Source organism: Sphingobacterium mizutaii (genome assembly GCF_900187125.1).
Taxonomy (GTDB): domain Bacteria; phylum Bacteroidota; class Bacteroidia; order Sphingobacteriales; family Sphingobacteriaceae; genus Sphingobacterium; species Sphingobacterium mizutaii.
The window spans coordinates 4,553,968-4,611,638 of the sequence record NZ_LT906468.1 but is presented as its reverse complement, the minus strand read 5'-3'; the positions used below and the strand labels follow the sequence as shown (position 1 = coordinate 4,611,638).

General features: G+C 40.1%; 48 protein-coding genes, 2 tRNA genes and 1 pseudogene (2 of these 51 only partly in view). 28 read left to right on the top strand and 23 right to left on the bottom strand.

The genetic code is table 11. The annotated features are described in order from the left end of the window. From CKW03_RS19980 to CKW03_RS19955, 6 genes are all read right to left on the bottom strand, one after another. Positions 1–577 carry the 5' portion of a sodium:solute symporter family protein gene (locus CKW03_RS19980; RefSeq protein ID WP_093099890.1) on the bottom strand. Its footprint begins 1,139 nt before the window's first position, so only the first 577 of its 1,716 coding nucleotides appear in the window; the start codon lies at positions 575–577; the stop codon falls past the left edge of the window. Positions 578–682: 105 nt separating this feature from the next. Further along, on the bottom strand, positions 683–880 hold the full coding sequence (locus CKW03_RS19975) for a hypothetical protein (RefSeq protein WP_093099889.1): 198 nt from the start codon (positions 878–880) through the stop codon (positions 683–685). A gap of 8 nt (positions 881–888) precedes the next feature. After that, positions 889–3,327 (bottom strand): PIG-L family deacetylase, encoded by a 2,439-nt coding sequence (locus CKW03_RS19970; protein ID WP_093099887.1) that lies wholly within the window; start codon positions 3,325–3,327, stop codon positions 889–891. A gap of 299 nt (positions 3,328–3,626) precedes the next feature. Next, positions 3,627–3,884 (bottom strand): DUF6952 family protein, encoded by a 258-nt coding sequence (locus CKW03_RS19965; protein WP_093099886.1) that lies wholly within the window; start codon positions 3,882–3,884, stop codon positions 3,627–3,629. Further along, positions 3,865–4,179 carry a thioredoxin family protein gene (locus tag CKW03_RS19960; RefSeq protein ID WP_093099884.1) on the bottom strand — a complete coding sequence of 105 codons (315 nt, stop codon included), beginning with the start codon at positions 4,177–4,179 and terminating at the stop codon, positions 3,865–3,867. The genes CKW03_RS19965 and CKW03_RS19960 overlap by 20 nt, the downstream gene beginning before the upstream one ends. 71 nt (positions 4,180–4,250) lie before the next feature. After that, entirely contained in the window at positions 4,251–4,883 is a 633-nt protein-coding gene (locus CKW03_RS19955) for a peroxiredoxin (protein WP_093099883.1), read from the bottom strand. A gap of 302 nt (positions 4,884–5,185) precedes the next feature. On the opposite strand from CKW03_RS19955, the gene CKW03_RS19950 reads away from it, so the two are divergent. Next, a tRNA-Arg gene (locus tag CKW03_RS19950) sits at positions 5,186–5,257 on the top strand. Between the two features lie 41 nt (positions 5,258–5,298). On the opposite strand, the gene CKW03_RS19945 is transcribed toward CKW03_RS19950, so the two are convergent. Beyond that, positions 5,299–6,504: a CynX/NimT family MFS transporter gene (locus tag CKW03_RS19945; protein ID WP_197700961.1), complete on the bottom strand. Its 1,206-nt coding sequence runs from the start codon at positions 6,502–6,504 to the stop codon at positions 5,299–5,301. On the opposite strand from CKW03_RS19945, the gene CKW03_RS19940 reads away from it, so the two are divergent. Then, positions 6,503–7,375, top strand: coding sequence for an AraC family transcriptional regulator (locus tag CKW03_RS19940; RefSeq protein ID WP_175486335.1), 873 nt, complete (start codon positions 6,503–6,505; stop codon positions 7,373–7,375). The two genes, CKW03_RS19945 and CKW03_RS19940, sit on opposite strands and share 2 nt — an antisense overlap. 37 nt (positions 7,376–7,412) lie before the next feature. Here the strand turns inward: CKW03_RS19940 and CKW03_RS19935 are convergent, their stop codons facing one another. The 3 genes from CKW03_RS19935 to CKW03_RS19925 are packed head-to-tail and all read right to left on the bottom strand — an operon-like array spanning position 7,413 to position 9,082. Next, entirely contained in the window at positions 7,413–8,090 is a 678-nt protein-coding gene (locus CKW03_RS19935) for a hypothetical protein (RefSeq protein WP_139185511.1), read from the bottom strand. 3 nt (positions 8,091–8,093) lie between these two features. Next, complete coding sequence (locus CKW03_RS19930; protein WP_139185510.1) at positions 8,094–8,360, bottom strand: hypothetical protein; 267 nt, start codon at positions 8,358–8,360, stop codon at positions 8,094–8,096. A gap of 35 nt (positions 8,361–8,395) precedes the next feature. Then, complete coding sequence (locus CKW03_RS19925; protein WP_093099878.1) at positions 8,396–9,082, bottom strand: hypothetical protein; 687 nt, start codon at positions 9,080–9,082, stop codon at positions 8,396–8,398. Between the two features lie 158 nt (positions 9,083–9,240). On the opposite strand from CKW03_RS19925, the gene CKW03_RS19920 reads away from it, so the two are divergent. Continuing rightward, positions 9,241–12,576 (top strand): DEAD/DEAH box helicase, encoded by a 3,336-nt coding sequence (locus tag CKW03_RS19920; protein WP_093099877.1) that lies wholly within the window; start codon positions 9,241–9,243, stop codon positions 12,574–12,576. A gap of 147 nt (positions 12,577–12,723) precedes the next feature. Next, positions 12,724–14,700, top strand: coding sequence for a tetratricopeptide repeat-containing sensor histidine kinase (locus CKW03_RS19915; protein WP_093099873.1), 1,977 nt, complete (start codon positions 12,724–12,726; stop codon positions 14,698–14,700). A gap of 245 nt (positions 14,701–14,945) precedes the next feature. Here the strand turns inward: CKW03_RS19915 and CKW03_RS19910 are convergent, their stop codons facing one another. Then, a complete protein-coding gene (locus CKW03_RS19910; protein ID WP_093099858.1) occupies positions 14,946–16,019 on the bottom strand; it encodes a leucine-rich repeat domain-containing protein in 1,074 nt (357 codons plus the stop codon). A gap of 202 nt (positions 16,020–16,221) precedes the next feature. Between CKW03_RS19910 and CKW03_RS19905 the strand changes: the two genes are divergently transcribed. Continuing rightward, complete coding sequence (locus CKW03_RS19905; RefSeq protein ID WP_093099857.1) at positions 16,222–17,163, top strand: glycoside hydrolase family 43 protein; 942 nt, start codon at positions 16,222–16,224, stop codon at positions 17,161–17,163. Positions 17,164–17,167: 4 nt separating this feature from the next. Here the strand turns inward: CKW03_RS19905 and CKW03_RS19900 are convergent, their stop codons facing one another. Next, positions 17,168–18,349, bottom strand: a complete 1,182-nt coding sequence (locus tag CKW03_RS19900; RefSeq protein WP_093099855.1) for an MFS transporter — start codon at positions 18,347–18,349, stop codon at positions 17,168–17,170. Between the two features lie 226 nt (positions 18,350–18,575). Here CKW03_RS19900 and CKW03_RS19895 point away from each other — a divergent pair, with 226 nt between their 5' ends. The 7 genes from CKW03_RS19895 to CKW03_RS19865 all read left to right on the top strand — a co-directional run bounded on the left by CKW03_RS19895 (position 18,576) and on the right by CKW03_RS19865 (position 28,922). Further along, positions 18,576–21,758, top strand: coding sequence for a S41 family peptidase (locus tag CKW03_RS19895; protein ID WP_093099854.1), 3,183 nt, complete (start codon positions 18,576–18,578; stop codon positions 21,756–21,758). Between the two features lie 470 nt (positions 21,759–22,228). Continuing rightward, the gene (locus CKW03_RS19890; protein ID WP_093100181.1) at positions 22,229–23,791 is read left to right on the top strand and encodes a calcineurin-like phosphoesterase C-terminal domain-containing protein; all 1,563 of its coding nucleotides are present in this window, start codon (positions 22,229–22,231) and stop codon (positions 23,789–23,791) included. Between the two features lie 611 nt (positions 23,792–24,402). Beyond that, positions 24,403–25,074: a 3-keto-disaccharide hydrolase gene (locus CKW03_RS19885; RefSeq protein WP_093099852.1), complete on the top strand. Its 672-nt coding sequence runs from the start codon at positions 24,403–24,405 to the stop codon at positions 25,072–25,074. A gap of 21 nt (positions 25,075–25,095) precedes the next feature. Beyond that, positions 25,096–26,466: a Gfo/Idh/MocA family protein gene (locus CKW03_RS19880; protein ID WP_093099850.1), complete on the top strand. Its 1,371-nt coding sequence runs from the start codon at positions 25,096–25,098 to the stop codon at positions 26,464–26,466. Between the two features lie 109 nt (positions 26,467–26,575). Next, positions 26,576–26,648 (top strand) — tRNA-Lys (locus tag CKW03_RS19875). Between the two features lie 186 nt (positions 26,649–26,834). Next, complete coding sequence (locus CKW03_RS19870) at positions 26,835–28,139, top strand: phage integrase SAM-like domain-containing protein (RefSeq protein WP_093099848.1); 1,305 nt, start codon at positions 26,835–26,837, stop codon at positions 28,137–28,139. A 402-nt stretch (positions 28,140–28,541) separates the two neighbouring features. Further along, entirely contained in the window at positions 28,542–28,922 is a 381-nt protein-coding gene (locus CKW03_RS19865; protein ID WP_139185509.1) for an alpha/beta hydrolase family protein, read from the top strand. Between the two features lie 119 nt (positions 28,923–29,041). Here the strand turns inward: CKW03_RS19865 and CKW03_RS19860 are convergent, their stop codons facing one another. From CKW03_RS19860 to CKW03_RS19825, 8 genes and pseudogenes are all read right to left on the bottom strand, one after another. Further along, positions 29,042–29,491 carry a PhzF family phenazine biosynthesis protein gene (locus CKW03_RS19860; protein WP_256962586.1) on the bottom strand — a complete coding sequence of 150 codons (450 nt, stop codon included), beginning with the start codon at positions 29,489–29,491 and terminating at the stop codon, positions 29,042–29,044. A gap of 221 nt (positions 29,492–29,712) precedes the next feature. After that, positions 29,713–31,506 (bottom strand): heavy metal translocating P-type ATPase, encoded by a 1,794-nt coding sequence (locus CKW03_RS19855; protein WP_093099843.1) that lies wholly within the window; start codon positions 31,504–31,506, stop codon positions 29,713–29,715. Positions 31,507–31,516: 10 nt separating this feature from the next. Further along, a complete protein-coding gene (locus CKW03_RS19850) occupies positions 31,517–32,278 on the bottom strand; it encodes a phosphatase PAP2 family protein (protein ID WP_093099842.1) in 762 nt (253 codons plus the stop codon). Positions 32,279–32,289: 11 nt separating this feature from the next. Then, positions 32,290–32,859: a cytochrome b/b6 domain-containing protein gene (locus tag CKW03_RS19845; protein WP_093099840.1), complete on the bottom strand. Its 570-nt coding sequence runs from the start codon at positions 32,857–32,859 to the stop codon at positions 32,290–32,292. Positions 32,860–32,894: 35 nt separating this feature from the next. After that, positions 32,895–34,052: an efflux RND transporter periplasmic adaptor subunit gene (locus CKW03_RS19840; protein WP_086946604.1), complete on the bottom strand. Its 1,158-nt coding sequence runs from the start codon at positions 34,050–34,052 to the stop codon at positions 32,895–32,897. Positions 34,053–34,118: 66 nt separating this feature from the next. After that, positions 34,119–38,459, bottom strand: a complete 4,341-nt coding sequence (locus CKW03_RS19835; RefSeq protein WP_093099838.1) for a CusA/CzcA family heavy metal efflux RND transporter — start codon at positions 38,457–38,459, stop codon at positions 34,119–34,121. A 160-nt stretch (positions 38,460–38,619) separates the two neighbouring features. Beyond that, positions 38,620–39,006: a hypothetical protein gene (locus CKW03_RS19830; RefSeq protein WP_093099836.1), complete on the bottom strand. Its 387-nt coding sequence runs from the start codon at positions 39,004–39,006 to the stop codon at positions 38,620–38,622. A 96-nt stretch (positions 39,007–39,102) separates the two neighbouring features. Then, positions 39,103–39,732 (bottom strand): annotated as a pseudogene (locus CKW03_RS19825) (TraM recognition domain-containing protein); the annotation flags it as partial. 41 nt (positions 39,733–39,773) lie between these two features. Here CKW03_RS19825 and CKW03_RS20560 point away from each other — a divergent pair. Next, positions 39,774–40,022: a hypothetical protein gene (locus tag CKW03_RS20560; protein ID WP_139185508.1), complete on the top strand. Its 249-nt coding sequence runs from the start codon at positions 39,774–39,776 to the stop codon at positions 40,020–40,022. A gap of 445 nt (positions 40,023–40,467) precedes the next feature. Here CKW03_RS20560 and CKW03_RS19820 read toward each other — a convergent pair whose 3' ends face one another. Both CKW03_RS19820 and CKW03_RS19815 read right to left on the bottom strand, forming a co-directional pair. Beyond that, complete coding sequence (locus CKW03_RS19820) at positions 40,468–41,313, bottom strand: AraC family transcriptional regulator (RefSeq protein ID WP_093099834.1); 846 nt, start codon at positions 41,311–41,313, stop codon at positions 40,468–40,470. 18 nt (positions 41,314–41,331) lie between these two features. Beyond that, complete coding sequence (locus CKW03_RS19815; protein ID WP_045754274.1) at positions 41,332–41,856, bottom strand: FUSC family protein; 525 nt, start codon at positions 41,854–41,856, stop codon at positions 41,332–41,334. 116 nt (positions 41,857–41,972) lie between these two features. Here CKW03_RS19815 and CKW03_RS19810 point away from each other — a divergent pair, with 116 nt between their 5' ends. The 8 genes from CKW03_RS19810 (at position 41,973) to CKW03_RS19775 (ending at position 50,836) form a co-directional block, all read left to right on the top strand. Next, positions 41,973–42,887: an AEC family transporter gene (locus CKW03_RS19810; protein ID WP_045754273.1), complete on the top strand. Its 915-nt coding sequence runs from the start codon at positions 41,973–41,975 to the stop codon at positions 42,885–42,887. Positions 42,888–43,010: 123 nt separating this feature from the next. After that, positions 43,011–43,790, top strand: coding sequence for an SDR family NAD(P)-dependent oxidoreductase (locus CKW03_RS19805; protein WP_093099832.1), 780 nt, complete (start codon positions 43,011–43,013; stop codon positions 43,788–43,790). Between the two features lie 33 nt (positions 43,791–43,823). Further along, the gene (locus CKW03_RS19800; protein WP_093099830.1) at positions 43,824–44,297 is read left to right on the top strand and encodes a Dps family protein; all 474 of its coding nucleotides are present in this window, start codon (positions 43,824–43,826) and stop codon (positions 44,295–44,297) included. A 1,590-nt stretch (positions 44,298–45,887) separates the two neighbouring features. Then, on the top strand, positions 45,888–46,100 hold the full coding sequence (locus CKW03_RS19790; protein ID WP_093099828.1) for a hypothetical protein: 213 nt from the start codon (positions 45,888–45,890) through the stop codon (positions 46,098–46,100). Positions 46,101–46,378: 278 nt separating this feature from the next. Continuing rightward, the gene (locus CKW03_RS20970; protein WP_157739592.1) at positions 46,379–46,612 is read left to right on the top strand and encodes a response regulator transcription factor; all 234 of its coding nucleotides are present in this window, start codon (positions 46,379–46,381) and stop codon (positions 46,610–46,612) included. Positions 46,613–47,095: 483 nt separating this feature from the next. Beyond that, complete coding sequence (locus CKW03_RS19780; RefSeq protein ID WP_157739590.1) at positions 47,096–49,294, top strand: glycosyltransferase; 2,199 nt, start codon at positions 47,096–47,098, stop codon at positions 49,292–49,294. Positions 49,295–49,600: 306 nt separating this feature from the next. After that, positions 49,601–49,723, top strand: a complete 123-nt coding sequence (locus tag CKW03_RS20845) for a hypothetical protein (protein ID WP_261771989.1) — start codon at positions 49,601–49,603, stop codon at positions 49,721–49,723. Between the two features lie 51 nt (positions 49,724–49,774). Continuing rightward, positions 49,775–50,836 carry a fatty acid desaturase family protein gene (locus CKW03_RS19775; protein ID WP_093099822.1) on the top strand — a complete coding sequence of 354 codons (1,062 nt, stop codon included), beginning with the start codon at positions 49,775–49,777 and terminating at the stop codon, positions 50,834–50,836. Here CKW03_RS19775 and CKW03_RS19770 read toward each other — a convergent pair. Further along, on the bottom strand, positions 50,814–51,149 hold the full coding sequence (locus CKW03_RS19770; protein ID WP_197700960.1) for an NAD(P)H-dependent oxidoreductase: 336 nt from the start codon (positions 51,147–51,149) through the stop codon (positions 50,814–50,816). The genes CKW03_RS19775 and CKW03_RS19770 overlap by 23 nt on opposite strands. Positions 51,150–51,878: 729 nt before the next feature. On the opposite strand from CKW03_RS19770, the gene CKW03_RS19765 reads away from it, so the two are divergent. From CKW03_RS19765 to CKW03_RS19735, 7 genes are all read left to right on the top strand, one after another. Further along, positions 51,879–52,676, top strand: coding sequence for an ABC transporter permease (locus CKW03_RS19765; RefSeq protein WP_093099820.1), 798 nt, complete (start codon positions 51,879–51,881; stop codon positions 52,674–52,676). 34 nt (positions 52,677–52,710) lie between these two features. Continuing rightward, a complete protein-coding gene (locus tag CKW03_RS19760; protein ID WP_093099818.1) occupies positions 52,711–54,345 on the top strand; it encodes an ABC transporter permease in 1,635 nt (544 codons plus the stop codon). Between the two features lie 580 nt (positions 54,346–54,925). Next, the gene (locus CKW03_RS19755) at positions 54,926–55,252 is read left to right on the top strand and encodes an ArsR/SmtB family transcription factor (protein WP_093099816.1); all 327 of its coding nucleotides are present in this window, start codon (positions 54,926–54,928) and stop codon (positions 55,250–55,252) included. Then, positions 55,252–55,821, top strand: coding sequence for a hypothetical protein (locus tag CKW03_RS19750; RefSeq protein ID WP_139185507.1), 570 nt, complete (start codon positions 55,252–55,254; stop codon positions 55,819–55,821). The genes CKW03_RS19755 and CKW03_RS19750 overlap by 1 nt, the downstream gene beginning before the upstream one ends. Positions 55,822–55,875: 54 nt before the next feature. After that, positions 55,876–56,349, top strand: a complete 474-nt coding sequence (locus tag CKW03_RS19745) for a DUF6428 family protein (protein ID WP_045754520.1) — start codon at positions 55,876–55,878, stop codon at positions 56,347–56,349. 53 nt (positions 56,350–56,402) lie between these two features. Further along, entirely contained in the window at positions 56,403–57,464 is a 1,062-nt protein-coding gene (locus tag CKW03_RS19740; RefSeq protein WP_093099813.1) for an ArsO family NAD(P)H-dependent flavin-containing monooxygenase, read from the top strand. 143 nt (positions 57,465–57,607) lie between these two features. Continuing rightward, positions 57,608–57,671 carry the 5' portion of a metallophosphoesterase family protein gene (locus CKW03_RS19735; protein WP_236736542.1) on the top strand. Its footprint extends 482 nt past the window's final position, so 64 of the gene's 546 nt are visible here — the first part of the coding sequence; it begins with the start codon at positions 57,608–57,610; the stop codon falls past the right edge of the window.

Sequence of the window (57,671 nt, the reverse complement as noted above, 5' to 3'; positions counted from 1 at the left end):
CGCCAGCTAATAATAGCCCGGCGAATATGATGGACATCTGCAAAAGCTGTGTGTATGATACCGCTTTGGTACCGCCATAAACCGTATAGATAACGACCAAAGTACCGATGCCGATGGTGGTCATCACTAGGTCTATATTCAATATGGTGGATAGGATGATGGCCGGAGCAAAGATGGTGATCCCTGTCGAGATCCCTCGTTGGATCAGGAACAATGATGCGGTTAGGACCCGGGTCTTGATGTCGAATCTCTTCTCCAGGAATTCATAGGCAGTATAGACCTTGAGTTTATGGAAGATCGGGACAAAGGTGATGCAGAGCACGATCATTGCCAATGGTAAACCAAAGTAGAACTGTGCGAAGCTCATGCCTGAAGAGTAAGCGAGTCCAGGGGCGGAGAGGAAGGTAATGGCGCTTGCCTGGGTTGCCATTACTGAGAGTCCTACGGTGTACCAAGGTAAGGAACGGTCACTGAGGATATAGCCGTCAATGGTCTTGACGTTCTTGCTTTTGTAGATCCCATAAACCACTATGGAAAGCAAGGTTAGGATGAGTACTATCCAATCGATACTACTCATCCAAAATATCTAGTAAAAATATACATTAGAACTATGCAAACGACTAACCAGATGACAATGATCCAATAGAATTGTCTCCAGCTTCGTACGAATGGCGGTAGTCCTTTATCTGTCATGCGATTTTTCTGGTAATAGAGCGGAGATGAAGATGATTGCAAAAATAAAACCACCGATAAGTCCAGCAATTAATGATAAAAATGTACCACTTGCAACCCAAGCAGTAAGAGCACCTAAAACAGTACCTACTAATAGGATGATGCCTTTTACGTTGATTTCGTTAGAGTTTTCGATTTGATTTTCCATTATATTTTTTAATTTTTTTCGTTCTTAGCCAGCAAATTTACAAATAATCTAGTAGCTCCGGGAACTCCTGCGGGCAATTGTCGGAAAAAGGCCAACGGGGCATAGACAAACTTCCCTTTTCCATAGTTGGCCACCAATAGAGAGCCTTTGTTCTGCTCCTCGTTTTTGTCGGCCATACTCAATGGCGTGCGGTATTCCGGAGATATATTGGTCGCAAAGTAAAGCCCTCTTTCCTGTACCCAGCCTTCAAAATCCCTGTCTGTAATTTTGTTGGGATAATTCAAGATCGGGTCATTCGGATCAGTAAAGGTCACCTTTGCATCCTCTTCCGTTACGCGTTCTCTGTTGATCTCAAATGGATAAGGGCCAAATTTATTGGTGCTCATCCGGGAGTTTACATTGTACTGCGCCAATACCGTTCCGCCTTGCTCTGCATAATTCAACAGGATGGGTAACCATTGATTGGCATTCGGACTGACATTATAAGCCCTGATTCCAATAATAATTGCATCGTATTGTTTTAAGTTAGTGCTGGCAAGGAGGTCGCTATTCAATAGGTCGACTTGTATGCCGATGTTTTCCAATGCAGTAGGAACTAAATCCCCTGCACCATGAATATAACCAATTTTTTTCAAAGGATTGTTAATTTCCAGTGCTTTAACTTTTAGGTTGATCGCTGGAAACCAGGTGATGTCCGGAATATGCTGGTAAGCGATCCTCTTGAAGCCATAGACCGGCTCTCCGTTCAATAGGGGTTGGATTTCGCTGCTTGCCGTGTTTTTGGGATTGGAAATCTCAAAGGTCTTCACGACTATCCCGTGCTCAGGTATATCCAGCGCAGCTTCTTTCGGACTGATGTTCAAACCATCGGATTGTTTAAAGCTTAACTCTGCTTTTTGGGCCTGATCGCTATTGTTTGTAATGGTCAGGCTGATGGTTTTCTTATCACCGGTCTGCAATAGCGCCTGTGAAGAGCTGATGGTCGCGGTAAGTGCCGGAGAAATGGATATGGGCTGGTAGATTTCGCCTTGTACGGGGTCTACGAAACGATATTCAACCGGTTTATCAATGCTTATGGCCAAGCCATCAACTTCGATTACAAAGCTGGTGTGTGGATTATCGGTGTTCTCTGGATTTCCGAAGTTGCTGTCTTCGATATCGAATTTACCCAAGGAGTTAGGTTTTTCTAACCAGTAGGGTTGGGTCCAGTGTGCAATCTTCTTCTCCGATGGATATTTCTTGGTTTCATTGGCGGGCAATGCTTCAGCAAGTTGCTTACCATCAATCGAGATCAGTTTAACCGATACATCTGCAGCTCTTTTAATGATTTCGTTGTTTACCGGAAAAGTCTGGTTAACCACATAATTAGGCTTAGCAGCAATAGACTCCGCAACGATACCCGCAGAAGACAGGATGATGTCTTCAATATCTTTTATTTTCCTGTCTCTATATACCGAGGGTTTCAAAGCTTTGACCATAGCATGCAGAGCGACCAGGTCTTTGATGGATTTTTCAGGATGATTGATGTCAAAACTGTTTTGTATAGTCTGGATCTTCGTTTCGATGTTCTTCACGGGTTCGCCTAGACGTTCCCAACTGGTATTGATACCATCAAATAGATCTTGGTTTGCTTTCTCTCCGGCAACATGGTCAAAATACTCGGTTGTTTTGCCGCGGTTAGCAGCTGAGCCAAAGCCTTGGCTCTTATGTTGGGATCTGCTCATGGCCGATATCTCGCCATAGGAATAGCCCAAAAGCGGATTGTAATCATTGAGGACCACCTTTAACTGCTCGTCTGAGGTGTTGTTCATCCCTCCAAAATTGGCAGTATTCCAAACCAGTCGTTTGGCCTTCCATGGTTTCAGTTCTTTTAATTGTTCAGGAAAGCGATTGGGATCTGCGGCTGCTTCGTAAGCTTCTTTGGCCAAGATAGCAGATGCTTGATGGTGTCCGTGTCCACCACGGCTATCCGGAGGGAAGCGATTGATGATGACATCCGGTTGAAGTTTTCGGATCATATAGACCGCCTCGCGGAGGATATCCTCTTTTTTCCAAAAGCTGAAGGTTTCATCATGCGTTTTGGAAAAGCCAAAGTCATACGCAGCACTAAAGTACTGTTCTCCTTTGTCGATGGAGCGGGCAGCAAGTAGTTCCTGCGTACGGATCAAGCCTAGCTCAATGCCCTGTTCGGTTCCGAGCAGGTTTTGTCCGCCATCGCCTCTGGTCAGGGAAAGATATGCTGTTCTATATTTGCGATCATTGGCTAAATAGGCAATTAGCCGGGTGTTTTCGTCATCTGGGTGAGCCGCAAAATAAAGTGCGGTGCCAAGGGTTCCAAGTTTATCGATCTTGAGCTTGATGAGAGAAGCCGAATTGCCTTGCTGTGCAAGCGCAATGGAAAAAGATGATAGGATTAGGAAGAATAGGCCTAAGAATCTGTGAATCATCCTTAAAAGTAATAAGATTCGGGTAAAAAAATAAAAGGAATCAAAATAATTTGATTCCTTTTACCAACAATTAAAAATCTTCGACTTTAAACCTTGGTGTTTATTCCGTTGGTTCAATTTTTAGCAGGATGATGCGCTTTATTTTGGTCTAACCTTTAATAAATATAAAAGTAATACAATTCAATTTGATAAACCGCGGTATTTAAAAAAAACTTTTCCACAAAAACACAGTTATGCACAGGTTTTTGTGGAAAAGAAAAATGTGGCCAACAGCTTGACCTTATGATTATTTATGCGAATTACTTGTCAATAGAGCCTAAAACACGCTTCATAAAGGTGTTCAGGGCTTCTTTCTGTGGCATTCCTTCTTGAACCAACTTGTTGACCTCAATGGCGCCGTACATGTTGGAGATCAATTCACCAATAACATCTAGCTCTTCGTCCTTCAGTTGAGGGACTTCGGTCAACGATTCCAAGGTTTCGATTGTTTCCAATACGAAGTCTGCGTCGTTTTCAGCGATGAATTCGGTGAGATGTTTAATTATTGGTAACTTCATTTAATAGTTCTGTTAATCCTTCGATTTTATTTGTTTGTACTTGATTGATCAACTTTCCACCTTTGAAGGCTGCGAAAGTTGGGAGGTTGTTTACATTAGCAAGTTTCCTGGATTCAGGGAATTTCTCTGCATCTACGATTACAAATTTCACGTTTTCGTTTTCACCTGCTAATTTCTTGAATTTCGGCTTCATAATGCGGCAGTTGCCACACCAAGAAGCTGCATATTGGACCATCACGGTATCATTACTGTCGATGACCTCTTGTAAGTTGTCTGAGCTTAATTCTTCTAACATGATTTTTGATTTAAGAGTTGATCTGAAATAAAAAGAGGAGGTTGTTCCTCCTCTTTCGATATGGGGGAATATTAATTGTGTGACAAGTAAGAAGCAACGCCATCACGTGTAGCGTTCATCGCTTCTTTACCTTCTTCCCAGTTTGCTGGGCACACTTCACCGTGTTTCTGAACGTGCGTGTAAGCATCGATCAAACGGATGTATTCTTTAACATTACGGCCTAAAGGCATATCATTTACTGACTCGTGGAATACTTTACCTGTCTCGTCGATCAAGTAAGTAGCACGGTAAGATACTGCAGAACCTTCCACTAGAGTTCCGTATTCAGGGTGTTCAACCTCTTTCATTTCTAAGATACCTAATACGCTAGATAGGTTGCGGTTAGTATCAGCAATGATAGGGTATTCAACACCTTCGATACCGCCGTTGTCTTTTGCAGTGTTCAACCATGCAAAGTGAACCTCTGCTGAATCACATGATGCACCGATTACGATAGTGTTTCTTTTCTCGAATTCAGCAACAGCTTCTTGGAATGCATGTAACTCTGTAGGACAAACAAACGTGAAGTCTTTCGGGTACCAAAATAATAGGACCTTCTTGTTTTCTTGTTGTGCTTTTTCGAACAAATTCAAAGTGAAATTGTCGCCTAAATAGTCAATAGCATCTACTGTAATGTTCGGGAAATTTTTACCTGTAAAACTCATAATAATTTTCTTTTCTTTTTTGTAGTACAAAGATACACTTTTTACAGCCTAAAAATAATCGATAATAGCTATTAACTATCGGTTTTATCTATTTAAAACCAGTATCACATATAAGAATGACTTATATCACAAAAGGGCTTCTTTTTGATTTACAGGCTGTTGTTTGTTTGGGATATTAGGGAAGAAAAATTTGTGGGATAGAAAAGTGTTTTTGACCTTTGAATGGAAATGCAAAGGGATAAATAGAAATGAGTTGAAAATAAAATTTGCTCTGATTCCATAAAATATTAGTTTTGCAGCACGGCCCTGTAGTTCAACGGATAGAATAGATGTTTCCTAAACATTTGATAGCAGTTCGATTCTGCTCGGGGCTACTAAAAAAGCAACTCATTGAGTTGCTTTTTTGCTTTATAGCTTAATGCTCTTCCACGAACCATGGCCTTGCAGACTTTCTCCCAAAGACCATCATCAAAACAATTACCAGCAACAGGAAATAAAATGAATAGGACCAGGATAGAGCGTAATCGTGTAATTTTCCAAATAAGGGCGGGCCAAAAGCCGCAATCAGATAACCAATGGACTGCGCCTTGCCTGAAATCTTTATCGTGCCCACCATCGTTTTGCTCCTTGCCGACAAGAACAATATGGCTAAACTAAATGCCAATCCACCTGCAATCCCCAGGAGGATTGCTGTAAAATAGATATACTGGTCTTTCAATAATAAAAGCATGATAATCCCAGCAGAGTAAAGAACGCCAATTAAATAAATCAGAGATTTTGGATCTTTCATCTTACTGGCGACAATCGGACTGATAAGCATAACAGGCAACATCGCCAACTGAAGGATAGAAAACACCCAACCAGCAGCGGATTTGCTCATCCCGTATTCCATCAGGACAGTCGGTAGAAAAGCTACCAAGCAATAGTAAATTAATGATTGCAAGCCCATAAAGAGGCTGATGTTCCAAGCTTGTTTGGAACGGAAAATATTGAACTTTATGTTTTCTGATGTACTTACCTGTTGGCTTTGGGGTTTATTGCCCCAAAATAATTCAGCAAATGAAATCAGTAAGGCAATGACTGCAACAATGATCCAGACAGATAAGGACCCTTTCCAGCCGGCACCGGTCCATTCGCCTATGGAAATACTAAAGCCTGAGGCTAATGCCGCAACCAAATTCATCGAAACCGAAAATATACCGGTCATTAGCCCGATCTTTGCCGGGAACTCATTCTTGATATAGGCAGGAGTCAAAACATTACCCACGCATATTCCTAAACCTATCAAAACCGATCCCAAATAAAGGGATGTGATGTTCCCTGCTACCCTTAGGTACATTCCGATAATCAGAATCACCAAGGAATAAATCAGGCCATGCCGGATATTTAGCTTTTCAGTGGCTTTACTTACCAAAATAGAACAGGATGCAAATACAATAAGAGGGATGGAGGTCAAAAGGCTGGCTTGGATATTATCTAGGTCCAAGGCCAATTTGATTTCATCCAAGATTGGGCCGACAGCAGTTATTGGCGATCTTAGGTTGCTCCCCACCCAAATGATAAGCAATATACCGAGCCATGTATTCCTTGTCTTATTGTTTTGTTGCATTGTTTCACCCATGATTTTACTTGTATCTGATCTTAGCTACAAAGATAAGCCTGTCGTTTTTATTAACTTTGCCATTTACTACATACAGAACGACATGGATAAACAGGGTAATGAGAAGAAATTGATCGGTGAATACGTGGATAATATAACCGCTGATACCTATGTATGGTATGATGCACAATGGAAACATGATGACATGGAGCATCAGCACCGCAGTTTTCAATTAAACTACATCACTGAAGGGTATCAGTATTTTCATATCGATAAAAAGATTTATTTAGTACCACAAAACCATATCATCTGGATTCCGAGCGCAAAACCACATAAGACCACAACGGAGTCAAGTTCGGTGAATTTGATGTCTGTTCTCTTTAAAGAGGTTCCAAAAGGGGATTTTTTCATGAACACGCATGTTTTTCCAGCGCCAGCCGTATTAAAGGAAATGTTGCTTTATGCATCCAAATGGAATAGGGTCCTAGATATCGACAAGGAGCAAAAGCTCTTTTTGAAAGCTTTATTGTACAGTCTCCCTAACTTTTGCGAAGAGAGTATGTCCCTTGAAATCCCTGTTCCTTCGGATGATAGGTTGATTCCGCTCTGTAATTATATCAACAAAAACTATAGGTTCAATTTTGATATCCAGGCCTTGGCGAATATGGCAAACCTTTCGGTCAGGACGCTACAAAGGATCTTTAAGAAGGAAACAGGGATTACGCTGCAGAAGTATTTACAGTTAGTGCGCATTTTAAAAAGTATCGAACTTCTCGATACTAAAAATTATACCCTAACGGAGATAGCGTATAAGGTAGGATATCAAAGTTTATCGGCTTTCAGCCTTTCCTATTCCAGTTTAATGAAGGATGGACCTAAGCTGAAGCCTTAACTCGCTGAAGATGTAGAAATAAAAAGAGAATTGCTGCCTATCTTCTCTCCGTAAGATTCCCGTCTTTATCAAAGTAAAAATAAACGTCCTTTCGAGCTCCACTCACAGAAGAATACCAATGCGTTACATCCATGTTCGCTACCTTCATGTGAACGAAATATACATGGTCGGCAGGTACACCTCCTTCTATGTTTTTTGCTTCTTCGATTAGGCTGTCATGGATTTTCTTGCCGGTAGAAAATTTAATGTCTTCTATAGGGAATAGAAGATCGACCATCTTTAAGTTTCCAGTGACCTTTACTGGGGTAGGGTCCTTCCATTTACCGTCCGAATAATCATATTGATCGATGTTTTCGGGCTTATCAGGGTCTTGGATCTTGATTGAGATACGACCGCCCTGAAAGTCAAAGAAATAAAGGTCCTGGTGCATATTGATCTTCTTGCCCTTGAATTGGGGCAGGTTCATGAGTTCAGCTTGTATCTCGTCCAATTTTTCGGCGCTTTCATAAACACTTTGCTGTTTATTTTTATGCGTATCCTTGATTTCTCTACTATTGGATGTCGACTTGCCAGTTAGCAGTGTAGTTTGGTCCGTTTCTTCCTTTCTTGGCTTCGGTTTCATGGTGTCCTCAAAACTTTTCTTGATCTGCTGACAGGAGGAAAACATTGTAAGGATTGCAATGCAGGATATAATATGGTAATAAGTCCTATTCATAAATTAATCGACAACTTCAATGGATTGCGGGTCTTCCGCGTCATATAAGATATTTATTTGGTTCCCAACAGCTATTCCGGAAATGTCCAAGAGGCCGTACAACTTCTTAAAAGTAGCTACAATGGTTTTCCCCTTGTCCTGAAACTCTATGGTAACTATTATTTGAGGCTTTTCATTGACCGAAAGGTTCGTTTGTTGAGTCGACACTATGGTCGCGACAGCGGGCTTTCCATAGAGAAGTAAACGATCCGATTTAGTAGATTTTGGCAAAAAAGCATTGAAAATAGAGAACACCCCGAGATATATCAATGCCAGAAAAGGCGAGAGAATAAAGGGATGCCCAAAGGAGAGATAGCGCCATCCTGCGCCTTGGCTCTCATAAACATACCATAAATCAATAGCCCTATGGGCGTCAATATCAATACCGCAAGGACGGAATAACCATAGATCAACATGCTTTTGTCGATTCTTACCTTTCCATCCTCCAACATGATCCTTGGTTTATTCGGATCCGTGCTGACCATCAATCCAATATCCTTACCCACTTGGTAGCGGTTCATTTCAGGCTTGGTATCAACAAACGGCAAACTAAATGTCATCTCTGATTTTACTAAGTTTACAAAAGAGATCCTAATCATTTTGCTTTCTCCATCGGCAGTTTGCTGTAAGATCCTTTGTTCGACTATTTTGCCTTTAATTCTTTTACCATCTTGAATTAGGTTTTTATAATCTCTTTTTGCTTTTAATAGGTTGGAAAGGGATCTCTTATAAAACAGGTAGATTCCGGTAAGCCAGAGAACTAGGCCCAATCCTAAATAAAAGAAAGCGGTTGCTGGAGATTTATCGAAATCGTATTTCCAATCACCTTGTTGTGAATGGATTAGGATCGGAAGGCCGATGGCCATCAATAATAAGAAGATGGTGCCAAAGGATAATCCTAAGACTACATTGAAAGTCTTAGCAGGAGTTGGACTGTGGTTTAAGCTACTCATTTTAAACAAAATATAAATAAAATTAATCCATGAATTAAAACAAATGTTATTATTCTATAGATTTTTAATTTTGTTGAATCTTTTGGCAATTAATATCAATAAAGCGACCTGTAAAAGATCAAATTTTCGTATCCTTACTTCCACATTCACTCCAATTCATGGGAATAGATAAAGAACATATTCTTCCTGCATACAATTTCAGCACGCTTTCCGTATTTGAGATCCTCAAGCATGTCGAGAGGGCGGGCTTTATGGACAATAAGGATTATAAAAACATCATTCCCATCAGCCTGGAAAGAAACTGTGGAGTCTTTACAAAGGCTATTGTTGGGCTTGAATATCCAAGGGTATCCGTGGTTCAGATGTCGGATCGAATTGTAACGAGTTGTTCTTGTCAAAACTATTCCAAGAAGATGTGTGAGCATCAGGGCGAGACCATACATGCCATTCTGGAAAAACCAGAATATCGGGTTTTCTTTGATGCTACTCTTCGAGAAAAAACGCTAAAGCAATTCGCTAAGGCTTATGGATTGCAAAATGAAAGCCATCTGGACAACTTCTTTGAATTGCATAATATCGATGGAAAGTTGTCCGTTGAACCAAAGGTCCAGGGTTTAGTACCTTATGACAAACAAGCCTTTGCCAAAGGATTAAGTCCAAAAGAAGTTAAGCCTAAAGCCCTGCGTCAAGAAACGAATAGCAAGAAGCCTTTTATTCTTATCGATAAACATCGGTATTATAACCAATTGAATTTCCAATTGATGAAAGCCGACCAGACTAAGGCTGGAAAATTAAAAACACCTTTTGAGGTTATGGATCCCATGGCTCAGGTCTGGAAGATTGATGATCCGGACCTGCTCAAGTTCTATACGGCGATCCATAGTTTTCAGAATAAATACAATGATGATGAGCTGGACCTGGATGCTGAACCTTTGAAACAGATCGTTAAGAATCCTTTAGGTTTAGACTTTTACATCCATGAGCGGAAGGTCTCGGAATCAATTTCTCCCAAAACCCTGACTTTAGTAAAGTTTGAACAGCTACATGCCGAAATCAAACTGTCCGTCTTTAAAAAAGAACCCTTCTATGAAATTACAGGCGAGTTGCTCTTCAACGATAGCGCCTTAGGTTTCCAGGGTTTGGATATCCGCAATGATTACCTCCTGTACTTCCGGAAAACGCTCTATTTTATCGATAACCCAGATCTATTGCGGGTTATCAAGTTTTTCAAGGCCAATAATGAAATCTTGATCATGCATGCCAACAAGTACGAGGAATTCCTTCGGGATATCCTTTCGCCTTTGGAGGAGATCCTGCATATCAATTACAGCTATATCAAGCAGGCGACCCAAGCTCAGCTTAAGGAGAGGAGCTATGATCGGCAAAAGCTGATCTATCTGCAGCAAGATGGAAATTATATATCCATCGTGCCTGTCATGAAATATGGAGAAATAGAGGTGCCGACCTATTCAAAAAAGCAACTCTTTGATACCGATAGAAATGGAAATGTTTTTCAGATCCATCGCAATTACGCTGAAGAAGATAAATTGCTGTCCAGCATCATGGATAAGCATCCTGACTTTGAAGTGCAGGTCGCTGAAATGAAGTATTTCTATCTGCACAAAGACAAGTTCCTCGATGACGATTGGTTTATTGAGGTCTTTGAACAATGGCGTGAAGAAGATATTTCCATCCTAGGATTCAGTGAGATTAAGAATAACAGGATCAACTCCCATAAGGCCAAGATTAGTATAGAGGTTATCAGCGGTGTGGATTGGTTCAATGCCAAGTTGAAAGTAGGTTTTGGACAGCAGCAGGCCTCCCTAAGACAGATCCATCGTACGATCCGCAATAAGGGCAAATACGTGCAGCTTGATGATGGAAGCCTAGGTCTGCTTCCTGAGGAATGGATCGAACGCATTGCTGGCTATTTCCGTATCGGAGATATAGAGCATGATATGATTACCATTCCGAAGATTAACTACTCCGAGGTGTCCGATCTTTTCGAAAAAGAAGTGATAAGTCAGGAGGTGCAGCATGAAATCGATTTGTTGAAATCAGATTTTTCTTCGGAGCTGAAGATAATGCCTGTCCCAAAACCAAAAGCCCTTCAGGCTGAATTAAGGGGCTACCAACAAGAAGGCTTGAACTGGTTAAATTTTCTGGACACCTATAATTTCGGGGGCTGTCTAGCAGACGATATGGGCTTAGGGAAAACCGTTCAGATCATAGCTTTTATCCTTTCGCAAAAAGAAAAGCATGGTCAAAAAACCAACCTGATCGTAGTGCCCACCTCGCTTCTCTTCAATTGGGAGGAAGAAATATCAAAATTTGCACCATCGCTCAAAATAAGGAAACATTATGGACCCGATCGCGAAAAGAGCATAGATCAACTTGATGGCCATGATGTGGTCCTGACGACCTATGGCATGCTGCTTTCTGACATCAGGTTCCTAAAGAACTATAAATTCAATTATATATTCTTGGATGAATCCCAAGCGATCAAGAACCCGAACTCCGAAAGGTATAAAGCCGCCCGCTTATTACAGGCTAGGAACAGGATTGTACTGACCGGAACCCCTATTGAGAACAATACTTTTGACCTCTATGGGCAGCTATCCTTCGCTAGTCCTGGTTTATTGGGGAGCAAGCAATTCTTCAAGGATACCTATGCCATCCCGATCGACCAATTCCAGTATAGCAAAAGAGCCATTGAGCTGCAGGAAAAGGTGAGGCCCTTTATCCTTCGCAGAACAAAGAAGCAAGTAGCCAAGGAACTTCCCGAGAAGACCGAAATGCTTATCTATTGCGAAATGAATGAGGAACAGCGGAAGATCTATGAGGCCTACGAAACCGAGTTAAGGGAATTTATTTCAGCCAATGAGGATGAGGATATCAAGAAAAACAGCATGCACGTCCTGACTGGGCTCACCAAGCTCAGGCAGATCTGTAATTCACCAGTGCTATTGAAAAAAGGCCATGCCGCAGAGAATGCGGTTAAGGTCGAAATCCTTTTGGAACAGATCCTAAATAAATCTAAGGAACATAAGATCTTGGTCTTTTCCCAATTTGTAGAGATGCTGGATTTGATCAGAGCTGAATTGGGAAAAAGAAATATCTCCTTTGAGTACTTAACAGGTCAAAGTAAGGAGCGAGGCAAGAAGGTCCACAACTTCCAGAACAACGAGGAAGTCCGGATCTTTTTGATCGGTCTAAAAGCAGGCGGGGTTGGTTTGAACCTTACAGAAGCAGATTATGTCTATCTCGTCGATCCTTGGTGGAACCCAGCAGCGGAGAACCAAGCCATCGACCGATCCTATAGGATTGGGCAGACCAAAAATGTGGTGGCCGTGCGTTTGATCTGCTCAAATACCATTGAAGAAAAGATCCTGAAGTTACAGAAGCGGAAAAGCAAGCTGGCTCAAGATCTAATCCAAACAGAAAACGCATTCTTCAACACATTGAGTAAGGCCGACATTTTAGACATGCTTTAATACCGACCTCCTTGTTTTTCAATTAATTGAAAAAACAACCCCTTGGTCTAAATTTTCCTTCGATTCAATTATTTTGTACGTTTCCCTTAATTTCAATAATTTAGCTGATAATAATTAACTGCACTAGCTGTTTTTTCAACCTTGACTATGAAGTATATTGTTTCCCTCTGCTTATTATGCTGCCTGACCCTAACTGCTTACTCACAATTGGTTATCCGGATTGGTGAAGACCAGGAATATCTGAAGATTTTGGAAAAGAGACTCTCGGAGTCAAAAACAGATAGCGCCAAGGCGATGACCGCTTTCCGCTTGTCTTACATGTACAAGAAATATAGGAACATGGACCTCGCCAAACAGCGATTGGAACAAGGTATACAATATGCGAAAGGGAATAATCTTTTGGAAGGGATAGCCAGCTATAATGAGGCGCTTTACGGAATCGGTCTGGAAGAAATGACCAAGATTGAAAATAACCTCCACCGGAGTGATAGCCTTTTAAGGAACATTCAGGACCCAGAAGCAAAGAAGACCCTGAGTGGGCTATGGATCATGCGTGGCGTACTCAACCAGTTAAGTGGAAATGAGAAAGCAGGACTGGAATCTTATATTAACCATGCCCTTCCTTATGCCAAGGAATCAAAGGATAAGTTCAGCATTGCCAATGCCAATAAATTTGTTGCCACCAGCCTCCTAAACGCCACTGAACGTGTTCGGGGGAATGAATACCTCAAAAACGCACTTGAACTCTTCAAAGAAGCCCCTTCGGAGAGCGAAATCACCAAGTTGGAGGGAATATTGGAAGTGACCATCCTGCTGGCTGAAAACAACCTTTACCTGAACGACCTGCATTCCAGCAAGGCCTATTTGGATGCAGCTTATGCCGTTTTGAAGGATTATCCTGAATCGAATGTTTTCCTTTTCTATTACTTCCCTGAAGGGGTATATTTCGAAAAGCTGGGGAAATATCAGCAAGCCATCAACAGCTTTGATAAAGCTATTGCATTCCAAGGTTCGGGACCGGAAAACTTCTATATCAACCGCTCCAAATTTGCCAAGTTCAACCTGCTACGTAAGATTGGAAGAAATGCTGAGGCTATCGATGTAATGAAGGATCTTTTGAAAAGTGCTACCCTGTTGCCAGGCGACCGTAACTCCTATGCCAACCTCCTTGCTGAGACCTATGCCAACACTGGAAATATGAAAGAGGCCTATGAATGGTCCCAAAAATATATCACGGTAAATGATAGTTTGCATGCCGCTGACTACAAGAGGGACATGCTAGATATGGAAAACAAGTATCAATCCGCAGAAAAAGCAAAACAGATTTCCCAATTACAGGCTGAGAAACAAGCGGCAGAGCTGGTCCAAAAGAACCAAAGGCTCTGGGTGCTGCTCTTGGCTGTAGGAGCTGCGGTATTCCTATTGGCATTCCTATACCTGAACAATATCCTGAAAAACCAGAAAAGAGAGAATGAGTTTAAGTTTAAAGAACTTGAACAGCAAAGGGAATTACAGGTCACCAAGGCTTTTTTGGAAGGAGAGGACAAGGAAAGGCAAAGGATAGCCCAGGACCTACATGATGGGCTGGGAGGGGCTCTTTCCGGCATTAAAATGAAACTCTCTGCGGTACAGAATAACTTTCAAGAACCTGAAATAGATAGCTCTGTGGATCAATTGGACCGATCCATCATTGAACTACGCCGGATTGCACATAATATGATGCCTTCCAATCTTTTGCGAAGCGGACTCGAGGTTGCCTTGAGAGACCTTTGCAGCGCACTATCCAATAACAGTACCGAAATTGAACTGCAGACCGAGGGCTTAGACCCCAATTTAAATCAGCATTACCAAGTCAATATCTATCGCATTATCCAGGAGTTATTGAGCAATGCCCTTCGCCATGCAGACGCCAACCATATCCTAGTCCAATGCATACAAAATGATGAACAGATCTTGATCACTGTAGAGGATAACGGAAAAGGATTCGATCTATCCAGAGCGAAAGCATCCAATGGATTGGGTCTAAACAATATCCAGAACCGCGTGGACATTATGAAGGGAAGCCTGGACTACGATGTTATGCCAGCTGAAGGAACCATTGTCAATATTGAATTGAGCGTGTAGACTTTAAGATTATACTTCCTATTCTGAACGAATAGTGAAGAATCAGAAATATCCTTTTATCCATTCCATCCTAGTTCAAAACCCATCTGCGGGCGTATTCGATACGCCCCTACACTGCGTATTACCAATCTAGGGTTTTTATTTATCCCACGCCAATGATCTTGGCCCATCCTCCCATCCTCGTCGGGTGAGCCGTACCCTGAGCGGCGTCGAAGGGGAGTCGAACCCAATCCTGGTTCAACTCCCTAAACAATCACCTTCGTGCCCTTCAAAGCCTTCACAAGACCCTCTTTTTCAGCATCAGGAATAGGATTATTACTGATCCTTAGCTTTTTCAACCCAGTCATCTGTTTCATGGACTCTGGCAGATGCTGCACCTTATTGTTGTCGAAGTCCAGCTCCTTTAATGAAGTCCAATCAACGATGTTTTCAGGAAGCTTGATGTTTGTCTGGCAGCTCCATAATTGGAGGTTCTGCAAACTAGAGAGCTCCTTAACGCTATTGAACAAGTTTTGAAGGTCAATAGGAGGGTTGAAATTAGAATTCAGTTTCAGGGTCTTTAGCTGCCCTAGGTTTTTTATTTCAGCCGGGACGGTCTTAATTCCGTTCTGCCCTAAATCCAACAACCTTAAGTCCTTCAGTTCAAAAAGCTCCTTGGGAAGGACCTTGATACCATTGCCTCTGAGGTTCAATTCCTTTAGCCTTGGTAGTTTATTGATGTTTGCAGGAATGCTCGACATTCCAGCTTGCGAAAAGCTCAGGTTCTCTAGCTTTGGAAGAGTGGAAAGAACTTCAATTACAGCTTCAAAATCAATTGGCTTAGCTTTTCCTTCAAACAGGAGCTGCGTCAAAGTAAAGGATTTCAAGTTTACTAAATTTGAAAAGCTGTCGGGGATACTGGTTATTTTTGGGGTGTAAAATTCGATCTCCTCTAGGGAAGTAAGCTCAAAGAACTCATCCGGAAAACCATAGATCTGTTCATGGATCACCAATTTCTTGAGTTTTTTCAAACGTGCCAACTCTTTCGGCAAAGGCTTCTTGATGGGTGAATCAAAAGAAAGGAATTCCAAATCCTTCGCTTTTATTATGGCGGAAGGCAAGGTCTCCATGTCGTTTAAGGAAATATCGAGTTTCTTTAAATGGGGAAGCTCAAAGAGCCAATCCGGTATTTCGTAAATATCGTTTCCAGTCAGTTTAATTTCCTCAACCATCCTGCATTCCCTGAGTACCTCTGGAACTTCTTCCAGCCACTTCTCAGATAAATCAACCTTCTTGATTGTATCCTTCTCTTCAACTATCTTTTTCAGGTATTTTTCCATGCGGTCATAGGTGTTAAAGGTGATTCCTGCTGCTTGCCTTAAATTTTAATAATGCATAGCCCGTTTCTTAAATATATTGAAATTTTTCTATTCAAGACAAAAAACAGAACCCCTGGTATAAATGATTCTTTAGCGTACTGGGGTTCACACCTTGCAAAAAGGCTTATTTTAACTATATTTGGGTAATCACAAAACCTAATCCATGTATAATAAACTAATTTCCTTCCTGGCACTTTTATGCCTTGCATTATCAGCTACAGCTCAGCAAGATTCCGCGTATATCTTTTCCTATTTTAAGGGAAATGGTGAAGATGGCTTGCATCTAGCCTATAGTGAAGATGGTTTGAAATGGACGGCCTTAAAGAACGATGCCTCCTTTCTGACTCCAAAATTGAGCCCTGACAAACTGATGCGGGATCCTTGTATCATCAAGGGAGGCGATGGTCTCTATCACATGGTTTGGACCGTTAGCTGGACCCAGAAGGGTATTGGCCATGCGACCTCCAAGGACTTGATCAATTGGTCAGAACAACAATATATACCGGTCATGGAACATGAGGACAGCACCCGGAACTCTTGGGCTCCAGAAGTCACCTATGATCCCGAAAGCAAAGAATACATGATTTATTGGGCTTCCACCATTACAGGCGAATTTCCTGAAACACAGGTAGAAGGGGATAATGGCTATAACCATAGGATGTATTATACCCTGACCAAGGACTTCAAGAATTTCTCGGAGACCATGTTGCTGTATGATCCAGGTTTCAACAGTATCGATGCTACGATCTTAAAAAAGGGAAATAAATGGATGATGGTCATCAAGGATGAAACCCGAGAACCAAAACCCGAGAAGAACCTAAAGCTTGCCTTTGCGGATAGTTTGGATGGACCTTACAGCGATGCCAGTGAAAAGATAACCGGAGATTATTGGGCAGAAGGGCCTACGGTAGCTAATATAAATGGGGAATACTATATCTATTTCGATCGCTATATGGACAACCATTTTGGCTTGATCAAATCCAAGGATCTCAAGACCTGGACCGATATCAGCGATCAATTGGAATTTCCAAAAGGTCTAAGACATGGTACCATCTTAAAGATTTCAAGAAAAGAATTGGACAAGCTTAAGGCCGTAAAGCCTTAAGCTTCTATTGTTCCCTGAAGATTTTCAATCGGCTGGTCATGATAAACATCAAGAAGCCGAACATTGAAAACAGGGCGAATGAATATCGTAGATTAAATATTTCTGCCACATATCCGATTAGTGGAGGACCCATTAAAAATCCGAGGTAGGAGATACTGGAAACCATGGCCAAGGCTACGCCGGCAGGAATCGTCTTATGCTTTCCGGTCACACTATAAACCGTAGGGACGTTGCAGGCAACGCCTAATCCGACCAGCATAAACGCTAGGGTACAGACCCAAAGGTTTGGAAAAACAACGGAAGATAACATCCCCACGAACATCAGGATTCCACTGATCTGCAGGGTTCTCTGTCTGCCTATTTTGCTGATAATGGTATCGCCAATAAAACGGCCCGTTGCCATCATGATCATAAAGGAAGCATATCCTAAGATCACCAAGTTCTCTGGAGCATGAACGACTTCACTGAAATAAACACCACTCCAATCAAACATCGCCCCCTCGGTTGCCATACTAAAGAAACCGATTATACCCAGCTGAACAATCAATGCATCAGGCTTAAACTTGGTCTTCTCTTTTTCCTTCTTCTCTGTGCCTACTTCTGGAACCAGAAACTGCTTGTTCAACAGGATATTGATGGTCAGCAGGATGATGACACCAATGAAATGGCCAAAAGTGTTAATGCCGAAGTTTAATGTCAATAAACCGATCAAGGCTCCGGTGAACCCAGCCAATGACCAGGCTCCATGGAAGGAGGACATAATAGATCGACCATAAAGCTCTTCAGCGAGTACACCTTGGGTGTTGACGGAGATATTACAGATATTGCCCGTTACGCCAAAAAGGAAAAGTGCTGCACCCAAGAACCAAGCATTACTGGAAAAAGCGATGAACAACAGGACCAATGCATAGAAGAATGCGGCCCAAGGCAAGATTTTATGGCTACCGTATTTGTTGACCAAAGCAGCCGAAATAGGCATGGTCAATAGCTGGCCAATCGGCAACATCAATAAGATGGTTCCCAGTTGTGCTTCGGAAAGCCCCAATGCGGTTTTTATAGTCGGGATACGGCTTGCCCAACTCGCAAAGCCCAAGCCTTGACCAAAATAGAACAAAGCTACCGCCCATCGGATCCTGCTTTTCATGGATTGAGAGACATGGTTGCTTGCCTCACCTAATGATGTCATCGTTGATAAATTTGTAACAAAAATAGCACATTTTTCATATAAGTAGTACAGATAAGTGTAAAAAATACACAATTATAACTGTTTATTAATCTTATCGTTATATCCTGTTTTTATTGGGTGCTTTTTGATTCCAAGGCTATTGTCGGGAATTTCCAGGGTCAGGTTTTAATAATACTAAAATTGAATTGTACATTTGTTCTGAATCAATTCGAAATTGACCCAATTTATGAATAAAACATTATTGTCCATAGCCTTGTTGTTAGGGGGATCCATGCAATTGAAGGCTCAGGTTCAACCAACCTTTTTGTCCAATCCAACGCTTAGCCCCGATGCACAGACGATTGTCTTCAGTTTTGAGGGCGATCTTTGGAAAGTTCCAGCTGCTGGCGGTCCCGCTCTGCGCCTAACGGCAATGGAGGGAAATGAAGTTATGCCAAGGATCTCTCCAGATGGGCAATGGCTTGCTTTCTCTTCCAACCAAAACGGAAATATGGATGTATACATCATGCCGATGGCTGGAGGAAACATCAAACAGATTACCTTCCACGAAGCTACCGATGAGGTCGATTCGTGGAGCTGGGACAGCAAACAGGTGTATTTTACCTCAGGACGCGAGAATCGCCTCAGCAGCTACAAGGTAAGTAAGGATGGTGGTACCGCAGAGCGTATCTTTCCCCATTTCTTCAACTATATCCACAATATGGTGGAAACCCCTAGCGGGGAATTGCTTTTCACCGATTCTTGGGAAAGCTACAGCGCAGCCAATAGAAAACGATATAAAGGCGCATTTAACCCGGATATCAAGGGCTATAATCCTAAAACTAAAGCCTATAAGGAATACACCAGCTATGAAGGGAAGGACCTTTGGCCAACAGTGGACAGCAAAGGAACGATCTACTTCGCCTCAGATGAAGGCAATAACGAATACAATCTTTACAGCATCAACAATGGGCAAAAACAAGGCTTGACCCAGTTTCCTGAGTCTATCCGCAGTCCTCAGGTCGCTGCCAATGGTGCTGCGGTGGTTTTTGAGAAAGGGTATCAACTCTTTGTCTATGATGTTGCCAGCAAGAAAACCAGCCAACCTGCCATTAGCCTCAGCCGTAACCAGGTATTGGGCAAATCCAAGGAATTTGACGTGACAAGCAATATCAGCAATTTCCATGTTTCTCCTGATGGCAAGAAAATGGCGTTTGTGTCGCGGGGCGAGCTATTTGTGTCTGATGTTGATGGCAAGTTTGTCCGTCAGATGCCTAGTCAAGGCGAGCGTGTATCTGAGGTCATGTGGTTGAAAGACAACAAGACCTTGATCTTTAACCAGACCTTGAACGGGTATCTTAACTGGTATTCCCGTTCTGCAGACGGTAAAGGCGAGGTCAAACAACTTACCCAGGACAATCGGAACAATCGCGACATCAGCTTTAATAAGGACAATACCAAAGCGGCATACCTGAGTGGGCGCGATGAAGTACGCCTGATGGATTTGGCCAGCTTGAAAAGTGAAACCATTGTTAAGGACGAGATTTGGGCTTTCCAGAATTCTTCTCCTACTTTTTCGCCTGATGGTAAATATGTCCTCTTTACTGCGATGCGCAATTTTGAACAGGATATCTTCGTGTACAATCTCGCTGATAAGAAAACCTTGAACCTAACCAATACAGGGGTTTCAGAAGCTTCGCCGGCATGGTCGCCCGATGGCAAGTACATTTACTTCTCCAGCAACCGAATTAAGCCTGCCTATCCGACAGGAATGGAAAATGCCAGCCTGTACAGAATGGCACTTGAGAATTATGACGAACCTTATCGCATCAGCAAATTCGATGAAATGTTTAAGGAAAGCGATAAGGAAACGGTAAAGAAAGATAGTACAACAACAAAAAACGATAAGAACAGCAAGGACAAAAAAGCAAAGCCTGCCGAAAAGGAAGAGAAGAAAGATGATAAGAAGGTTCTCGTTAGCATTGATGTTAAAGGCCTTTCTGACCGTATCACCCAGGTAAGTCCGCAAGGAGGGACGCAATACAATCCATTGCTGTTTGCTAAAGGGGATAAAACTTATGTATTCTACCAATCGAACCACGAAGGGAAATGGGCTACTTACCGCATTACCTTTGAACCATTTGCCAACAGCAAAACCGAAAAGGTGTTGGACGGAGCTCTTCAAGGTCTACAAGAAGTAGATGGAAAATACTTTGCCATCGTGAATGGAAACATACAGAAATATAATATCGACCAGAACAGACTCGATAATGTAGGTCTCAGCTTCAAATTCAATCGTGACCTGGACAAGGAATTCAAACAGATGTTCTATGAAACCTGGGCCAATATCGAAGAGAACTATTATGATGAGAAGTTCCATGGCATAGACTGGGAAGGGATGAAAAAGAAATATGGGAACTACCTTTCGGGTATCAACAACCGAATGGACTTAAGGATCCTATTGAACGATATGTTGGGCGAATTGAATTCCTCACACATGGGCTTCAGTACTTTTGGTACCGATGAAAGAAAGCAGTATAATTTCATAACGAATGAACTTGGGGTCACCTATGATGCAAATGATCCTTATAAAGTTGCACATATCGTAGCCAAAGGACCTGCTTCCAAGAAAGATGTCAATCTAAAAGTGGGTGATGTGCTGGTAGCGGTGAACGGAAACAAGATCGATAAAACACGCGATCGTGACTCCTATTTTACTTGGCCATCGCTAGCCAATGAAGTCCAATTGACGGTGAACCGTGGCGGCAAGGAAGAGGTCATCAATATCCGTCCGCAGAGCAATGCTGCTTTCAAAGACCTATTGTACGATGAGTGGATTAGAGGCAACCGAAACAAGGTCGATCAACTGAGCAAGAATAGGATTGCCTACTCGCACATGAAGAACATGAGCGGGGAACAGCTGCAATCATTCTTGATCGATATGGCGGAACAAGAGAACAACAAGGATGCTATTATTTTGGACCTTCGCTACAATACCGGTGGTAATGTGCATGACGAGGTGCTTAGGTTCCTATCACAACGACCATACCTTAAATGGCAATACCGTGGCGGTAAGCTTTCTCCACAGAGTAATTTCGCGCCAGCCGGAAAGCCAATCGTGCTCCTGATCAATGAGCAATCGCTTTCAGATGCAGAAATGACTGCGGCAGGTTTCAAGGAGCTGAAACTAGGGAAGATCATCGGTACGGAAACCTATAGATGGATCATCTTTACCTCAGGGAAGGGTCTGGTCGATGGTTCGTTCTACCGTTTGCCGTCGTGGGGATGTTATACCCTGGACGGAAAGGATCTGGAACTGACCGGTGTCGCTCCGGATATCGCCATCAAGAATACCGTAGCGGATCGCGTTGCGGATAAAGATCCGCAACTGGAAAGAGCAGTACAGGAAATCTTAAAAGATTTGAATTAAGCAAAGTATAATAATAAAAAGCCCGAGTAATGTTCATCATTAACTCGGGCTTTCTTGTTGAATAAACTCACACACAGTGAATTATTCGGGTATACATTATTTAGCTATTTATTCTGCCGTATTAGAACAATTGTCAGGATACGAAGACTATAAATCCAATTCCTGAGCGGACTATTCTCCAGGCCATCTTCCCAATCCTTTGACAAACAGCATTTCTTAACATAAAATACATCTCAAAATTTTCTTCTGCTCCTGAAAAATTTGCGCATTCGCTCTTACTCTTGCTCGACCCATATCCGAGACATGTTGTGAAAATACGGAATATGTCTCGAATAAGATCCACTGGCGCTTTACTTGCCAATCATTATTTTAATATTGTGCAAGACACATGAATATAAGATTAACTTAACATTGTCTTAATCTTTTATTTAACTTCATACCCTATGTTTGGAGCAAACAACCATAAACACATGAAAAAATTATATTGGTCCTTGCTAGCATGTTTATTGACAGGAACAGCTTTCGGTCAGGAAATGGCAAAGGGAACTGTCTTTATTGATGCTAATGCGAACGGTCGTCTGGACAAAAAAGAGGCTGGATTAGCTGGCGTGAGCGTCAGTAATGGCAAAGAGGTCGTACAAACGGATAAGAACGGAAAATATCAGATTCCGGTTGAAAACGACAACATCATCTTCGTCATCAAACCTTCTGGGTATGCCTTACCTGTTGGTGCCGATAATCAACCAAAGTTTTATTATATCCACAAGCCAAACGGTTCTCCAGCTTTGAAATACCCTGGCGTAACTGCTACAGGTGCTCTTCCAAAATCAATTGATTTTGCCTTAACGGTGAAGGAAGAACCAGCTAACTTTAGCGCTTTTGTTTTTGGTGACCCTCAGGCATATACCGCGGAGGAAATGGAATTCTTCAAAAATGGGGTGGTAAGTGAAGCGAAAACCAGAAAAGGTCCACTTTTTGGAATCAGCCTTGGTGATTTGGTTGGCGATGATCTTTCCTTGCACCCTAGTTATAAACAGGCTATCGGCCAGATGGGTCTCCCTTGGTTCAATGTAATGGGTAACCACGATATGAACTATGATGTCAAAGAGGATAAATACGCCGATGAGGGTTTCGAGAAAGCCTTTGGCCCGGCCAATTACTCTTTCAATGTGGGAAATGCGCACTTTATCGTGCTCGATGATATTATCTATCCGCATCCGGAAACTGGAAAAGGCTACCAAGGTGGATTGAGACAAGATCAGATTGATTTCGTCGCTAATGACCTGAAGTTTGTCCCTAAAGATAAACTGATTGTCCTTGCCTATCATATTCCTCTGTTTCAAGAGAATGAAAAATCATTCCGTAATGAGGACAGAAATCAATTATTTGATATCCTAGCGGATTACCCGAACACCCTGGGTCTATCTGCACATACGCATTATCAACAACAGAATTTCCTAACAGCTGATGATGGCTGGAAAGGGAGCAAACCTTACCATGAATACAATGTGGGAACCACTTCTGGAGACTGGTATTCTGGCCTTCCGAATGAACAGGGCATCCCTACTTCGACCATGCGTGATGGTACTCCAAAAGGATATGCAATCCTGTCAATAGATGGCAACCATTATAAATTTGATTATAAGGTCGTAGGGAAAGATGATAGCTATACAATCGGTCTATTTGGTCCGGCAGTCGTAAAGGCGAAATATGTAGGACGCTATAATGTATATGCTAACTTTTTCCTGGGTTCTGCAAGGGATCAGGTTCGTTATAGGATCGATAATGCAGATTGGATCATTATGGACAGGGTAGAAGGTGAAGACCCCGCTTATATGAAAGAACTATTGGCTTATGATGGTGCCAATACCTTGGTAGCCGGCAGAAGACCTAGCGATCCAGTTCAATCGGCACACCTTTGGAAATTGAAACTTCCTAAGCTTAAAGCTGGTAAACATGTGATCGAAGTGGAAGGGGTAGATATGTTCGGAAGGACGCATTCTTCGAAGAAAGAAATTGAGGTTGTGGAGTGAGTAAATTTTATTTAAGTAGCTGTTTTTCAATTTTTTAATTAAAATGTTTCACGGGGAGCGCGGGATGGGAGGATTGACCAAGATTTTAAAGATAAAAGCAGGGAGGGACAAATTCAAAATTTTAAGAAAACTCACAAAAGCGGTAGTTTTGCAACAAGCAAGAATACCGCTTTTGCGCATTTTGATCCTGAACAGTCAGTTCAGGATTGGAAATGAGGCATAAGGTTGGACTGAGAGTTTTGATCGATTTAATTTTGTTTTTAAACGGCCATATTCAGCGGTTATATCCAATATTCCCGTAACGAGCGCGATACCTTCCAACCGGCTAATAAATGATAATCTTGGCGCATCATCTCATCCCAATAATCCTGGTTCAAAATCCGTTCAGGGTCTACCCTCATATCTCTTGAATCTTGGTTCAAATACACGGCTGGGTAGCGGACTCCAACCCGAAATCCATCGCAATCCCCTACCCCATAAATTAGTTACAATAAATAAGCCTGCATGTATATACAATCTGGCAGTTATTTTGTAAATTAGGTCTATAAACCTGATTGCTAAAGCTTTGCGCCGCAATGTATTATAGACCCAAAAGTTAAAATTTAATTTATATGAGCATATTAAGAATTAGTGCAAATCCAATTCAAAGATTGGTTTTGCTGTTATTGGTTGGATTTTTTGGAACCGGTACTGTCTTGGCGCAAACGCAGAGTGAAAAGGATGAAGGTTGGATTTCTCTGTTTGACGGTAAGACCTTGAACGGTTGGAAGGTCAATGAGAATCCGCAGACCTTTAGCGTAAAGGATGGGGCCATTGTGGTGAATGGAAATGTATCCCATCTATTCTATGAGGGCGACGTGAACAACCACGACTTCAAGAATTTCGAACTTAAGGTTGATGTGATGACTTTTCCGAAATCCAATTCAGGGATTTATTTCCACACGGATTTCCAGGTCAAGGGCTTTCCTGCTGTTGGCCACGAGGTGCAGGTGAACTTGACCCATACGGACTGGAAGAAGTCAGGTAGCCTTTATAATGTGGTGAATGTGGACAAGGCTCCAGCTGTCGATAATGAATGGTATACCCAGCATATCATCGTGAAGGGCAAAAAGGTGAGGATCTTGATCAATGGTCAATTGCTTTATGAATATATAGAGCCCAATCTGAAGAAGGATTCCGAACGCGGTCAATTTATCTCTCACGGGACTTTTGCTTTGCAGGGACATGATCCGGGAAGCAAAGTGATGTTCAAGAATATCCGTGTAAAAGTACTACCAAATTAATACGAACCTAAACCCACAATTATGAACAATAAGAATTTAACTTCCAGAAGGAATTTTATCCGTACCGTTGCGGGGGTGGCCGCCTCGGCCCCGTTTTTCCTTGATCGAGCTTTCGCGAATACTCCTGCCAAGAAGCTCAGGCATGCCTGTATAGGTGTCGGCGGAATGGGCGGACATGATCTGCAGCAATTTAAATCGCATCCCGACATCCAGATCGTGGCCCTTTGTGATGTGGATGAAAACCATCTGAAACAAGCTGCACAGCAGGTTCCAGGGGCTAGATTGTATACCGATTGGAGGGAAATGCTTGAGAAGGAGAAAAAGAATATCGACTCCGTAAATGTTACGGTGCCTGATCATAACCATTTTATTATTGCTATGGCGGCCATTGATACCGGCAAGCATGTGTATTGCCAAAAGCCGATGTGCCATGATGTTGCGGAGGTCAGGGTTCTGACCAAGCATGCGGTCAAGGCTGGCGTGGTTACTCAACTTGGAACCCAGATTGCCTCTTCTATTGGTGATCGCACGGCGGTGCAATGGATTAAGGAAGGCCTGATCGGAAAGGTGAAGCATGCCTATTTATGTTCGAACCGTTCGGGGATTTCGGGCTATCGATTGGCCGGCCCGAGACCAAAGGAAACCTATGAGGTTCCATCGACTCTGGATTGGGATAAATGGATTGGAACAGCTCCAATGCGCCCTTATGCTCCGACCGTTTATCATCCCGGAATTTGGCGTACCTGGCAGGATTTCGGAACAGGTTGGTCCGGAGATATAGGTTGCCATATCTTCGATGCGGTCTGGAAAGGACTAGGGTTGAAAGCTCCACTTTCCGTATTTGCCAAAGTGCAGGAGTCTTGGAAAGATTCCCCAGAACGACGGGCTGACACCTGGTCGCAAGGAAACCATATCAGCTGGAAATTCCCGGGAAATGAGAGAACGGAGTCAGATATCATGCCTTTAGAATGGTTTGATGGAGAATTCTATCCACCAAAGGAGGTACAGGCGCTTTACAACAACGGCGAGGAATATCCGGAAGAGGCTGCAATGTTGGTCGGTACAGAAGGGGCATTGTTGATTCCGCATGGTGGAACCCCGGTATTGTTGCCACTGACCAAGTTCAAGGACCTGCAGTACCCTAAGTTGGAGGAAAGGAACCATTATCACCATTATGTGGATGCCTGTCTGAAAAAGGCAAAAACGGAATCGCATTTTGCACAGACCGGTCCGATGACCGAAGCGATCCTATTGGGTACCGTAGCGATTAGAGTTCCTGGGAAGGTCTTGGAATGGGATGCATTGAATTTAAAATTCCCGAACGCTCCAGAAGCGGATAAGTTTTTGAAAAGGCAATTTAGGAATGGTTGGGAAGTGAAAGGTTTTGGGTAAGGAAGGTAAGGTTTGTGGTCGGAGAATAAAGAAGATGTCATAAAATCGCAAAAAACTGTAGAATTTATTTGATTTTTTTGTCATGACTTGTACCTTTGACTTATCAAATGACTTCGTAGCTCAGTTGGTAGAGCAACAGACTCTTAATCTGTGGGTCCTGAGTTCGAGCCTCAGCGGGGTCACTATCTAAAAAAGCCGTTTTTACTTGCGTAAAACGGCTTTTTTGCTTTCCTTAGGGTGGTTTTGGAACATCCTCCCTACACGTTTTGAAAAACCTCAAAACGGTGTGTTTTGCATAGTTTTTTGTTGAACTTCACGTAAAACCGTCACAAATACGTCACAAAGGTTTTCGTGGTAATGAAAAGATTATGGCAACCGTAAGCGCAAAGGTTTATGAACACCACAAAAAAGCAGATGGAACCTACAATGTGAAAATTAGGGTCTATCACAAAGAGGAAAAAAAAATTATAGACACTCCTCATTTCCTTTCCCTAAAACAACTCACCAAGGTGAAAGGAAAAAAAGAATTTAGTATTAAAGATCCTTTTGTCCTTGAAATAGTTGACAAGAAACTAAAGGACTACCGTAAAACGATCAGCGAGCTCGAGGAGAAGCTTGACTTTTTCACCGCGGGTTCATTAAGGGATTATCTCAAAAATATAGATGAAGAAATTGATTTTATCAAGTTCTGTGCGAACTGTATTCAACAAGAGAAGGATGACGGTCGTGATGGTTCTGCCGCTAACCATCGATCAGTCCGTAACCACCTCATTGATTTTTTTAATCGGGAAACTGTCTCAATAAATGAAATACATTTTAATATGCTCGTTCAGTTTGAACGTTACTTGAAATCTGAACGGACAATAACAAGAATAAACCAGTTGGGAAAGCCCGTTACTACTGTTTCAAAGCCTGTTTCGGATACTAGTTTATATAATTATATGAGAGATCTTCGTACATTATTTAATGAAGCGTTGAACCATTACAATAATGAAGATCTGGGCATTATATTGATTAAACACTATCCCTTCAAAAAATATAAGGTAGGTTCAGCTCCTCTTACCGAAAATAGAAATAATAATCTTGAAGAGGTTATTAGAATTCGAGATTGTAAAGTGTTACCTAACACTAGGGCTGAACTCGCTCGGGACTTATATATGCTCTCATTCTATTTGTGCGGGATGAATGCTGTTGATTTATTTAAAATATCTACTGACAATGTTCGAAATGGTCGGGTTGACTACAATCGATCTAAAACTAAGGGGAAACGAAAAGACAGAGCATTTATTAGTATAAGGATAATTGATGAAGCTAAACCTTTATTGGAGAAATATATTGGAAAGTTATCACAAAGATATTCAAGCCGGACCACTTTCAATTCCTCATTAAAACATGGAATGAAGAAACTCCGAGAACTTTCGGGTGTACAGGTAGTAACGCTTTATGGTGCGCGCCATACCTTCGCAAATACAGCTAGAAATGACTGTAGGATGAGTAAAGATGATGTTGCTTTAGCACTCAACCATGTCGATAATGGAAATCGTGTTACAGATATTTATATCGCCAAGGATTGGAGAATTATAGATGACGTCCAAAATAAAGTAATGCAGTTCTTGAGGAAATCAGAGCCTAAAATTTTGGAACTGATTAGGAAGAAAGAAATAAGCAGGTAAAGCTGCTTAACTTGATTTGTATCCAACGATTACAATTCGTTGGATACAGACTTAATTTTTTAATATTTAAACTTTTACTCATGAAAAATTTACTTTTATTCTTTTTAACGTGTTTCTTGTCAACAATCGGGTTCTTTGCTGCGATCAGCATGAAGTCTCCTTGGATCGGATTCAGTGTAGCTTTTGGTGTATGGTTCTTATTCCTTTGGATTACAACAAAACCCCATAGAAAACATTGATTTTTATGATGATGGTGTGGTTAAAAAAGTCAAAACATCCTCTGTAAACTTCGAAAAGTCATCCTCCGAATAAGCAATATGGCACATTCCTTGCGGCATTATACACTCAACGTGAGAATTTGACTATTAGTGATTTCGATTTTGACCAATGCTCCAATTCGTTATGAAAATAATAAAAATCCTGTCTCTAATTACTGTACTATTTTTGATTACACCGGGATTAAAGAGCCAAGAGCGATCTGTTGAGGATATCCTTGATGTACTTGATATGAACTCCTGGTACTTGCCTTCCGCTGATTCAAAAGCAAAACTTTACGTAACATCCATTGGACATGGTGATACCGTGGTTTCCCTTCATGGTGGACCGGGAAACAACTTCTATTATCTTGTAGATGCATTTCGAAATAATACGCATTCGAATAGTTTTCTACTGTATGACCAGAGGGGAAGTCTGCTCTCGAGAGTGCCCGATTCGATTGCCAACACTTTGAATCTTATGGTACTAGTCGAGGATCTGGAACAGCTGAGAATAGAGACGGGATAAAACAAATTAACCTTGTTTGGGCATTCTTTTGGTTCAATGGTAGTTCTTTTTTATTATATCAAATATTCCATTTGCTTAAATGTTTTTTAGCTGATTCTATACTCATTCCACCATTTTTATCAGATGAATATTTCGCCTTTCAAATACAGTACGGCTGTTCCTCCCAGCTCAACTCTGTCACCCAATATCTTACAATGTACTTCGCCTGTTTTTTCTGAAAGTTGAAAAGCGAGTAATTCAGTTTTGCCTAATTGTCCAGCCCAATAAGGAGTGAGCGTTGTATGTGCAGAACCGCATACGGCATCTTCGTTAACGCCACATGCCGGAGCAAAAAAGCGGGAAACGAAATCATATTGATTACCTTTGGCGGTTACAATAATTCCTCGTGCATTTATTTTGGCAATTTTCGCTAAATCAGGGAGTAGAGAAGCAACATCCTCTTCCTTTTCAAATACCAGCATATAATCTGTCTTTCCTTTAAATGCGGCTATAGGTTTTTTGTCGGTAGCTGTTAACAGCTCGTCAGTCAATGATACTTCAGTGTACTCGTCTACTGGAAAATTTAGTATATAATTACCGTCCTGAACGGATACGGGCAGCTCTCCGCTGCGTGGCGAATAAAAAGGAATGACAATCCCCTTTTAAAATTGCTTAATTAGAAGCGATTCTTTTTAACAACCCTTTATGCCTTTCAACAGGTCATTATCGACCCTTCGGTCTTTATGGACGTTTTTATTTTGCTTGAACAGCGACCTTTGAAGGTTTTCCTGACAATTAACAAATGTTGTGGTTACGTTCTGTCCTTCAAAGCCCTTAATGCCGAGGTAATGGAAATCAGATCCACCACTTCCTGCAATCCTGCACCAATCAATGCCGGTAAAACACCGAAGGCTGCAATCAGCATAAGCACGGTACAAACGGCAATGCCAATGAAAACGGATTGACGGGCAATCTTCATCGTTTCTTTGGAAATGAGAATAGTATCACTCACTTTTTGCAGATTGTCTCTTAAAATCACCACATCAGCCGAATCGCTGGCGGCACTCGATCCTTTAGCACCCATCGCAATGCCTACATCGGCAACGGTTAACGACGGTGCATCGTTCACGCCATCACCCACCATTACAACCGGGCGAAATTCGTCGGGCATACTTTTCAGGATTTTCAGTTTGTCTTCCGGCAAACAGCCACCGTGCACTTCCGTAATGCCAATTTCTTTGGCAATGTTTTCAGAAATACTTTGCTTGTCGCCGGAAATCATCATAATTTTTTGGATACCCATTTTTATTAATTGGGCAATGGTTTGCCGGGCTTCGGGGCGCACTTCATCGGTAAAGGTGATTTCCCCTGCATATTTGTCATTCACCGAAACAAATAACGAGGTTTTTTCCGTTTTAATTGAAATGGGTTCGGTCGTTACAAAATTCAGTTTACCCACTTTCACCAGTTTGCCGTTTACTTTTCCTTCAATACCATTTCCTTCTATTTCCTTTAAATCTGTTGCCAGAGGAATCGGTTTATCCCCGATATATTTCATCACCGAAACCGCCAAAACGTGGGAAGACTGCTGTTCTACGCTGGCTACAAAATCAATCAGTTCGTCTTGCGAATAAGAATTTTCCGGGATGATGTCGTCCACAGTAAGATCGCCTTTGGTTAAGGTTCCGGTTTTATCGAAGGCGATGGCTTTCATTCTGTCCAGTTTTTCGATGACAGTCCCGGATTTTATCACCACCCCATTTCTGCTGGAACGGCTCATTCCGGCTATCAGGGCAATGGGAGCCGCCAGAATCAGCGGGCAGGGCGAAGCCACCACCAACACTTCGGCAATGCGGTTGGGATCTTTGGTAATCAAATAAGCAATTCCGGCAATTAAAAAAGCAACGATGGTAAAAGGCAAAGCGTACCGATCCGCCATTCGCACAAAATGTGCCGGCTCTTTTTCGGAATTATGCACCAATTGCACGAGTTGCTGGTACTGGCTGTCTTTGGCGAGTTTGGAAACCTGAATGGTAATGGCTCCCGAACCATTCACCGAACCCGACCATAAGCTGTTGCCTTTGGTTTTGTTGACGGGTTTGGATTCGCCCGTGAGCGAAGATTCGTCCAGCAGCACCTCTGCACTCAGTAAAATTCCGTCCACGGGAATAATTTCCTTGGGTTTTACGATGATGATGTCACCGATTTTAATATCCTCCACAGGAACATCATGTAAATCGTTTCCTGTTTTTTTATGAGCAATTCGGGGTGTATTATCAAGCAATGATTTTAAATCTTTCCGGGCTTTTTTCTGGGCATAATCTTCCAACGAATCACCTCCGGTAATCATAATGAGGATAATGAGTGCCGCCCAATAATTACCAACAGCTAAGGTTGCAGCAATGGCAGAAATCGCCAAAATATCCACGCCAAAATTCCCGGAACGAAGCACGTCGATCATTCCTTTCAGAAGAACAATGGACATCAAAATGCCGGTTGCCGTAATTAAGATTTTAGCATAATGCGGTTCTTTCAGGATAAATTCCAGAACAAGTGCCACTAAGGCAATGCTGAGAACGATAATGAATTTATATATATTTTTCATTTTTATAATTTTAAAAGTTTAAAGACAAACCTAATCCCATTGTTTTATTTTGATAAAACGGATATACAAGAGCACTATTTTTGCTATGATCTTTTGAAAATAATTGACTGACTTTTGGGAACAACCAATAGGCAACTTCTGTGGAGAGAATTCCAATACCGGCACCTGCAACCACATCACCCACCCAATGTTTATCATTCAAAATGCGATAAACTCCCGTAAAAACAGCAATTGGATAACCAGACAAACTTAACCAAATATTTTCATCCTGATATTCACGGAACATAAAATGTGCTGTTGTAAAAGCAGTTGTAGTATGTCCCGAAGGAAACGACAAATTATTAGAACCATCTGGTCGTTCTTCTCTCACCAAATGCTTGGTAGGTAATACGACAGCACTTGAAATCAGCAACGATGTGCCTAAAATAATACTTCGGTCTTTCAAATTATGTTTTCCTTTAAGTCCAATAGCATTTAATCCATAAACCAATATTGCAGGTACGTATTGGGTATAATTATCCAGTTTTATTTTATCCGGCTGATGCTCCCCAATTTCATATTGGGTGGAACGGTTCAGCTGTTTCAGATCATCAGACGTCAGGCTTAGGATTCCGTATCCGATAAAAACAGAAGGTACAATCAGCTTTTTATATTTAAATTGATAGGCGTGGTCAAATGATTGATCCATCTTTTGACCTGTTACCAAACTATCCGTTTGTGCTATTCCCAATTGATAAACGCACAATATGAGTATCAATAATAAATGTCTCATTCTTAAATTTATTAATCATCTCCGCCAATCATTTTGGAAGCAATTCCCTTTTGAGCTGTTTTTTCTGCCAGCCAAATCCCGCCAAAATGCAAAATAATAAAAATCGGAAACCAGTAAATTGCCCATTTATGAATGGTTTCCATTGTATCTTTCAGGTCTCCATTCCACCATTTCAGGTAGGCTCCGGTGATGGATGAAACAATCACAAACAAGTAAAATAGCAGATAAATAAATCCCTGAAATTTTTCTTTTGCTGATGTATTTGCCGAAAAAGGATTTGGAAAACGAATGCCCTTTACCAACATATAAATGATGCGAACCGCAATGATTACAAAGAAAACATACGCTGCATATACGTGCCATTGCCACATAGGGTCCAGAATGCTTTTTACTGTTACGATGGTTTGTTCATTGGTTAAATCAATGCCTTGCATATTTTTTTCAATAGCTCCCAGAATGGCTTTTTTACCCATCCAGTTGATCCGAAGAAATCCGGTGATAAACAAAACCGTCATTAGTAGAGCTGTGTCCCAGTGTAAACCACGATGAAGCGGGGTAAATATTTTTGTTGAATTTCTCATTATTTTAAATTTTTATATCAGATTTTATCTGACTGTTATTCTTCATCTTCACTGGTATTTTTCAACTTCATCAATATGGTATAGGCGTTTTTGACCACGATTTTCTTACCTTGAAAATCAGCAAAGTTGAGGATTTCAACAAAGCCATTTTCGGAAATTCCCAATGTGACCGGGACCATCTTCCAGGTCTGTTTCCCGGTTTCTGTAAAGACATAACTTTTCCCTTCAAAATCCACCACGCTTTCTTCCGGAATAGCATTGGCAAAAGAATTTTCTGTTTTCACTTCGGCATTCATATACATTCCGGGAATGAGTGCAGGATCGTATTTTTCAAAATGACAATTAACCTCAGCCATGCCGCTTCCGTCCACGTCTTTACTCGTCAGCAAAATTTCACCGGCATATTTTTTTGAAGGATCTACATTGGTATAAGCCACAATCTGTTGCCCGGTTTTCAGCATTTCCAAATCCTTTTCATACACTTTTAAATTGAGGTGAATATCAGAAGGATTGATGAGTTTAAACAGCACATCCGAAGACGTTACATATTTGCCTACATTCACATTCACCTTGCTCACAAAACCGTTGATGGTACTATAGACAGGTACGCTCTGCTGAATATTTCCGGCAGATATCTTAGCCGGATTTATGTTGACCAACTTCAGTTGCTGGGCAATGGAATTCATCAGAATTTTCTGATCGCTCATAATGGATTGTGCCTGCTGCATCACTTTATCACTACTTGCCTGGCTTTGGTTGAGCTTAGTTTGTCGGTTATAATCCAGTTGGGCAAAGTGGTATTTGGATTTTGCCATCAGATAATCCTGCTGCAACTGTACAAACTGCGGATTTTCAATAACGGCAATTACCTGACCTTTAACTACTTTCATCCCTGGCAAAAGGCGGGTGCTTTTCAGATAGCCGCCCAGCGGTGTACTTACGGAAACCAGATTTTGCGGTGGTACATCAATTTTACCGTTGAGTTTCAATACGGTGGAAATATGCTGCATCGACAGTTCCGCGGTTTCAATGGGGGTATTGTGTAACTGTGCATCGGTGAAAATAACCGTGTTTTCGTCTTTCGGATTTGCAGTTTTGGTGGCGGTGGTTTCTTGTTTTTGTTGACATTGAACTGCGGAAAGCAGTACTATCAAGACCAAAAAATAAGAACCGTATAATTTTAATATTTTCATTTTCTTGTCTAATTATATATTGATTTGAAAAATTCTGTTTACTGTTTAAAATATTCTGTTCATCAACTACTGAATCGTGATATAATTCAGTTCAACCACGCTTTCGTTTAGTTTCAATAGGGCATCTGCATAATTGCTTTTGAGCAAAACTGCCTGATTGACGAGCATTACAAATTCCAGATAATTGATTTCTCCGTTAATGAATTGTTGCTGTGCTGTTTTGGTAATGATGTCTGCATTTTTCAGTTCATCAGTTTCGTAACGGTTGATGATTTCGAGATTCGTTTGATACATTTGCTTGAGCTGTTGCTGTTTTTTCTCTAATGCAAATTCCGTATTATGCCAATCGTTTTCCGCAATGCTTTCCGCCACTTTAGAAGCGTGAATTCTTGCCTTTTGTCCGCCTGAAAATATTGGAATGCCAACACCTACCATCACCGACTGAAACTGTGGTGTAGCAGAATACAGTTTATCATCAGGTCCCATACCTTTGAACGAATTGAGATTATAACCGATTTGCAAATCCGGAAGAAGTCTGGATTTTTCCACTTCGGTTTGTTTGCCGGCAACCGTTTTTTGCTGTTCCAATACATGTAACAAGGGATGCGAAGCATTTTCCTGAAGCAAAAGAACCGGTCTGGAATTTTCCAAAGGAAGATATTCCGTTTCGGAATTGAGCAACCAACTGAACTGCAACTGCAAGGTTTTTATTTCCTGCTGCACTTGTTTCAACTGAATCTCAATTGCGGATTTTTGGTTGGAAGCCGTTGTTTTTTCCAGAATATTGCTTTCTCCAGCTTTTAAACGCAAACTGGCTTTGTCTAAAAATTGGGTGTACAGTTGCAACGTTTCATTCAGCAATTTTTCCTTATCTTTCCAATACACCATCTGGAAATAACTTTGGCTGACGGCTTTTTTCAGTTCAAATTCTTTAAGCGAAACATTCAACTGGCTTTTTTTCCATTCTTCGGAATGCAAATTTTTCTGTTTCTGATACACAGTTGGAAAAGCGATGCTCTGTGAAATCCCGAATTTCATATCGTTGTATGCACTATTTATTTGTCCGTAATCTGCTGTAACTGCGGTTTGCGGAATATCGGCATTAGAAGTTTTAATCAATGCTTTGGCATAATCCGAACGCAGTTTTTCATTTTTCAGGTTGCGATTGTTTTGCAACGCTGTTTGCACGGCTTCATCTAAAGAAATTATGGTTTGTGCCTTCATTTTTATTCCTGAAAACAGCATAAAAATCAACAGAACAGAGGCGACATGTTTGGATTTTGGTTTTTTCATTTTAAATCCATTTTCGATATTGACATATAAAAGCGGTAGGACAAAAAGGGTGAGCAAAGTGGCCAATATCAGTCCGCCAATTACCACGGTCGCCAAAGGTCGCTGCACTTCTGCTCCAGCACCTGTGCTTATTGCCATCGGGATAAAGCCGAGGGAGGCAACGGCTGCGGTCATCAATACCGGACGCAATCGGCTTTCGCCGCCATCAATCACAATTCTGACGATATTTCTAATGCCGTTTTTATGCAGTCGGTTAAATTCTGAAATCAATACAATACCGTTCAAAACCGCTACGCCAAAAAGAGCGATAAAACCAACGGCAGCACTGATGCTGAAAGGCATTCCGCGTAAATTCAACATAAATACACCTCCGATGACCGACAACGGAATGGCGGTGTAAATCAGAAGACTTTCTTTAATCGACTTGAACGCCATAAACAACAGGACAAATATCAATGCCAATGCCAGCGGAACGGCAATCATCAACCGTTGTTTGGCGTTGTTCAGATTTTCAAAAGAACCGCCATACGTAATAGAATAGCCGGCCGGAAGTTTAATCTGTTTGTCCACTTTACCCTGCAATTCTTCCACAATGCTTTGCACATCACGGTCTTTGATGTTGAAGCCGACGACAATACGGCGTTGTGCATTTTCACGTTGAATTTGATTGGGACCTTCCACCACATCTACGGTTGCCAGCTGATTGAGCGGGATCTGATTGCCTGCAGGTGTTGGAACCAATAGATTTTGAATATCATTGATGTTTTTTCGGTCACTGGCATTCAGGCGTACTACCATATCAAAGCGTTTTTCGCCTTCAAAAACCAAACCTGTACTCTGTCCGGCAAATGCGGTATTAATCACCCGATTGACATCTGCAACAGAAAGATGATACTGAGCAATCACGGGACGATTGTATTTTACCACCACCTGCGGAAGCCCGGAAACCGGTTCTATATAAAGGTTTTGTGTACCTTTTACCGTTTCAATGATTTTACCGAGTTGGTTGGCATTTTGCACCAAAGAATCCAGATTATCGCCAAAGATTTTGATGACCACATCCTGTCTTGCACCAGTCATCAGTTCATTAAAACGCATCGCTACCGGATACTGAAAACCAACTGTAATACCGGGCACATCTTCCAGTGCTTTGCTCATTTTTTCTGATAATTCGGAAAACGTTTTGGCGGAAGTCCATTCTTTTTTGTCTTTCAGAATGACCATCATATCCGAAGCATCCATTGGCATCGGATCGGTAGGCACTTCTCCACTTCCTATCTTGGTGACCACTTTTTCCACTTCGGGGAAACGGGTTTTTAAGATATGGGCTGCTTTTTGCGTACTTTCAATCGTGGTGGTAAGGTTGCTGCCCGGTAAAACGCGGGTATCCACCGCAAAATCACCTTCTTCCAAAGACGGAATAAATTCGCCGCCCATTCTGCTTAGCAGAATTATTGCCGTGATGAACAATATCCCGATTATGGTAAAAATGGTTTTCGGAATGCGTAAAACTTTCAGCAAGGTTTTCAAATAAAGCGCTTCTACTTTCTTCATTACCCTGTCCGACCACGAAGGTTTTAAACTTCTTTTCTTCAACAAAACCGAACTCATCATCGGAATGTAGGTTAGGGAAAGCAGAAATGCACCTAATAATGCAAACGCCACCGTTTCTGCCATCGGGCGGAACATTTTCCCTTCAATCCCCTGCAATGTTAGGATCGGAATGTACACAATGAAGATGATAATTTGTCCGAAAACTGCACTGTTCATCATTCTTCCGGCAGATTCTGTAACTACACTATCCATATCATTGGACGGAATTTTCAGCAGGCTCTTGAACTTAGGATTGAGGGATAACTGATGCAGGACGGCTTCTACAATAATGACCGCTCCGTCGATGATTAATCCAAAATCCAGTGCACCCAAACTCATCAGATTGCCGCTCACCCCGAAAAGGTTCATCATACAAATGGCAAAAAGCATTGCTAGTGGAATCACCGAAGCCACGAGTAAGCCGGCTCTGAAATTTCCGAGAAATAAAACGAGGACAAATACCACGATTAAAGCACCTTCCATAAGGTTTCTCTCTACCGTGCTGATGGCATTATTCACCATTTTGGTACGGTCAAGAAAGGGTTCTATCACCACGCCTTCGGGCAGGGTTTTCTGGATTTGAGCCACTTTGGCTTTTACATCTTTGATGACCTGACTACTGTTGGCACCTTTCAGCATCATAACCACCGCACCCGAAACTTCGCCCTGATCGTTGTAAGTCATCGCTCCGTAACGGGTGGCAAAACCAATTTTGACATCAGCTACATCTTGGATAAACAGCGGTACATCGTTGTTTTTATTGGTAATGGAAATGTTTTGAATATCCTCAATATTGCCCACCAAACCTTCGCTCCGAATGTAGAGAACGGTTGGCCCTTTTTCGATATAAGCACCGCCGGTGTTCTGGTTATTGGCATTCAGTGCATCAAAAACATCATTGATGGTAATGCCGTAAGCATTAAGTCGGTCGGGATTCACGGCAATCTCGTATTGCTTCAATTTACCGCCAAAACTGCTGACTTCCGCTACGCCTTTGACCTGAAGTAGCTGTCGACGCACAATCCAATCCTGAATGGTACGGAGTTCCGTAACGTCGTATTTTTGTTCAAAACCTTCTTTAGGACGAACGACATATTGATAGATTTCGCCCAAACCGGTAGAAATCGGCCCTAATTGCGGTGTTCCGATACCTTGCGGAATTTCATTCTGAACCTGTTGCAGCCGCTCTGCCACTTGTTGTCTTGCCCAATACACATCAATACCATCATCAAAAACAATGGTAACCAAGGACAATCCGAAACGGGAGAAACTGCGGATTTCTTTGAGTCCGAAAATATTGGAGTTCGCCTGTTCAATTGGGAAAGTAACCAGACGTTCGATATCGGTTGCCCCAAAAGACGGAGCGATTGTAATAACCTGCACCTGATTATTGGTAATGTCCGGCACAGCATCAATCGGTAATTTGCTTACCTGATAAGAGCCAATGCCGATTAAACCAAGAACCAATAATGCTATAATGAGTTTGTTCTTTACAGAAAACTCAATGATTTTTGTAAGCATAATTTATTCTGTTAATCGTAAATGATAAATAAAGAGATTTGACGTTTCGAATACATGATCAATCCTACAGGCGGACACAAAATACACCGACTGCCCGAATGAAAGTATTATCAAACAGCAAATGCACGATGAAAGGATTCATCGTGGAAATCAAAAAAGATTAACAGAATTTCGGAGGTTGCCAGATGGCAGAACGGTAATTGTTATCAGAAAATGTATCGCCCAAAGGCAAGGTTTTGGGTTCTTTGCCTACAAGTTTTTTGGTTTCTATATCAAAACTAAAAGGGGGGACAAGTACAAAACTGATATTCAAAACATCGATATGTACGATAAACGGTAATTGTTTGTCTTGTTCATAATCGTCATCGTGTGGATGGTTTTCCAGATGGCTCCCGGCGTAATGAACTTCCAAAAATTGCAAAACAGTAACCTCCGGATTTTTTTCTTTGTGATCGAAATAATGCTCTATAAGTATAGGAAACTTCAATAACTGACCTAATTCAGTTGTCGAAATTAAATACACAGACAATAATAATATTGAAAACATTTTTTTCACTTAACAAAGTTAATAAAAAAGTCTGCTCTCTTTTATAAGACGCTGTAATTTAAAATATTTCAAAATAAATGATTTAAAAATTCAATATTATCCCTCCTGTATCAAATGCTGTAAATTCGGGTCGTTTTTTATACGCTCCATTTCACTTTCCACGATATGAACAATGTCTAATTTTATCTGACGATAATTGTTCTCAATATCCCGTTTCATATTATCTTCTCCGCTTTCATCGACAAAGGATAAAATTTCCGGTATCTTCTGGTACGCTTTTGTTTCGGCAGCAACTTTCTCGTTATCTACTACAATTTCTGCGTGAAATATCTTTTGTTCTATACGTTCGTCAAAGTTATCGGACACTGAACCGACAAACATACCTTGTGTAAGTGTACTGATTTTTGAAGCTGGAATAAGACTGTCTAATTGGGTAGAAATTGAAGTTGATTTGTCATTTCGGTTAATCGTCATACTTTGGCGTTTCTGTAATACTTTCCCAAAGCGTTCTGACAGGCTCTTTGCCGTTTCGCCCACGACCTGACCGCTAAAAATATTACCGACCGTGTTCTGAATTACCTTAGCTTCCTTATCTCCATAGTCACGAATTAATTGGGAAAAATCCTGAAAGCCTAAGCAAACCGCTACCTTATTACTTCTCGCCGTTGCAATAAGATTGTCCAAGCCTCTAAAATAAATTGTCGGTAACTCGTCTATAATGACAGGTGCTCTTTGGAGGCCATAACTATCTATATATGGAGCTGGAGTTGGCAAATTCATGGAAACAGGGCCTGGGATATGGCCTGGGGGGAGTCGGTGGAGCTGCCATTGCACAGAACGCCATAAAGGGAAAAGGCATCGTATGGAACATCCACGACAAGCAGTTCAATATTTTCAGGAGCTGTAAGGATTTCAATGAATTCATCTTAGAGAGATATCCCGAGGGCGTTCAGGAATGCATAGATAGACAGCCCGATCTTCAGCAGGTTCGAGCAGCTGTTGAAAAGATCAAGTAGACATTGACAATTCATTTTGTGTGTTATTTTGTTTTCATTCTCTATCGATTATCCCTAATTTTATTTTAGGGTCATATCGCTTTTTTATTAAAATCCTCATTGATAATGTAAAACGAACGTACCATACCGGTGCTATAAAATTCAAAAGGAAATTCATTATTATTGCACATTTGATTAGAGCATGGATGGTCACAGGATATTTTCCAGAGTTCTTTATTTTATGAACTGAAAACACTAATACAGTTTATCACAAATTTTTCTAGATTGTCTTTTTTTGGAGGGTTACAATTACTTCCATAATTGTTCTTCATTTTGCTGTGAACAGTGAATTTAATAAGGATAATTACTCTTATACTTTTGGCAGGTTTGTTTGGCTATGAGAAGTAGATTTTGACCGATTAATGAACTCATTTTGTAATAAAATTATTTTTTATAATTCCTTGTGTCATTTCTTTTTTTTAGAAAGATCATAAAGAGATGGACTGTGACCTGTGTTGTTCTTATAAAAATGAGAAAAATGGCTTTCATCATTAAATCCAAATTCTTCAGCAATTTGGCTCATGTTAAATTGTCCAGATTTCAGTCTTTTATTAATAAGCATCAAACGGTAATGATTAAGGTATTCTCGGTAATTTATATCAAAATTACGTTTGAAATAGGCACTGAAATACGTAGTGGCAATGTTGAAATGTGAAGCAATATTCTTTATTTTTACTTTGTCAGGAATGTAAATGTGCTGATGGATATATGAAATCAATTGTTCCCTTGCTGGAAAATGGTCATTTCCGTTAAGCGACATATCCTGCATAGCTTCCTTTATAATGCCGAAAACAGAAAGCACCTGATGAAAAACGACAGGTGATGTAACAACATTATGCGAGTTGTTGTAAAGAAGTATATTATCAATTGTATTTCGTAGTATTTGATGAATTTCCGGGCTAAATTCTAATTTAACTTCCTTCAAGATTTTGTTGTTCATAATGCTTTCAGGATTGTTATTCATATAATCTTGAAATTTCCAGTGCTCTTTACTGCTAAAATAGTCATCTGTAAATTTAATGCAGATGACCTTGGTTTTTGTATCCATTTTAAAATTATGCTCATCCTCCGGAGAAATCACAAATAAGTCTCCTGAACAATATGAAAGATGATTTTGATTAATCTGATGAATCCCCATTCCATCATAAATATACACCAGCTCAAAATAATTTTGACCGTGAATCGTAAGGTGAAACGAAGCTTCTTCAAAATCTAATATTTCTAACGGGAAAAACTGTTTTAGTTTAGTCATGCTTTGCTCTCTCAAAAATTACTTGTTCGTTTTTATTTTTATTTGCTCTATGACGATAGTAGCGACAAGAGAGAGAGTACATCCGGCAACAGATTCAAGAAAACGCATTAATCCTGACCGCCAGACAATTTCAAAAGCTTTGTCATGGGTGCTCAATCCAACAATAATAACAGTAATACATCCAATTTTTAACGCTCCTGTCCATTTAAAAACAGAAATAAAAATACAGGTACAGAACAATGCAATGCCAATTGACAAAAAAAGATTTGTAGTAAAGTAAACTATTATTGTTGTCAGCAAAACTCCTACAAATGTGCCCAAAAGTCGGTCTTTCATCAGACTTTTAGCATTTTTTGGGAGGTCATCAAAGACCACAATAGCGGATACGGCACACCATATACCACTTAAATAATCATCAGAAAGTTGTAGTAACTTATTAATCCCAAGACCTAAAAAATAAGAAATTAGGATAACAAGCGTAAGTAAAGAAGCTTTTACAACAATACCGGCATCTGGGGGGTCTTTAAAAATTTCAAATTTCACAAATTATTTTTCAGATAGGTTAATATAACACAAATATACAAACCTTTATTTATTTTATACATACATGGCGGTATTCCAATCTGCTAATTTTGCATAGTTAAAATATTATTGAAATTATGGTCAATTTTGTGATGATAGCATTCTGCATAATTGCCGGAATGATATTTCGAAAAGCAAAATTAATTCCGCAAGATGCACATAAGGGAATCAACACATGGATTTTATATCTGGCACTCCCTGCTGTTTCTTTTAAATATATTCCTAAGATTGAATGGAGCAGCCAAATGTTATTTCCTGCTCTTTCTCCTATATTGGTTTGGGCTGGATGCTGGATTTTTATGGAATTTTATTCCCGGTACAAAGGGTATGGTCAACGCTCCCGAAGTACACTTGAGCTTGCTGGAGGTTACAGCAATACGTCTTTTATAGGGTTTCCATTGATTATGGCATATTATGGCGAACAAGATTTAAGCATAGCCATCATTTGCGACCAAGTGATGTTTGTACTTTTATCCACTGTAGGTATAATTTCAGCAATTAAAGGAAACCGTTCAGATAAAGAAGGAATAAAAGCATCAGTTTTGGTTAAAAGATTGCTGACTTTTCCGCCCTTTATAGGTTGTATGGGTGCACTTATCTTATCTAAGGTGACAGATTTGAGCATAGCTGAACCTTTCTTTGATAAATTGGCAGCTACGGTAGGACCATTAGCTCTTTTTTCCGTAGGGTTACAATTGAAATTTAAGGGATGGAAACAGGAAATCTCCCAGATTTCAATGTCCATGCTATACAAATTAATGATTGCTCCGGCATTGGTTTTAATTGCTTCAATTTTGTTAGGAATTAAAGGAGATATTGCACGTATAAGCGTATTTGAAGCAGCAATGCCCACCCTTATTACTTCCAGTATTATTGCAGAACAATTCAGGCTTAATGCGAGGTTAATTAACCTGATTATCGGAGTTAGCATTTTAGTTGGTTTTATTACTACAGCATTCTGGAACAGCATTATGCAGTTATTGGTTATCTGACAGATTTTAGAATGATTAAATCTTTTCTACATCATTTTGTCATCGTTCTACAAATAGACTTGGCTGATAATAAAGTAAATTTGTAATATAAAGAACAGATAGCTAACCTTAGAAAGATGAAATATGGACAATTTCAAAGATAAAACAGTATTTGTAACCGGAGCAGGTGGCGGAATTGGAAAAGCAATTGCTTTGACTTTTGCTAAGAAAGGTGCCCATGTAGCTTTGGCAGATGTAAAAAAAGAATTCGTAGAAAAAGTGGCTAAAGAAATCAAATCAATTGGAGGTAAAGCTTTGGCCTTGGCTGTAGACGTAACAGATTATGCTTCCGTAAAAAGTGCAGTAAGTGAAACAATAAATACCTTTGGAAGTTTAGACGTAGCCGTAAATAACGCTGGTGTAGTGGGTATAGGAAGTATCGAGGAAATAGATGAACATGAATGGGACAGAGTACTTTCGGTAAATGCAAAAGGTGTTTTTATATGTACTAAAGCGGTGTTAGAAGTCATGAAACCACAAAAAAGCGGAGCCATTATCAATACGGCCTCTATAGCCGGCAAAATGGGTATGGCACATTTATCACACTATGTAGCTTCTAAATTTGCGGTGATTGGTTTTACCAATAGTATTGCAAAAGAGGTTGCCGAAACGGGAATTACCGTAAATGCTATTTGCCCTGGTATCATTGGTACAGGGATGTGGCGTGGTGAAGGTGGTATCGCAGACCGCTGGAAACAAGCCGGAGAAACCGAAAGTCAGTCATGGGAACGTAACAAGAAAACACTGATACCGCAAGGTGTGGATCAGAGTGCAGGGGATATTGCTGATGCGGTTTTATTCATCGCTTCTGCTCCCCATATCACAGGGCAAGCCATAGCTGTTGATGGTGGGATGACTATGTAAAAAAGTATTATTAATAAATAAAAAAATCAAGAAATGAAAACGCAAATTGGAATTAAAAGCGAAAACAGACAGGCAGTAGCCGAAATTCTTTGTAAATTATTGGCAGATGAATTTGTATTGTACACCAAAACAAGAAATGCACACTGGAATGTTGAAGGACCTGACTTTCATTCTATGCACATTTTCTTCGAAGGTCAGTATCAACAATTGGCAGACTTGATGGATGGTGTAGCTGAACGTATCCGTACGATAGGTCATTATGCCCCCGGAACATTAAAAGAATTTTTGGAACTTACGCATCTTAGCGAAGTCTCTAACCAAAAAAATGACAGTGCTGGTTTTATAACAGAACTCTTGGCTGATCATGATACTATAATCGATTTTATCAGGGGTAGTATTGATGCGGTTCAGGAAAAATATAACGATGCCGGTACCAGCGATTACATCACCGGATTTATTGAAACCCACGAAAAAATGGCGTGGATGTTAAGAGCACATTTGAAGTAGTAATCTATTAAAATCTCTTATATTATTGAACAAATGCAACAAATGCAACGTTTAGTTAAACAAGTTGCATTTATTTATAGCTTATTAGGATAGATCTCATTTTCTATTTTTTAGTAAATTCTGATTTCGCCAAATGTTTTTAAAATTTAGCATTATTCCGCTTAATAACCTAATCTTGTTGTATACGTTAAAATCTTAGGTAGGTCTGAATATCAAGTTATTGTGGTTTCCATATGACAATTTCTTATAAATATTTGAAAAGAATTAATGAAATTTATTAGAATTAATCGATAAAAAGGTATAAATGAAGTAATTAACTTGCAATTTGGTTGATTTCCATAAATTGGTGGGAAAGTTTCCTAAACCCCATCTGTGATAAGTTTATCCAAAAACTCAAAGTAGTTTTAGGAAATTTTTTTGCTTCTTTTTGTATATTTCTTGTTCTGTTTTTTCAGTTGGTCCAACGTAAATATATGGTTTAGTAAATTTTCATTCAAGTATAAAATTTAATATTATGAATTAATACTTTAGCATGTAATGAACTTATCGACAATTAGACTCCCTAAAAACATTAATCAAAAATCCAACCTGTAATCCTTCATTATGGGAAATTAGAGGTCTCAAAGCTTTCTTGGAGGACCCTTTGAAATAACTTACTGTTTCCTTTAAATCAACCGTCACAAATACGTCACAGCTGTAAATTTTGAATAATAAAAAGAAGTTCATAAATTGCTAAAGCAAGCAGGAAACATAGATTTTTACTCCTGTTGAGGAGAGCCGGCCTGCAGACTCTTAATCTGTGGGTCCTGAGTTCGAGCCTCAGCGGGGTCACTGTCAAAAAAAGCCGTTTTTACTTGCTTGAAACGGCTTTTTTGCGTTCTTTTGGACGGTTTTGGAACTTACTCCCTACCCATTTTGAAAAACCTCAAAATGGTGTGTTTTTGCACAGTTTTTTGTTGAACTTCAGGTAAAACCGTCACAAATACGTCATAAAGGTTTTCGCGCTAATGAAAAGATTATGACAACCGTAAGCGCAAAGGATTATGAACACAACAAAAAAGCAGATGGAACCTACAATGTAAAAATTAGGGTCTTTCAAAAAGGAGAGAAAAAATTAATTGACACTCCTCACTTCCTTTCCTAAAACACCTCATTAAAGTGTAAGGGAAAAAAGAATTTGATATTAAAGATCCTTTTGTTCTTGAAATAGTTGACAAAAAGCTAAAGGAGTACTGTTAAACGATCAGCGAACTAGAGGATAACCTGGATTTTATTACAGCCGAATCCTTACGTGATTATCTCAAAAACAAATATGAAGAAATTGATTTCATAAAATTTTGTGATAATTATATTCAACAGGAAAAAGATGATGAACGGGAGGGTTTCGCTGCCAACCATCGTGTAGTTCATAATCATCTTGTTGATTTTTTTTAGCGGGAAAACGTTTCAATCAATTAAATTCATTTTAACATGCTCATTCAATTTGAACGCTATTTAAAATTATAGCGGATAATAAGAAGAATAAATCAATTACGTAAACCTGATACCAAGATTTCAAAGCTTGTCTCAGATACGAGTCTATATAAATACATGCGTGATCTTCGAACCCTATTCAATGAAGCTTTGAACCATTATAATAATGAAGATATGGGTATTATCCTTATCAAGCTTTATCAATTCAAAAAATACAAAGTAGGTTCAGCACCACTTACTGAAAATAGAAATAATAATCTTGAAGAATTTATCCGAATTCTGGATTTCGACACCTATGGCCATCCATATATTTCTGCAAAACTTTTGTAATATCAATATCATAGTTCAGTTATAGTATTAAAGTTCAATTCCGATATTGAAAAAAGAGATCATAGGGAACATTCCTGCGACTTCCAACTTGCCAGGAGTATCCGAAGGCTATACAAAGAAGGGATTTACCCGATTATATACATTATAAATACCTACTCCAAGCCATCTGGAAATTTCCCTGCTTGTCTTCCATTTTCAGTCTAAATTGATATCCAGCCGATGGAGGGCCAGCAACGTATATTGTTAAGACTTCCCATAATCGGAAAGCCAGATCGCCATTGTTCAATTTCCGGCATACTTTTAAGTACTGTGAATGGTCTTCCCCACTTATAGAGGCAGCTTTTACCAGGGCAGATGCCCTGACACTTCTGGAAACCAACAAGGTCGATGTTGTTTTGGCGAATATCAACATGCCTAGAATAAATGGTATTGATGATACCTTGTCCATTAAAAAGAATCAACCCAAAACACGGGTTAATGCCATAAGTAATATCAGTGAAGGTATATTTTGAAGGAAAATGATCACAAACATTTTATCTTTAATGTCGGGAGTCCCACTTTTAAAAACCTCTTTGACTCTTTTATATAGTAATGAGTGTGCTTAGCTAATATAGCGATGGAGTTCATTGATTCCCTAAAGCTTCAAGATCGAAGATTAAATCATAAAATGTTTGCAAATTTAAAGTATGCAGCCTTTTTTGTTTCTGGTGAGGACCAAAAATTAAAAGGATCCTTCAACAATTAGTGATTAATTCGGTGAATCATTTCTAGAAAGTTATCTGTTCCAGTGTAAGACCTCAGTTTTCGACCTTTTATATCCAACTCTCTACAGTATTGAAGCAAAACTTTCAAAATGAACAGTAATACTTGTTTTAAACGAAGACTAAATATCTTTTTAAAAATGTCTGTTTTATTCCGTATATTGGTACCCCTTCCTACATGCAGACCTTGTAATAATGCGAGACGAAAGTATGCAAGGCTCAATCTTCAAGATTATGACATTTATATCAGTAAAAGGAATCGCTTTCCTTTCGACTTTCCCCCCTCGCGCATGCGGTATCGCTACCTATACGACAGATCTTATGACGGCAATTGTGGATAAATTCCCTTCATTTAACCTTATACCCATACCGATAGAGAAGGGAATTGAACATATCTATCCATTTTACACACCTCTTAAACTAAACGTTTCAGACCTCGGCTCATTTGACCGTCTTAAGGAATATATAAATACATCTTCGGATATCGATATGGTATGTGTCCAGCACGAATTCGGCCTGTTCAAAGATCAAGAAATGGATTTTCTCTCGTTCATCAGCAATCTGGAAAAGCCCTTGGTTCTTACTTTCCATACCGTATTGCCCTCACCAGATTTATTGTTGGCTGAAAAGGTGAAGGCACTAACGGAAGCCTGCTCCCGTGTCTCGGTCATGACCAGGAATTCTGCAAGTATTCTGTCCAAGGATTATCAAGTGTCGGAGGACAAGATTATCATGATACCCCATGGTACCCACATAGCACCCGCAGTTGATAGGATCGAGATCCGTCGACGCTATGATCTGGCAGATCGGAAAGTGTTGAGCACATTCGGTTTGTTGGGCCCCGGAAAGAGCATTGAAACTACATTGGAGGCGCTCCCAGCGATCATTGCACGGACACCAAATGTCATGTTCCTCATTCTTGGCATGACACATCCTGCCCTGATCCAACAAGAAGGAGAACACTATAGGGATATGCTTAAAGAATTGGTGGATCGATACCAGATCGCCGATCACGTCCGATTTGTCAATGAGTTTTTATCAACTGAAGATCTACTGTCGTACCTGCAGATTACGGATGTATACCTTTTTACTTCAAAAGATCCGCTTCAGGCCGTCAGCGGTACTTTCTCCTATGCATTGAGCTCTGGCTGTCCTATCGTGTCAACGCCAATACCCCATGTACGTGAAGTATTGAAAGAAGACATGGGGATCATGATCGACTATGAAGCTCCTGGTCAGCTGTCGGATGCCGTCAACCAGATATTGGAGGATTCGTCAAAACTTGAGAGGATACGCCATATCAATCTGCAAAAAACGGTGGCCACATCCTGGCAGAACGCCGCATTGGCACATGTCAATCTATTCGAAGATCTTGTCGGCGAGCAGCGAAGGATAATATATGCTCTTCCACCGATCAATTTGGATCACATTCAGCGCATGACAACGGATATGGGGTTTGTTCAGTTTGCCAATATCAGTACGCCCGATATGCAAAGTGGGTATGCTCTGGACGATAATGCCCGTGCCTTAATCGCTATGTTGCACCACTATAGGATATTCGAATCATACAGCGATCTTGCCCTGATACAGAAATACCTGCAATTTATCGCCTACTGTATACAAGATGACGGTACGTTTCTGAATTATGTGGACAAGAAAGGCCTTTTTACGGTTCAGAATAATCAAGAAAACCTGGAGGATGCAAATGGGCGGGCAGTATGGGCATTGGGCGAGGTCATCGGGATGTCCGATATACTGCCTGAAGAATTGTCTGCGCTCGCAAATGAATTGTTGGAACGGACATCGGATCATTTCCTATCCTATCACTCGACTAGATCAATGGCCTTTACGATCAAAGGATTGAGCTTTCTGAAGCACAATCGCTATATTAATGTGCTGAAGACATTGGCAGACCGCTTGGTAGCCATGTACGATCATGAGAGCTCAACAGACTGGCAGTGGTATGAGTCCTACCTGACTTACGGCAACAGTGCTATTCCAGAATCATTGCTCGCGACATACCAAGTTACGGGGCATAACATTTATAAAGAAGTTGCGTACAGATCGTTTGATTTTCTGCTTGGCAAGATTATGATAGGTGGCGAAATCCATGTCATATCCAATAAAGGTTGGGCACAGCGTGGAATTCCAGGAACAGATAGCAAGGGAGGCGAACAACCTATCGATGTGGCCTATACAATCATGGCATTGGAACGGTTCTACAGAGTCAGTCGGGAATATCGCTATAGAGAAATGATGCACTATGCATTCGAATGGTTCTTGGGCCGGAACCATCTTGGACAGATCGTTTACAACCCTGTTACAGGAGGCTGCTTTGATGGACTCGAAGAGGAGACGGTCAATATCAACCAAGGTGCAGAATCAACCCTGAGTTACCTGATGGCAAGGCTTATCATGGAGCCTTATGCATAACTGAGCTGTCACTTATTATTCAGCAAACATAATGTACTGAATGTCAATTAAAATCATTACCTTTAACTTACGGGTCTGCAACTTATTTAACACCAATAAGCAGATCGGACATGAAATATAGCATGATTTATTATCCTGAATTATTTCAAATTGTCCTGTAACAACCCCTTCTTTTTAAAGCAATTCACAATTTTTAAATCGAAAGAACAAATTTCTTGACTCCCTCCGGGATAGGTCAAACAAGCTAATGGTCAATCGTAGAAAACGATTGGCAGGCGAAAATTAACAGTATAAAATTTACCCATCATGAGTAAAGATCAGAAAAAAGCAAAAAGTACGAAAGAGAAGACACAATCTTCTTACCAACAGGAAAAAGATTCGACTTCAAAGGAAACAACAACAAATGTGTTTAGCAAGAAAAAGAAATAGGCCTTTATATGAGCCTGCTAGTATCTTTTATATTACCATTAACAATTCCACATGGCACCAGTAATCAAATTCAGCAATGAAGATTCATTCTTTTCAAAATCGCTCAGAGCAAAGATAAACGAATATTTTAAAGTGAGTGGCAAATCTAAAACAGGTGATTGGCGGATCGGTTTAAAGGCGACCATCCTTTTTCTCTCACTTATCTGCATTTATACGATTCTGGTATTTGTGCAGCCATATTGGCCGATCAGTATCCTTTTGTGTTTGCTCTTGGGAGTCAATCTTGCAGCAATCGGCTTTAATATCATGCACGATGCAGGACACAATTCTTTATCGCGCAATACGAAGATAAATTCCCTGCTATCGTACTCGCTAAACCTTGTTGGGGGCAATATATACCTCTGGAAACTGAAGCATAATATCGCACACCACACGTACACCAATATTGATGGAGAGGATCATGATATTGAGATCAAGTTTATGCGGGTTCACCGCGATCAACCACTCAAGCGCTATCACAAGTATCAAAGATATTACTTTATCTTCCTGTATGGTATATCTTACCTCGCGTGGGTTTTCTTTCAGGACTATGAAAAGTACTTCCGGCAAAAGCTTGGTAAAAACTCCGAAAGATTTGCTTTCCCCCTTAAACAGAAAGTTATCTTTTGGATAAGCAAAGGTTTCCATCTAGGTATATTTGTAGTCATACCTATGATTGTTGTAGGATGGTTGTCGACCCTGATGGGGCTGTTAGTGGCCGGGGTAGTCTGCGGGATCTGTCTGGCTACCGTATTCCAGCTTGCCCATGTGGTCGAAGAAACAGAATTTAAGTCGATAGCTACTGACAAGCTGGAGGAAGAATGGATGGTACATCAGGTTCATTCGACAGCTAATTTTGCGACTAAGGATAAGGTGTTGACATGGTTGCTCGGAGGACTGAATTTCCAGTTGGAGCACCATCTTTTCCCCAAGATCTGCCATGTGCATTATCCTGCTATCAACGAGATCGTAAAAGAGGCCTGTAGAGAGCTCGGAATCAAGAGCGTTGAGTACGGAACATTCCGGGAGGCATTCAAGTCCCATGTCCGGGTCATCCGCAGTATGTCGCAATAGCACTCGTTTGATGTTTGTAATCGTTATAACTTCTTTCCGATGTACGAACCGTAATGCTCGGTACGAAATTTTTGCCTTTCAGTTTGTCGCCTTTCGAACCGCACGCAAACTGGTGCTCAAATACTTCATCGAACCAATGCTTCAAAATAGCATACTTACTGTACCAATAAATTGGATACTGAAAAACAATCGCCTGATGTCTTAATAGTACTTCGTGCTCTACTTTTTTGTTAATCTTGTAATCGGGATATTGGGTATGAATATCCCTGATTTCTAAATCCAAAATGCTTTTTTGTAATTCTTCGATAATCATTCTGTTTGCAAAAGGGTTAGCAAATGTTGTGGATGTGGCAGTATAATTAATGCCATAATTTCTGTTTTTTTAAGATTTAAAATATCATACTATAATAGTTTTAGTTGCAAAACTTATCTGAGTTAATTACGTTTCCAATAGCTAACAAAATAGATAGGTTTAAAAGATTTTATTAGGTCTTGATGCTACATTCTATACGAATAAAAATCTCTATATAGTTCCATTTTTTGCTATCTACGACACGGTTTCCGTTAAGGATCAGGGTTTTCTGTATTTGTGCCTTTCAATTCGGTGATCAAGTTAGAGTAAAATCAAAGCTACTGATAATGAAAGAAAGGGAATTGCCAAATGGCAAGATCTCAATTTTTTATGAAATGATTTTAGAGCTAGAGTTTGTTTAGAATACCCCTAACAGAGGTGAAATATTTGTAGAAGATTGAATCGATAGAGGAGAACCTCAGAGGGTAATGCAATAAGAATTAGAAATCCTAAATCATATCCAAATCTTGTTATTCTCCAATCCTTTCCATCTTGGCTCAACTGTATTACGTTCATTTACGAACAACAAAATGTCCGATAATGGACAGCAACTTAACCGAAACAAACCATAAACGTTTGAAATACAAATCATTAAACTATTGGCAGATAAATTGTTTTTTGCTTTTAGTTTAAAGAATATTTTTAGGAGATGACTTTTTGGTCAACTTCCTGTTAATTAAAACATTCGATATGTTCCAATTATTATTCAAAAATAGCATCAGGCATTTAAAGAGAAATAAGCTCTTTACTTTCTTAAACATTCTTGGTTTGACTATAGGAATTAGTTCCTGTTGGGTGATATTTAAGTTTGTGAATTATGAACTGAGGTATGAAAGCGGACTTCCTAATAAGGAAAATATCTATAGAATAGTTAGTCGAATAAATTTCGGTAAGCAGGAGGAAGACACATGGAATGGAGGTGCTTCACGGCCCATATTCTTTGCTCTTCGAGATGATGTGCGATCATTAGAACGTGCAGTTCCAGTATATAAATTCTATACAGAGTTGGTGACCATACCTGATAGTAAAGGTCAAGCTAAACGAGTGGAGGAGTTGGAATACGAAAATCAGATCATACAAACGGAGAACTCCTATTTTGATATGATTGGTTACAAGTGGTTGGCTGGAAATAAAAACGGGGCATTATCTTCACCTAGTCAGGTCGTACTAACGGAGGATAGGGCAAAATTTTATTTTCCAAACATGGATTATAATGACATAATCGGGAAGACTCTAATATATTCGGATACTATCCAAAAAACAGTCTCAGGTGTTGTAGCAGCATTGGATTACCCGTCAGAATTTAATGGTGAGGTATTTATTTTATTACAAAAAAGAGAACAGGACAATAATATAGGTGAGTGGACCAATACCAATTCATCAGATCGGATTTATTTTCAAGCAATTGGTCAGAAACAAGCTGATGATGCTTTTAATCAGATCAATAATATTGTAGAAAAAAATATCAAGAGTTTCTACAAGAGGTAAAGCCTATTATACATGGTCAAGAAAATTAGAATTATTGCCATTAAAAGAATCCCATTTTTCAACTTACATCGATGAAGCAAATATCCAGAAAACTAGTAAAAACGTATTGTATGGGTTAACTGCTGTTTCAATATTCCTATTGGTTTTAGCTTGCATAAACTATATCAATCTGACTACTGCCCAAATACCGCAACGTTCGAAAGAGATCGGGATTCGAAAAACACTAGGGAGTTCAAAAAACAGCATCATTCTTCAAATGATGATGGAAACTAGCACCATCATAACTATTGCTTTGCTTGCCAGCTATTTTGTTTCAAAATTAGGATTAGGACTATTGGGAGATTTAATTAGTCAAGGAGCAAAAGAATTTAACAGTCCAATTATCTTTGGAGGTTTTATTCTTATGGTATTACTCTTTACTTTGATTACAGCAGGACTTTACCCTTCCTGGCTGATCACTAAAGTCAATGCTATCGATATATTCAGAAGCAAGGGCAGTTTGAATTCTGAAAAAGGCGGTTTTAATCTTAGAAAGGCATTGATTGTCTTTCAATTTATCATTGCACAAGTATTTATCGTGGCGGCGATTATTATAGGGCAGCAATTACAATACACCATTAAAAAAGATTTAGGTTTTAATAAAGATGCGGTAGTCATTGTGGCCATTCCATACCGGTTATTTAGTATGGAGAATTTTGACAGTAAGAAACAAACATTGGCCACAGAACTCAGAAAGTTATCAGGTGTAAAAGAAATGACCCTAGGTAATCCACCATTATCAAATAGGGTTAGTTCATCTGCAATGCCATTGAAGTCTAGTGAAAATTCTGAGACTATCATACCTCAGGTTTTTAGGAAATCTGTGGATTCTGAATATGTAAAGTTTTATGATTTAAAACTATTGGCAGGAAAAAACTTAAGTGCATCGGACACAACGAACTCCTACATTATCAATGAATCTGCTATGCATGCTTTTGGCTTCAAAAAACCTGAGGATGCAATAGGTCAGATCATTGGGCAAAAAGGCCAGGATTTTCCAATCGTTGGTGTGATTCAAGACTTTCATGCCCGTGATTTTTATCAGAAAATAGAACCATTAGCATTAATGAGTGAAAAATGGAATAAGAGCACTTTTAATATTCGTTTAACAAACTCTGACAGTAAAAATGTTCGCCAAACGATTGAAAGCATTAAATCTAAATGGTCAGAATTCTTTCCGGTAGAAAAGTTTGATTACAAATTCTACGATGAAACCATTTTAGACCTTTATAAAAAAGAAGAGCAGCTTCAGAAAATCACAAATATCAGTACAGCAATTGCTATCCTATTAAGCTGTTTAGGACTTTTTGGCCTAGCAACAATAACTGCATTTCAAAGGACTAAGGAGATTGGCATTCGGAAAGTTTTGGGTGCATCAATTTCAGGTATTGTCGGCCCTCTTTCAAAAGATTTTGTGAAAATGGTTTTGATTGCGATCCTGATCGCTTCACCAGTTGTTTGGTGGGCATGCAATAAGTGGTTAGAAGATTTTATTTACCGAATAGAGATTTCTTGGTTTCTTTTTTTGTTTGGCGGATTAATTGCAATTGCCGCTGCTATAATCACAGTGAGCTATCAGGCAATCAAAGCCGCAAGAGTAAATCCGGTGGATAGCTTGAGGGATGAGTGATGATGCAAGTACAAAGGCCTTGAATGGATATGAAATATGATATTTGAGAGAGGGAAAGGGTTTATGGCCATAGACATAACTCATTAAGACTTATTTCTTCCGTTGATTGTTGCTATTTACAAATATTTATGAATCTTAGAAATTCTAGTAAGAAAATAGTCACAAATACGTCACAGCTGTAAATTTTAAATAATAAAAAGAAGTTCATAAATTGTTATAGTAAACAGGAAACAAAGATTTTTAACTTTGTTGACGAACGCTGACCTGTGTACTCAAAATCTGTGGGTCCATGATAAACAAAATTGCCAAAATTGCACTTGCTTTCGATTCCTGTTGAATGCTGTATTAAAAGATGGTGAAAACGGCACAAAAACATTCACGGAAAAAAAGTAGAAAATAAACAGTATATATCTCGAAAACTCACGAATCAACTCATACAATTTTTTGACCCAAAGTGTCTTCCATTTTTTAACATTTTTCCCTATACGGCCTAGTTTTATGATCATGGCAAAATAAAATTGCATTTATTATTTTTTTGTTTCATTATTATATCGTAATATTGCAATATAATAATTTAAAAATGGGAGCAACAAAGACAGATCATTTTACGGACCGCCAAAACCAGATTGCGGTTATTGCTAAAGCATTGGGCCATCCTGCAAGGGTTGCTATTATAGAATATCTGCTAAAAGTCAATACCTGTATCACCGGAGATATTGTCAATGAGCTGCCACTAGCACAGCCAACCGTATCACAGCATTTGAGAGAATTAAAAAATGCGGGATTAATACAAGGGAGCATTGAGGGAACATCTGTATGCTACTGTATTGACGAAAATACTTTCAATATATTGAAAGAGTATTTTTCAAAAATAATTTCTACAGTAACCAATCAAAAATGTTGTTAATGATGGAAACTGCTTTCATTGTATCTTCGGTATTCCTGATCAGCTATTCATTATTGGCAGTATTTGATGGTGTATTTTTGCATCTTTACAAATATCGCCTCTATGAACATAAGGAAAGCCGTTTTGAACATCTTATTCATACGATGCGGGCCTTTTTATTTACAGGTATACTTGTCTCTTTATTTATAAATATCGAAAACAACAACCTGTTTGTATTCGGATGCCTTTTGATTGTTGCGGATATCATTACATTGGTGTTGGATGCTTATGTGGAAAAAGACAGCAGACAATTTATGGGTGGACTTCCCCGTTGGGAATATATTATCCATCTGCTGGTGAACGGCTTACATTTTGCCGCTATTGCCATATTTTTAGTGATCAAACTCGATTTTCAATCTAGCGGTATATCGTTAGTAAATAAGTTTAGCCATAGCGCAGGCTATGATACTTTCCAAATTATAGCTAAAAATCTACTGCCGGGAGCGATTATCATAAGCCTCTTACATGTGCTGCTTTACATTCCCAGATTCAGTAAGTATTTTAATAAATTACAGCTAAAGTGCTGTTAAAAAATTTGCTTGAATTTATCGCAATATTGCATTATAACTATAAAATATAAAACAATGAAATTATCAGAAATCAAAGAAATCCTTCCAACATTGAAGAATGTTGAATTTCAATTAGAAAACGGAACATTTGTACCAGAGCATTTCCATGTGACCGAAGTCGGCCAGATCAATAAAAGATTCATTGACTGCGGTGGTGTAATACGTGATGAAAAGGCCGTGAACTTTCAGCTATGGAACGCCGATGATTATGAACACCGATTAAAACCCGGAAAATTATTACATATTATCAGCCTTTCGGAGGAAAAATTAGGCATGGAAGATGCCGAGATCGAAGTGGAATATCAAAGTGACACAATTGGGAAATATGATCTGGAATTCAATGGCAAAACTTTTATATTGAAAAGTAAGACTACTGCCTGTCTTGCACAGGATGCATGCGGGATACCTTCCGAAAAGCAAAAGATAAATCTTTCTGTAGTTACTGGTACTGAAAATAATTCGTGTACACCGGGTGGAGGATGTTGCTAATTCGCTGTAGAATGTCAGATGTCTTTTAAATAACATGTATTAAAGCTAAATCAATGGATGAGATCTTTGATGTTATTGTTATTGGCGGAGGCCAAAGTGCGCTAGCATGTGGATATTATCTAAGGCGGGCAAAACTGAAATATCTTATACTGGATAAACAGGATATTCCTGGTGGTGCCTGGCTCCATAGCTGGGATAGCCTGACCCTATTCTCTCCAGCAGATTACAGCTCTTTACCGGGATGGCTGATGCCAAAATCTGAGCATCGGTTTCCGCTCAGACAAGAAGCAATTGACTATTTGCGTAAGTACGAAGAGCATTATCAACTGAATGTGAGGAGGGGTGTTGAAGTTGTTGAAATTAAAAAGGATGGGATTGTTTTTAAGGTCCTTACCCATCAGGGGGCTTTAAAAGCTAAAACAGTTATTTCGGCAACTGGGACATGGGGCAATCCGGCTATTCCAAAGCTAGCAGGAATAGAAGATTTTAAGGGGCTTCAAATTCATTCAGGAAAGTATAAAAATCCAAAAGACTTTACTGGACGGAAAACGCTGGTGGTAGGCGAAGGTAACTCCGGTGCCCAGATTGTCGCAGAGGTCTCAAAAGTTACCGCTGTAAAATGGTCAACCAAAAAGGAACCTGAATTTTTGCCTGATGAAGTAGACGGATATTATCTGTTTAACGTAGCCTCGGCGCGATACAAGGCCGAAAAAGAAGGCAAACCCTTCGATGCATCGCAGTATAATCTAGGAAATATCGTCATGGTTCCATCTGTTAAAGAGGCCCAAAGCAGAGGCGTATTAGTGTCAAGCGGCACATTCGATAAGTTATATGATAAGGGGGTGATTTGGCATAGTGGGGACAAGGAGGAATTTGATGCTATTATTTGGTGTACAGGATTCGGTTATGATACTTCTTATCTGAAATCATTGATACACATAGACGAAAAGGGCGTTGCAAAGACCAGTGAAAGTAAATCATTAGAAATGCCCGGATTGTGGCTCGTCGGATACGGCAATTGGACCGGTTATGCATCCGCCACAATCATAGGTGTAAATAAAACAGCAAAACAAACAATACTTGAGATTGAAGAATTTTTAAAAAATAGTAACTAATATAATATGAAAATTGCATTATTCAGCGATATACACGCCAATTTACCCGCTTTGTAAGCTTTCTTTGAAGATGTCGATAAAAGAAATCCAGATAGTATCTATTGTTTGGGTGACCTGGTAGGTTACAATAATGGCCAAACGAAGTGATTAACGAAATCCGTAAGCGGAAAATTCCAACCATTGCAGGAAATTACGACTTCGGTATCG

Bases quoted from the DNA above. Each gene is read 5' to 3' on its own strand.
- CKW03_RS19740 (WP_093099813.1), top strand. From the start codon at position 56,403: ATGGATGAGATCTTTGATGTTATTGTTATTGGCGGAGGCCAAAGTGCG.
- CKW03_RS19900 (WP_093099855.1), bottom strand. From the start codon at position 18,349: ATGACATCATTAGGTGAGGCAAGCAACCATGTCTCTCAATCCATGAAA.
- CKW03_RS19840 (WP_086946604.1), bottom strand. From the start codon at position 34,052: ATGAAAATATTAAAATTATACGGTTCTTATTTTTTGGTCTTGATAGTA.
- CKW03_RS19915 (WP_093099873.1), top strand. From the start codon at position 12,724: ATGAAGTATATTGTTTCCCTCTGCTTATTATGCTGCCTGACCCTAACT.
- CKW03_RS19820 (WP_093099834.1), bottom strand. From the start codon at position 41,313: ATGACTAAACTAAAACAGTTTTTCCCGTTAGAAATATTAGATTTTGAA.
- CKW03_RS19835 (WP_093099838.1), bottom strand. From the start codon at position 38,459: ATGCTTACAAAAATCATTGAGTTTTCTGTAAAGAACAAACTCATTATA.
- CKW03_RS19855 (WP_093099843.1), bottom strand. From the start codon at position 31,506: ATGAAAAATATATATAAATTCATTATCGTTCTCAGCATTGCCTTAGTG.
- CKW03_RS19935 (WP_139185511.1), bottom strand. From the start codon at position 8,090: ATGAATAGGACTTATTACCATATTATATCCTGCATTGCAATCCTTACA.
- CKW03_RS19750 (WP_139185507.1), top strand. From the start codon at position 55,252: ATGATGGAAACTGCTTTCATTGTATCTTCGGTATTCCTGATCAGCTAT.
- CKW03_RS19975 (WP_093099889.1), bottom strand. From the start codon at position 880: ATGGAAAATCAAATCGAAAACTCTAACGAAATCAACGTAAAAGGCATC.
- CKW03_RS19895 (WP_093099854.1), top strand. From the start codon at position 18,576: ATGAATAAAACATTATTGTCCATAGCCTTGTTGTTAGGGGGATCCATG.
- CKW03_RS19880 (WP_093099850.1), top strand. From the start codon at position 25,096: ATGAACAATAAGAATTTAACTTCCAGAAGGAATTTTATCCGTACCGTT.
- CKW03_RS19955 (WP_093099883.1), bottom strand. From the start codon at position 4,883: ATGAGTTTTACAGGTAAAAATTTCCCGAACATTACAGTAGATGCTATT.
- CKW03_RS19960 (WP_093099884.1), bottom strand. From the start codon at position 4,179: ATGTTAGAAGAATTAAGCTCAGACAACTTACAAGAGGTCATCGACAGT.
- CKW03_RS19845 (WP_093099840.1), bottom strand. From the start codon at position 32,859: ATGAGAAATTCAACAAAAATATTTACCCCGCTTCATCGTGGTTTACAC.
- CKW03_RS19885 (WP_093099852.1), top strand. From the start codon at position 24,403: ATGAGCATATTAAGAATTAGTGCAAATCCAATTCAAAGATTGGTTTTG.
- CKW03_RS19770 (WP_197700960.1), bottom strand. From the start codon at position 51,149: ATGATTATCGAAGAATTACAAAAAAGCATTTTGGATTTAGAAATCAGG.
- CKW03_RS19965 (WP_093099886.1), bottom strand. From the start codon at position 3,884: ATGAAGTTACCAATAATTAAACATCTCACCGAATTCATCGCTGAAAAC.
- CKW03_RS19810 (WP_045754273.1), top strand. From the start codon at position 41,973: ATGGTCAATTTTGTGATGATAGCATTCTGCATAATTGCCGGAATGATA.
- CKW03_RS19910 (WP_093099858.1), bottom strand. From the start codon at position 16,019: ATGGAAAAATACCTGAAAAAGATAGTTGAAGAGAAGGATACAATCAAG.
- CKW03_RS19805 (WP_093099832.1), top strand. From the start codon at position 43,011: ATGGACAATTTCAAAGATAAAACAGTATTTGTAACCGGAGCAGGTGGC.
- CKW03_RS19890 (WP_093100181.1), top strand. From the start codon at position 22,229: ATGAAAAAATTATATTGGTCCTTGCTAGCATGTTTATTGACAGGAACA.
- CKW03_RS19970 (WP_093099887.1), bottom strand. From the start codon at position 3,327: ATGATTCACAGATTCTTAGGCCTATTCTTCCTAATCCTATCATCTTTT.
- CKW03_RS19765 (WP_093099820.1), top strand. From the start codon at position 51,879: ATGTTCCAATTATTATTCAAAAATAGCATCAGGCATTTAAAGAGAAAT.
- CKW03_RS19870 (WP_093099848.1), top strand. From the start codon at position 26,835: ATGGCAACCGTAAGCGCAAAGGTTTATGAACACCACAAAAAAGCAGAT.
- CKW03_RS19925 (WP_093099878.1), bottom strand. From the start codon at position 9,082: ATGAGTAGCTTAAACCACAGTCCAACTCCTGCTAAGACTTTCAATGTA.
- CKW03_RS19850 (WP_093099842.1), bottom strand. From the start codon at position 32,278: ATGAGACATTTATTATTGATACTCATATTGTGCGTTTATCAATTGGGA.
- CKW03_RS19790 (WP_093099828.1), top strand. From the start codon at position 45,888: ATGCGTGATCTTCGAACCCTATTCAATGAAGCTTTGAACCATTATAAT.
- CKW03_RS19775 (WP_093099822.1), top strand. From the start codon at position 49,775: ATGGCACCAGTAATCAAATTCAGCAATGAAGATTCATTCTTTTCAAAA.
- CKW03_RS19905 (WP_093099857.1), top strand. From the start codon at position 16,222: ATGTATAATAAACTAATTTCCTTCCTGGCACTTTTATGCCTTGCATTA.
- CKW03_RS19755 (WP_093099816.1), top strand. From the start codon at position 54,926: ATGGGAGCAACAAAGACAGATCATTTTACGGACCGCCAAAACCAGATT.
- CKW03_RS19865 (WP_139185509.1), top strand. From the start codon at position 28,542: ATGAAAATAATAAAAATCCTGTCTCTAATTACTGTACTATTTTTGATT.
- CKW03_RS19920 (WP_093099877.1), top strand. From the start codon at position 9,241: ATGGGAATAGATAAAGAACATATTCTTCCTGCATACAATTTCAGCACG.
- CKW03_RS19830 (WP_093099836.1), bottom strand. From the start codon at position 39,006: ATGTTTTCAATATTATTATTGTCTGTGTATTTAATTTCGACAACTGAA.
- CKW03_RS19800 (WP_093099830.1), top strand. From the start codon at position 43,824: ATGAAAACGCAAATTGGAATTAAAAGCGAAAACAGACAGGCAGTAGCC.
- CKW03_RS20845 (WP_261771989.1), top strand. From the start codon at position 49,601: ATGAGTAAAGATCAGAAAAAAGCAAAAAGTACGAAAGAGAAGACACAA.
- CKW03_RS19745 (WP_045754520.1), top strand. From the start codon at position 55,876: ATGAAATTATCAGAAATCAAAGAAATCCTTCCAACATTGAAGAATGTT.
- CKW03_RS19940 (WP_175486335.1), top strand. From the start codon at position 6,503: ATGATTTTACTTGTATCTGATCTTAGCTACAAAGATAAGCCTGTCGTT.
- CKW03_RS19780 (WP_157739590.1), top strand. From the start codon at position 47,096: ATGACATTTATATCAGTAAAAGGAATCGCTTTCCTTTCGACTTTCCCC.
- CKW03_RS19945 (WP_197700961.1), bottom strand. From the start codon at position 6,504: ATGGGTGAAACAATGCAACAAAACAATAAGACAAGGAATACATGGCTC.